The 57,381-nt window shown below is 59.9% G+C and carries 53 protein-coding genes (2 of these 53 cut by a window edge); 22 read left to right on the top strand and 31 right to left on the bottom strand.

Features of this window, described 5'->3' with window-relative positions; translation table 11 throughout:
* A protein-coding gene (gene moaC, locus AKL25_RS09485; RefSeq protein WP_050477408.1) for a cyclic pyranopterin monophosphate synthase MoaC crosses the window boundary here: on the top strand, positions 1-35 show its end. The gene continues 490 nt to the left of window position 1, outside the view; only the last 35 of its 525 coding nucleotides appear in the window; its start codon lies beyond the left edge, outside the window; it ends in the stop codon at positions 33-35.
* 83 nt (positions 36-118) lie between these two features.
* Here the strand turns inward: moaC and AKL25_RS24745 are convergent, their stop codons facing one another.
* The 7 genes from AKL25_RS24745 to AKL25_RS09450 form a co-directional block, all read right to left on the bottom strand.
* Entirely contained in the window at positions 119-598 is a 480-nt protein-coding gene (locus AKL25_RS24745) for a pilin (RefSeq protein ID WP_050477407.1), read from the bottom strand.
* A 195-nt stretch (positions 599-793) separates the two neighbouring features.
* The gene (locus AKL25_RS09475) at positions 794-1,519 is read right to left on the bottom strand and encodes a TerC family protein (protein ID WP_050477406.1); all 726 of its coding nucleotides are present in this window, start codon (positions 1,517-1,519) and stop codon (positions 794-796) included.
* Between the two features lie 277 nt (positions 1,520-1,796).
* A complete protein-coding gene (gene sucD, locus AKL25_RS09470; protein ID WP_050477405.1) occupies positions 1,797-2,678 on the bottom strand; it encodes a succinate--CoA ligase subunit alpha in 882 nt (293 codons plus the stop codon).
* Between the two features lie 17 nt (positions 2,679-2,695).
* On the bottom strand, positions 2,696-3,862 hold the full coding sequence (gene sucC / locus AKL25_RS09465; protein WP_050477404.1) for an ADP-forming succinate--CoA ligase subunit beta: 1,167 nt from the start codon (positions 3,860-3,862) through the stop codon (positions 2,696-2,698).
* 451 nt (positions 3,863-4,313) lie between these two features.
* Positions 4,314-4,781: a recombination regulator RecX gene (recX, locus tag AKL25_RS09460; protein ID WP_050477403.1), complete on the bottom strand. Its 468-nt coding sequence runs from the start codon at positions 4,779-4,781 to the stop codon at positions 4,314-4,316.
* 56 nt (positions 4,782-4,837) lie between these two features.
* Positions 4,838-5,947: a recombinase RecA gene (recA, locus tag AKL25_RS09455; RefSeq protein WP_050477402.1), complete on the bottom strand. Its 1,110-nt coding sequence runs from the start codon at positions 5,945-5,947 to the stop codon at positions 4,838-4,840.
* Between the two features lie 32 nt (positions 5,948-5,979).
* Positions 5,980-6,300, bottom strand: coding sequence for a hypothetical protein (locus AKL25_RS09450; RefSeq protein WP_050477401.1), 321 nt, complete (start codon positions 6,298-6,300; stop codon positions 5,980-5,982).
* Positions 6,301-6,351: 51 nt separating this feature from the next.
* On the opposite strand from AKL25_RS09450, the gene AKL25_RS09445 reads away from it, so the two are divergent.
* From AKL25_RS09445 to AKL25_RS09430, 4 genes are all read left to right on the top strand, one after another.
* Entirely contained in the window at positions 6,352-7,980 is a 1,629-nt protein-coding gene (locus AKL25_RS09445; protein ID WP_050477400.1) for a tetratricopeptide repeat-containing response regulator, read from the top strand.
* 2 nt (positions 7,981-7,982) lie between these two features.
* Positions 7,983-8,588, top strand: a complete 606-nt coding sequence (locus AKL25_RS09440) for a sensor histidine kinase (protein WP_050477399.1) — start codon at positions 7,983-7,985, stop codon at positions 8,586-8,588.
* Positions 8,589-8,792: 204 nt separating this feature from the next.
* On the top strand, positions 8,793-9,758 hold the full coding sequence (locus tag AKL25_RS09435) for an aliphatic sulfonate ABC transporter substrate-binding protein (protein WP_050477398.1): 966 nt from the start codon (positions 8,793-8,795) through the stop codon (positions 9,756-9,758).
* Between the two features lie 8 nt (positions 9,759-9,766).
* Positions 9,767-10,003 (top strand): hypothetical protein, encoded by a 237-nt coding sequence (locus AKL25_RS09430; RefSeq protein ID WP_050477397.1) that lies wholly within the window; start codon positions 9,767-9,769, stop codon positions 10,001-10,003.
* 28 nt (positions 10,004-10,031) lie between these two features.
* Here the strand turns inward: AKL25_RS09430 and AKL25_RS09425 are convergent, their stop codons facing one another.
* The 3 genes from AKL25_RS09425 to AKL25_RS09415 form a co-directional block, all read right to left on the bottom strand.
* The gene (locus AKL25_RS09425) at positions 10,032-10,454 is read right to left on the bottom strand and encodes an OsmC family protein (RefSeq protein WP_050477396.1); all 423 of its coding nucleotides are present in this window, start codon (positions 10,452-10,454) and stop codon (positions 10,032-10,034) included.
* 171 nt (positions 10,455-10,625) lie between these two features.
* On the bottom strand, positions 10,626-11,579 hold the full coding sequence (locus AKL25_RS09420; RefSeq protein ID WP_050477395.1) for a Tim44 domain-containing protein: 954 nt from the start codon (positions 11,577-11,579) through the stop codon (positions 10,626-10,628).
* Between the two features lie 212 nt (positions 11,580-11,791).
* A complete protein-coding gene (locus tag AKL25_RS09415) occupies positions 11,792-12,214 on the bottom strand; it encodes a hypothetical protein (protein ID WP_050477394.1) in 423 nt (140 codons plus the stop codon).
* 228 nt (positions 12,215-12,442) lie between these two features.
* Here AKL25_RS09415 and AKL25_RS09410 point away from each other — a divergent pair, with 228 nt between their 5' ends.
* The 4 genes from AKL25_RS09410 to AKL25_RS09395 are packed head-to-tail and all read left to right on the top strand — an operon-like array spanning position 12,443 to position 17,111.
* A complete protein-coding gene (locus AKL25_RS09410; protein ID WP_050477393.1) occupies positions 12,443-13,153 on the top strand; it encodes a response regulator in 711 nt (236 codons plus the stop codon).
* A 59-nt stretch (positions 13,154-13,212) separates the two neighbouring features.
* Positions 13,213-14,766 (top strand): sensor histidine kinase, encoded by a 1,554-nt coding sequence (locus tag AKL25_RS09405; RefSeq protein WP_050477392.1) that lies wholly within the window; start codon positions 13,213-13,215, stop codon positions 14,764-14,766.
* 1 nt (position 14,767) lies between these two features.
* Positions 14,768-15,079, top strand: coding sequence for a DUF4212 domain-containing protein (locus AKL25_RS09400; protein ID WP_050477391.1), 312 nt, complete (start codon positions 14,768-14,770; stop codon positions 15,077-15,079).
* Complete coding sequence (locus AKL25_RS09395) at positions 15,069-17,111, top strand: sodium:solute symporter family protein (RefSeq protein WP_050477390.1); 2,043 nt, start codon at positions 15,069-15,071, stop codon at positions 17,109-17,111. Before AKL25_RS09400 ends, AKL25_RS09395 begins: the two co-directional genes overlap by 11 nt.
* Position 17,112: 1 nt before the next feature.
* Here the strand turns inward: AKL25_RS09395 and AKL25_RS09390 are convergent, their stop codons facing one another.
* From AKL25_RS09390 to AKL25_RS09375, 4 genes are all read right to left on the bottom strand, one after another.
* Positions 17,113-18,048, bottom strand: coding sequence for a transglutaminase family protein (locus tag AKL25_RS09390; protein WP_050477389.1), 936 nt, complete (start codon positions 18,046-18,048; stop codon positions 17,113-17,115).
* 13 nt (positions 18,049-18,061) lie between these two features.
* Positions 18,062-20,614 carry a circularly permuted type 2 ATP-grasp protein gene (locus tag AKL25_RS09385; protein WP_050477388.1) on the bottom strand — a complete coding sequence of 851 codons (2,553 nt, stop codon included), beginning with the start codon at positions 20,612-20,614 and terminating at the stop codon, positions 18,062-18,064.
* 73 nt (positions 20,615-20,687) lie between these two features.
* Positions 20,688-24,074, bottom strand: coding sequence for a transglutaminase family protein (locus tag AKL25_RS09380; RefSeq protein ID WP_050477387.1), 3,387 nt, complete (start codon positions 24,072-24,074; stop codon positions 20,688-20,690).
* A gap of 98 nt (positions 24,075-24,172) precedes the next feature.
* Positions 24,173-25,399, bottom strand: a complete 1,227-nt coding sequence (locus tag AKL25_RS09375) for a polyhydroxyalkanoate depolymerase (RefSeq protein ID WP_050477386.1) — start codon at positions 25,397-25,399, stop codon at positions 24,173-24,175.
* 223 nt (positions 25,400-25,622) lie between these two features.
* Here AKL25_RS09375 and AKL25_RS09370 point away from each other — a divergent pair, with 223 nt between their 5' ends.
* The 5 genes from AKL25_RS09370 to AKL25_RS09350 all read left to right on the top strand — a co-directional run bounded on the left by AKL25_RS09370 (position 25,623) and on the right by AKL25_RS09350 (position 30,571).
* On the top strand, positions 25,623-26,276 hold the full coding sequence (locus AKL25_RS09370; protein ID WP_050477385.1) for a glutathione S-transferase family protein: 654 nt from the start codon (positions 25,623-25,625) through the stop codon (positions 26,274-26,276).
* 151 nt (positions 26,277-26,427) lie between these two features.
* Positions 26,428-26,868 carry a cupin domain-containing protein gene (locus AKL25_RS09365; protein ID WP_050477384.1) on the top strand — a complete coding sequence of 147 codons (441 nt, stop codon included), beginning with the start codon at positions 26,428-26,430 and terminating at the stop codon, positions 26,866-26,868.
* A gap of 249 nt (positions 26,869-27,117) precedes the next feature.
* Positions 27,118-28,533, top strand: a complete 1,416-nt coding sequence (locus AKL25_RS09360) for a circularly permuted type 2 ATP-grasp protein (protein ID WP_050477383.1) — start codon at positions 27,118-27,120, stop codon at positions 28,531-28,533.
* Between the two features lie 3 nt (positions 28,534-28,536).
* The gene (locus AKL25_RS09355) at positions 28,537-29,541 is read left to right on the top strand and encodes an alpha-E domain-containing protein (protein WP_050477382.1); all 1,005 of its coding nucleotides are present in this window, start codon (positions 28,537-28,539) and stop codon (positions 29,539-29,541) included.
* A 145-nt stretch (positions 29,542-29,686) separates the two neighbouring features.
* Entirely contained in the window at positions 29,687-30,571 is an 885-nt protein-coding gene (locus AKL25_RS09350; protein ID WP_050477381.1) for a proteasome-type protease, read from the top strand.
* A gap of 247 nt (positions 30,572-30,818) precedes the next feature.
* Here AKL25_RS09350 and purM read toward each other — a convergent pair whose 3' ends face one another.
* Entirely contained in the window at positions 30,819-31,862 is a 1,044-nt protein-coding gene (gene purM, locus AKL25_RS09345; protein WP_050477380.1) for a phosphoribosylformylglycinamidine cyclo-ligase, read from the bottom strand.
* Positions 31,863-31,991: 129 nt separating this feature from the next.
* Here purM and AKL25_RS09340 point away from each other — a divergent pair, with 129 nt between their 5' ends.
* The 5 genes from AKL25_RS09340 to folK are packed head-to-tail and all read left to right on the top strand — an operon-like array spanning position 31,992 to position 36,395.
* Positions 31,992-33,080: an AI-2E family transporter gene (locus AKL25_RS09340; protein ID WP_050477379.1), complete on the top strand. Its 1,089-nt coding sequence runs from the start codon at positions 31,992-31,994 to the stop codon at positions 33,078-33,080.
* The gene (hda, locus tag AKL25_RS09335; RefSeq protein ID WP_050477378.1) at positions 33,077-33,772 is read left to right on the top strand and encodes a DnaA regulatory inactivator Hda; all 696 of its coding nucleotides are present in this window, start codon (positions 33,077-33,079) and stop codon (positions 33,770-33,772) included. The genes AKL25_RS09340 and hda overlap by 4 nt, the downstream gene beginning before the upstream one ends.
* A complete protein-coding gene (locus tag AKL25_RS09330; RefSeq protein WP_050477377.1) occupies positions 33,769-34,443 on the top strand; it encodes a histidinol-phosphatase in 675 nt (224 codons plus the stop codon). The genes hda and AKL25_RS09330 overlap by 4 nt, the downstream gene beginning before the upstream one ends.
* A gap of 21 nt (positions 34,444-34,464) precedes the next feature.
* A complete protein-coding gene (gene pcnB, locus AKL25_RS09325) occupies positions 34,465-35,892 on the top strand; it encodes a polynucleotide adenylyltransferase PcnB (RefSeq protein WP_050477376.1) in 1,428 nt (475 codons plus the stop codon).
* Positions 35,889-36,395, top strand: a complete 507-nt coding sequence (folK, locus tag AKL25_RS09320) for a 2-amino-4-hydroxy-6-hydroxymethyldihydropteridine diphosphokinase (protein WP_050477375.1) — start codon at positions 35,889-35,891, stop codon at positions 36,393-36,395. The genes pcnB and folK overlap by 4 nt, the downstream gene beginning before the upstream one ends.
* Positions 36,396-36,454: 59 nt before the next feature.
* Here folK and AKL25_RS09315 read toward each other — a convergent pair whose 3' ends face one another.
* From AKL25_RS09315 to AKL25_RS09265, 11 genes are all read right to left on the bottom strand, one after another.
* Entirely contained in the window at positions 36,455-37,726 is a 1,272-nt protein-coding gene (locus tag AKL25_RS09315; RefSeq protein WP_050477374.1) for an EAL domain-containing response regulator, read from the bottom strand.
* A complete protein-coding gene (locus AKL25_RS09310; RefSeq protein ID WP_050477373.1) occupies positions 37,716-38,876 on the bottom strand; it encodes a protein-glutamate methylesterase/protein-glutamine glutaminase in 1,161 nt (386 codons plus the stop codon). Before AKL25_RS09310 ends, AKL25_RS09315 begins: the two co-directional genes overlap by 11 nt.
* Positions 38,873-39,439 (bottom strand): chemotaxis protein CheD, encoded by a 567-nt coding sequence (locus AKL25_RS09305; RefSeq protein ID WP_050477372.1) that lies wholly within the window; start codon positions 39,437-39,439, stop codon positions 38,873-38,875. The genes AKL25_RS09310 and AKL25_RS09305 overlap by 4 nt, the downstream gene beginning before the upstream one ends.
* Positions 39,436-40,266 (bottom strand): CheR family methyltransferase, encoded by an 831-nt coding sequence (locus tag AKL25_RS09300; RefSeq protein WP_050477371.1) that lies wholly within the window; start codon positions 40,264-40,266, stop codon positions 39,436-39,438. The genes AKL25_RS09305 and AKL25_RS09300 overlap by 4 nt, the downstream gene beginning before the upstream one ends.
* An 86-nt stretch (positions 40,267-40,352) precedes the next feature.
* Positions 40,353-40,910 carry a chemotaxis protein CheW gene (locus tag AKL25_RS09295; RefSeq protein ID WP_050477370.1) on the bottom strand — a complete coding sequence of 186 codons (558 nt, stop codon included), beginning with the start codon at positions 40,908-40,910 and terminating at the stop codon, positions 40,353-40,355.
* A gap of 11 nt (positions 40,911-40,921) precedes the next feature.
* The gene (locus tag AKL25_RS09290) at positions 40,922-42,532 is read right to left on the bottom strand and encodes a methyl-accepting chemotaxis protein (protein WP_050477369.1); all 1,611 of its coding nucleotides are present in this window, start codon (positions 42,530-42,532) and stop codon (positions 40,922-40,924) included.
* Between the two features lie 40 nt (positions 42,533-42,572).
* On the bottom strand, positions 42,573-44,369 hold the full coding sequence (locus AKL25_RS09285; RefSeq protein WP_050477368.1) for a methyl-accepting chemotaxis protein: 1,797 nt from the start codon (positions 44,367-44,369) through the stop codon (positions 42,573-42,575).
* 81 nt (positions 44,370-44,450) lie between these two features.
* On the bottom strand, positions 44,451-46,742 hold the full coding sequence (locus AKL25_RS09280; RefSeq protein WP_050477367.1) for a chemotaxis protein CheA: 2,292 nt from the start codon (positions 46,740-46,742) through the stop codon (positions 44,451-44,453).
* Positions 46,739-47,062 carry an STAS domain-containing protein gene (locus tag AKL25_RS09275; protein WP_050477366.1) on the bottom strand — a complete coding sequence of 108 codons (324 nt, stop codon included), beginning with the start codon at positions 47,060-47,062 and terminating at the stop codon, positions 46,739-46,741. The genes AKL25_RS09280 and AKL25_RS09275 overlap by 4 nt, the downstream gene beginning before the upstream one ends.
* 11 nt (positions 47,063-47,073) lie before the next feature.
* Positions 47,074-47,445 (bottom strand): response regulator, encoded by a 372-nt coding sequence (locus tag AKL25_RS09270; protein ID WP_050477365.1) that lies wholly within the window; start codon positions 47,443-47,445, stop codon positions 47,074-47,076.
* A gap of 107 nt (positions 47,446-47,552) precedes the next feature.
* Positions 47,553-48,617, bottom strand: coding sequence for a chemotaxis protein (locus tag AKL25_RS09265; protein WP_240475691.1), 1,065 nt, complete (start codon positions 48,615-48,617; stop codon positions 47,553-47,555).
* A gap of 318 nt (positions 48,618-48,935) precedes the next feature.
* Here AKL25_RS09265 and AKL25_RS09260 point away from each other — a divergent pair, with 318 nt between their 5' ends.
* The 3 genes from AKL25_RS09260 to panB all read left to right on the top strand — a co-directional run bounded on the left by AKL25_RS09260 (position 48,936) and on the right by panB (position 50,870).
* Positions 48,936-49,283 carry a DMT family protein gene (locus AKL25_RS09260; RefSeq protein ID WP_050477364.1) on the top strand — a complete coding sequence of 116 codons (348 nt, stop codon included), beginning with the start codon at positions 48,936-48,938 and terminating at the stop codon, positions 49,281-49,283.
* Positions 49,284-49,393: 110 nt separating this feature from the next.
* Positions 49,394-50,035, top strand: coding sequence for a deoxynucleoside kinase (locus tag AKL25_RS09255; RefSeq protein WP_050477363.1), 642 nt, complete (start codon positions 49,394-49,396; stop codon positions 50,033-50,035).
* Position 50,036: 1 nt separating this feature from the next.
* Complete coding sequence (panB, locus tag AKL25_RS09250; protein ID WP_050477362.1) at positions 50,037-50,870, top strand: 3-methyl-2-oxobutanoate hydroxymethyltransferase; 834 nt, start codon at positions 50,037-50,039, stop codon at positions 50,868-50,870.
* Positions 50,871-50,980: 110 nt separating this feature from the next.
* On the opposite strand, the gene can is transcribed toward panB, so the two are convergent.
* The 5 genes from can to hemH all read right to left on the bottom strand — a co-directional run.
* On the bottom strand, positions 50,981-51,661 hold the full coding sequence (gene can, locus AKL25_RS09245; RefSeq protein ID WP_050477361.1) for a carbonate dehydratase: 681 nt from the start codon (positions 51,659-51,661) through the stop codon (positions 50,981-50,983).
* Positions 51,662-51,973: 312 nt separating this feature from the next.
* A complete protein-coding gene (gene dnaJ, locus AKL25_RS09240) occupies positions 51,974-53,107 on the bottom strand; it encodes a molecular chaperone DnaJ (RefSeq protein ID WP_050477360.1) in 1,134 nt (377 codons plus the stop codon).
* Between the two features lie 209 nt (positions 53,108-53,316).
* Positions 53,317-55,260, bottom strand: coding sequence for a molecular chaperone DnaK (gene dnaK / locus AKL25_RS09235; protein ID WP_050477359.1), 1,944 nt, complete (start codon positions 55,258-55,260; stop codon positions 53,317-53,319).
* A gap of 204 nt (positions 55,261-55,464) precedes the next feature.
* Positions 55,465-56,025, bottom strand: coding sequence for a nucleotide exchange factor GrpE (gene grpE, locus AKL25_RS09230; RefSeq protein ID WP_050477358.1), 561 nt, complete (start codon positions 56,023-56,025; stop codon positions 55,465-55,467).
* 534 nt (positions 56,026-56,559) lie between these two features.
* On the bottom strand, positions 56,560-57,381 hold the 3' portion of the coding sequence (gene hemH / locus AKL25_RS09225) for a ferrochelatase (RefSeq protein ID WP_050477357.1). It continues 285 nt past the right edge of the window; 822 of the gene's 1,107 nt are visible here — the last part of the coding sequence; its start codon lies off the right edge, out of view; its stop codon occupies positions 56,560-56,562.

Below are 57,381 nucleotides of genomic sequence, written 5' to 3'. Positions count from 1 at the left end.
ACGGCGGCAAATCCGGATCGTGGTCGCAGGCGTGACCTTGCATTAGCCTGGACGGGCTGAAATTCAGACATAAAAAAAGCGTGCCGGTATGCACGCTTTTTTTATGTCTGCAAGAAAATCACTCTCGGCAGTTTTCCGGCGCGTATTGCGCTGGCAAGGTGCCTGGATGATCTGCCGCGCCCAATGCACGGCAGGCCCAGCTAGTGGCGCCGGTGGTGACGGTCGGCACCAGCACCAGGGTTTTGTCGCTGGCGTCGCTGCCGATCTTGCCGAAAGTAATTGTGATGACGCCGCCGTTTGCAGCGGTCGTGGTTCCGTCGGCAATTTCGATCTTGGCCACATTGGATGTCCCGGTAAAGCTATAGCCGGTTGCCGCCTGATTGAAGGCGGTTCCGCCTCTTGCCATGATGGTTTCCGTCACCGCCATTTTTGCCGGCGCCGCCAGATTGATGCCTTCTGCTACCTTGGCGCGGATGAGATGGTCGCGATATTGCGGAATCGCCACCATGGCCAGAACGCCAACGATAGCGATGACGATCATCAATTCAATCAGGGTGAAACCGGTTTGTGTATAACGTGCGGACCGTGTTGCTTGCATATTGTTTTCCTATTACAAAAAATAGATTTCTCGGGAGCGTCGCCTGGCGATCTGTCCATCGCCGCGGTTTTCTCTCCGGCAACGCCTTACTCCCCGCATGGATCATATTCGCCAACGGCAAATTTGTGAACATTTTTATAACCACGCGGGCAAGGCGGGATAGCGCCGAAACGCAGCACGCCTTGCCTGCCGACATCACGCCGCTTGCTTGTTCGCCCTGCGCGCCAGTAAGCTACCGACGATCACTACGCCGACGGCGCCGATCAGGCCCGGCAGGCTCAGATGCAATTGCAGACCAGGCACCGTAAATTCGTGGTGCGGCAGATAGGTCTGCACCCAACCCCGGATCGCCACGTCGGAAATGATCATGCCGCCCGCCAGGTAACCGAGCAGCGCCGCGCCCAGCGTGATGATCAGCGGCGCCTTTTCCATCAGCTTGAGCACCAGCGTGCTGCCCCAGACGATGATAGGAATGCTGACGAGAATGCCGAACACCACCAGCAACAACTGATGCTCGCCGGCGGCCTGTTCGGCCGCGCTGGCGATGGCGATGACGTTGTCCAGGCTCATCACCAGATCGGCCACGATGATGGTCTTGATCGCTGAAAACAATTTGTCGCTGCCGCTGATTTCTCCATGACCGTCGTCATCGCTCAACAGCTTGGTGCCGATCCAGAACAGCAGCACGCCGCCGACCAGCTTGATATAGGGCATCTGCAGCAGGCTTACCGCAAACGCGATCAGTACGATGCGAATGGCGATGGCGCCGAACGTGCCCCACAGGATCCCGCGAAAACGCAGGTTGCTCGGCAAGTTGCGACATGCCAGCGCGATCACGATGGCATTGTCGCCACCGAGCAAAATATCAATCAGGATGATCTGGCCGACTGCAAGCCAATTCAACTCCAGTAAAAAATCCATTAACCGTTCCCCCAAATATTATGCGGACATCAGGAGCTGCTAACAAAATGTCGCTGGCAAGGCGCGCCGACGCAGACAGTACGCAGGTACCTCAGTTAAGCTGAAGCGGGATGTGCAACGCCGCCAGCGGCATTTTGTTAGCAGCTCCAAGCAATATGGGGAGCCGGAGCTCCCCATATTGGTATGTCACCGGTCAGGCCGGGAAGTTCTGCCGATACTGCAACAACTGCGACAAATCCACCCAGCCTGCCGTTTGCTTGCTATCGCAGCAGACGAATTACAGAACCGACTTCAGCAGACGCGCCATTTCGGAAGGATTGCGTGTTGCCTTGATGCCGCACTCTTCCATGATCGCCAGCTTGGCTTCGGCAGTATCGGCGCCACCGGAGATCAACGCACCGGCGTGGCCCATACGCTTGCCTGGAGGCGCAGTCACGCCGGCGATGAAGCCGATGACTGGTTTCTTCATGTTTTCCTTGACCCAGTACGAAGCGTTGGCTTCGTCAGGACCGCCGATTTCACCGATCATGATGACGGCGTCGGTGTCAGGATCATCATTGAATGCCTTCATGATGTCGATGTGCTTCAGACCGTTGATCGGGTCGCCGCCGATACCGACTGCGGACGATTGGCCCAGACCCAGTGCTGTCAGCTGACCGACGGCTTCGTAAGTCAGTGTGCCCGAACGCGACACCACGCCGATACGGCCCTTTTTGTGGATGTGGCCTGGCATGATGCCGATCTTGATTTCGTCCGGTGTGATCAGACCTGGGCAGTTAGGGCCCAGCAGCAGCGTCTTGCTGCCAGCCTTTGCCATGCGGTTTTTCAGTTCCAGCATGTCGCGGACAGGAATGCCTTCAGTGATACAGATGGCCAGGTCCAGATCGGCTTCAACGGCTTCCCAGATGGCAGCGGCTGCGCCGGCCGGCGGAACGTAGATCACGGAAACAGTCGCGCCGGTTGCCTTCTTGGCTTCGGAAACATTCGCGAAAATTGGAATGCCTTCGAAATCTTCGCCAGCCTTTTTCGGGTTCACGCCTGCAACGAATGCATTCTTGCCGTTCGCGTAGTCGCGGCACATGCGTGTGTGAAATTGACCGGTTTTGCCGGTGATACCTTGGGTGATGACTTTGGTGTCTTTATTGATCAGAATCGACATAGCTATTCCTTGTCCTATTATTTACCGTTGGCTGCAGCAACAACTTTTTGCGCAGCTTCTTCCATGCTGTCTGCCGAGATGATAGGCAGGCCGGAGTCGGCCAACAGCTTCTTGCCGATTTCTTCGTTGGTGCCCTTCATGCGCACGACCAGCGGCACTTTCAGGGACACAGCCTTGGACGCAGCGATCACGCCTTCGGCGATCACGTCACAGCGCATGATGCCGCCGAAGATGTTGACCAGGATGGCTTTCAGTTCTGGGTTCTTCAGCATGATCTTGAATGCTTCGGTAACCTTCTCTGTTGTTGCGCCGCCGCCCACGTCCAGGAAGTTGGCAGGCTCGCCGCCGAACAGCTTGATAGTGTCCATGGTTGCCATGGCCAGACCAGCGCCGTTGACCAGGCAGCCGATGTTGCCGTCGAGGGAGATGTAAGCCAGGTCGAACTTGGAAGCTTCGACTTCAGCCGGATCTTCTTCGTCCAGATCGCGGTAAGCGACGATTTCCGGATGACGGAACAATGCGTTGGAGTCGAAGTTGAACTTCGCGTCCAGAGCGATGACCTTGCCGTCGCCGGTCAGGATCAGCGGATTGATTTCGGCCAGCGATGCATCGGTTTCCCAGTATGCCTTGTACAGACCTTGCAGTTGCTTGCGTGCATCAACGACGGAAGCAGCTGGAACGCCGATCTTGGTGGCGATGCTGTCAGCGTCGGCGTCGGTCAGGCCGGTCGATGGGTCGATAGCGATCTGGTGAATCAGTTCCGGATGGCTTTCCGCGACTTCTTCGATGTCCATGCCGCCTTCGCTGGAAGCCATCAGGACCACACGTTGGCTCACACGGTCGGTGACCATGGAAACGTACAGTTCTTTCTTGATGTCAGCGCCTTCTTCGATCAGCAGGCGACGCACCTTTTGGCCTTCCGGGCCGGTTTGGTGAGTGATCAGCTGCATGCCGAGGATCTGGCTGGCGTATTCCTTGACTTGCTCCAGGGACTTGGCAACTTTCACGCCGCCGCCCTTGCCGCGGCCACCCGCGTGGATTTGCGCCTTGACGACCCATACCGGACCGCCCAGCGTTTCAGCTGCCTTGACAGCGTCTTCGACGGATTGGCACGGAATGCCGCGTGGAACGGTCACGCCGAATTGGCGGAGGATTTCTTTGCCCTGATACTCGTGGATTTTCATGGGAGCTTCCCTTTAAGACACTATTAAATAAAACTTACTGGATTGAAATCCGGCTGGCGGCAACACCGCGCGGCGCGAATGGAGGCAAGAACCCGCGATTGCGCAGCCCGCCCGAAAGGGGACGCGCTGAAGCCGGAAAGCCTCGCGGATTGCTTAATAGAAGGTACAGACAGTGCGTTGGGCATAGAGAATGCCATTTGATCAACATTAATCGTTGTCGCATTGCGTGTCGTCATCGCAAAGATTGCCATGACAGCCGCTAATGCGGCGCAGCAAAAACCCGGAGATTTTAGCACAGCTCGGCCGGACTAGGCAGTAGGATCGGCTGCTACGAGGTATTTTGCAGAGATTAACGCAGAATAAAGGCGGGGATGGAATCGAAGCGTCACTTGGGATTTTCCCCCGTCCGACGATGCGCTTATCGAGGTATCACGACGCGAGACCATCTCGCTCAGTCGTCGTCATGCTGCACCTCGTTCCAGGCGGTTTTGACCGCAACCTGGATTGCGCGATGCGAAAAACCGCGCTGCTGCAGGAAGCGCATGCACTTGGCGCGTTCGCCGGCGTCTGTCGGCGCTTCGGCGTACTTGCGACTCAGCACCTCGCGCGCGCGTTGCGTCTCGCCTTGCGCCAGCTCAAGCTTTGCATCACCCAGCGCCTCGCCGTCGATTCCATGGCTTTTCAGCTCGGACAAGATACGATTATTGCCGTAGCGGCCCGCGCGGCGATGCACCAGCGATTCGGAAAAGCGTTCTTGAGAGAGGAATTTGGATTCTTGAAGCCAGTTGAGCAGGGCTTCGATATCGTCGTCATCTTGCGCGTAAGGGGTTAGCTTACGCGCAAGTTCCAGACGACTATGCTCACGTGAAGAGAGATATTTGAGCGCTCGTGCCTTCAGGCTGAGTTGCGGCCTGGGCATCGGTTACACCGTCGCGATCGTTGCAACCGACAAGACCCGAGCGAAGTACAACGACATCAGGATTCTTCTGCAGCTACGTTCTTTGCAGAACCTTTTCCAGTCGGCGCCGGTGTCGCAGCGGCTGCGCCTGCGCTACCAGCGGCCAACTCAGGAACGCCCAGGGAAGCGCGCACCTTGTTTTCGATTTCGCGTGCCAGTTCAGGACGTTCTTTCAGATAATTGCGAGCGTTGTCCTTGCCCTGACCAATGCGTTCGCCGTTGTAGCTGTACCAGGCGCCCGACTTTTCAACGATCTTGGCGTCGGAGCCCAGATCGAGGATTTCACCTTCGCGCGATGTGCCTTCTCCATAAAGAATGTCGAAGTGCGCTTCGCGGAACGGCGGCGCCACTTTGTTCTTGACGACCTTGACCTTGGTTTCGCTGCCGATGACCTCGTCGCCGGACTTGATCGAACCGGTACGGCGAATGTCCAGACGGACGGAAGCGTAGAACTTCAGCGCATTACCGCCGGTAGTCGTTTCCGGGTTGCCGAACATGACGCCGATCTTCATGCGGATCTGGTTAATGAAGATGACCGTGGTGTTGGTACGGTTGATGCTGCCGGTCAGCTTGCGCAATGCTTGCGACATCAGACGTGCCTGCAAACCCGGCAGGGAGTCGCCCATGTCGCCTTCGATTTCAGCGCGCGGCGTCAGTGCTGCGACCGAGTCGATGACGATCAGGTCCACACCGCCGGAGCGCACCAGCGCGTCGGTGATTTCCAGCGCCTGTTCACCGGTATCCGGTTGCGAGATCAGCAGATCGGACAGATTGACGCCCAGTCTCTGTGCGTAGGTCACGTCCAACGCATGTTCTGCATCGATGAAGGCGCAGGTGCCGCCGATTTTTTGCATTTCGGCAATGGCTTGCAGCGTCAGCGTGGTTTTACCGGACGATTCAGGACCGTAGATTTCAATCACGCGGCCACGAGGCAGGCCGCCGACGCCCAGAGCGATGTCCAGTCCCAGGGAACCGGTCGACACGACCTGGATCTCTTCGACAACCGCGCCATCTTCCATGCGCATGACCGAGCCTTTGCCGAACTGCTTCTCGATCTGTGCCAGAGCAGCGGCTAGCGCTTTGCTCTTTTCTGTACTACTGGCATTCGTGGCTTTTTTGTCGTCCATATGGTTTCTTTCAGCAAGAGGAGTCGTCTACATCAGTTAAACGATACTGTATAAAAAAACAGTTGTTCTTGCAAGTTCTTTTTCTGCTGTTGCAGATTTGCGTTAAAAACAACGCCGTCGGCGGCGGCGGTTGAAGTCGCGCCTTGGTGAAAGAAAGCAGCCTGCATCTGATGTCTGTTAGTATCGGCACCCCGATTATAGCCTCCCAGCCAAGGCCGCCTCGCCACCCTTATGTTGCGACACGGCAAAGAAAGCGGAACAAAACGACGCACCTCAGTGAGGAAAATGTCTTCAGCCTCTATAATTTGAACAAATTGCGTTAAATACCCGTTTTTTTCGTGGGTATTCACCATATCTGATATACATTTCTAGCTAGTAATATTACGTTTTTCGTATCCCCCCTTATGACCCTGGTTCCATTCAGCCGTATCAGCAGCCTGCGTTCGCTCATCATTGATGACATGCCCACCATGCGCCAAAACATCCGCATGCACCTGGGGCAGCTTGGCATCACGAAAGTCGACCAGGCCGGCACGCCCGACGAAGCGATCCGCTTCGTGGAAGCGGCCGCCTACGATCTGATCGTCTGCGACTACAACCTGAACAAGGAAACCAACGGTCAGCAGTTGCTGGAATTCTTCCGCACCCAGCACATGCTGCCGCCGACCACCATGTTCATCATGGTGACGGCGGAAAGCGGCTACAACCTGGTGGCCAGCGCCGCCGAGTTCCAGCCTGACGCGTACATGCTCAAGCCGCTGACGGCATCCAAGCTGGCCGAGCGCATCGATCGCCTGCTGGAAAAACAGAACGCCCTGCTGCCGATCAACGAAAAACTCAAGCGCAAGGACCAGGCCGGCGCCATCGTCGAGTGCGACAACGTACTGAAGGTTGCGCCGAAGTGGATCGTCGACATCCTCAAGACCAAGGGCAGCCTGCTGATCGAGCTGCGCCGCATCGAGGAAGCCCGCGCAGTCTATGCGCAGGCGCTGGAAATGCGCGACGATCTGGTCTGGGCCAAGGTCGGCATGGCGCGCTGCAATATCGTTGCGGGCCAACTGGATGACGCCAAGGTGCTGGTGCAGGACGTGCTGGCGCAGAATTCGCAATACATCGAAGCCTACGACCTGCTGGCGCAAATCGAAGAAGCCCAGGGCAACCAGAATGAAGCGTTGGACGCCTTGTCGCGTTCGTCGGAAATCATTCCGTCCGCGCGCCGCAGCCGTCTGGTCGGCGACGCCGCATACCGCGTCGGCGATCTGGAGCAGGCCAAGACGGCCTTCGACCGGGTACTCAAGCACACCAAGGGTTCGCTGACGGCGCAACCGAGCGACTTGCTGACGCTGGCGCAAGTGCACGTCGACACCGGCGATGCCGAAGGCGCGCTGGAATTGCTGGCCACGGCTCCCAAGCGCTATGCCGAATCGAAGATGTTCACCTCGGCGCAATCGGCGGTCGCCGCCCAGGCGCACGTGCAGCGCGGCGACATGATTTCCGCCGAAAAGGAATTCGAAAGCGCGATGCGATCGGCCGGCGGCGTGCCGTCCGAAATGGCCACCCTGGCGCTGGCGCGCGCAGCCTTCTCGATGGGCCGCGATGACGAAGGCGCAGAGCTGATCTCCAAGGCCGTCAAGTCGGATCACGAAAACAAAACGCTGCAGGCGCTGGCGCGCAAGGTGCTGATCGACAGCGGCCGCGAAAACATGGCCGACGAACTGGTCGACGGCGCGGTCAAACAGTGCATGTCCATCATCTCGGAAGCCAACGCGCTCATGCGCAGCGCCAAGCCCGACGAATCGCTGGCCAAGCTGGAAGAGGCGCTGCACAGCATGCCGGAAAACACCGGCGTCCTGATGGCTGCCGCCCAGCTGCATCTGCTTTGGATGAGCCAGCGCGGCATCAATCAGGAATACGTCAAGCGCGTCAATCGCTACCTCAACACCCTCGATCGTCTGATACCGGGCAACGACCGTGTCAGCAAGATGCATAAATTCTTACGCGAAGCGGTAGCAAAAGCCGCTCAGAAAAGCTGAACATGGACCCCAAACTGGCTGCGATCATTGTCCACGACATCAAAAATTCACTCGGCGTTCTCGAAGGCCAGCTGCGCATGCTGGCTGACGGCGCCACAGACGAACGCGCCGGCCAGGCGCACACCACTTGCCTGACCCTGCAAGAAAAACTGATCGGCTTCCTGACCTTGTACAAGGCCTCGTCGCAAGGTCTGACTGCGCAAGTCGACGCGCTGTCGCCCCAGGATTTCCTGGAAGGATTGCTGCGCCACCTGACCATCAATCAGACCGGACTCGAAGTCGTCATCAACCAGGAAGGCATGCCGGTAATCGCCTTCTTCGACGAAAACCTGGTCGGCCTGGCGCTCGAAGCGGCGCTTCAGAACGCCACCCGTTTCGCCCGTACGCGCATCGAGCTCGGCTGCCATAAAGATGGCGGCGGCATCGTGTTCAGCGTGCGCGACGACGGTCCCGGCATCGGCACGCACGAAGCCAAGCCGTCGACCGGCCTCGGCATGGATCTGTGCAAAGCCATCGCCGGCGCCCATCACAAAGGCGACAAGAAAGGCGAAGCCCTGCTCGCCAATCATCCCGACGGCGGCGCCCAATTTGAGCTGCGCCTGCCTTAATTTCCCCGACTTCACCCGGCGCCCGCCTGCCGCGCGCCGGTTCGTTCCTCACCATCTCCTTGAAACACATGCGCTGAGCAAATAAGCAAGCGCGAAAAAAATCGTTCTTTTCGCCGGACTTCGTCCGTAGAGTCGATCCCAAAGCGGCTGCAATTGCCTGTCAATTGCCGGCCCGGATTCGATCAGAAAAAGGAAAAGAACAACATGAAACGCCGTCGCCTGCTCCAGGCCATCGCCCTGTTGAGCGCCAGCGGCAGTGCAAGTCTTACATTGCCCGCCTTTGCACAAAACGCAAAAGTCACACCGCTGCGCATCGGTTATCAGAAATCGTCGACGCTGCTCACCATCATCAAGAGCAACGGCACGCTGGAGAAACTGCTGGCGCCGCTCAGCGTCAAGATCAGCTGGCACGAGTTTTCCAGCGGCCTGCCCTTGCTGGAAGCGCTCAACGTCGGCGGCGTCGATCTCAGCGCCGACGTGGCCGATACCGTGCCGGTGTTTGCGCAGGCAGCCGGCGCCAAACTGACCTACGTGGCGCAGGAAGCTCCCTCGCCGTCGGCGCAGGCCGTCATCGTGCGCGCCGATTCAACGATCAGGACGGTGGCCGACCTCAGGCGCAAGAAGATCGCCGTCACCAAGGCGGCCGGCGTGCATTACCTGTTGATTGCGACGCTGGAAAAAGCCGGCCTGAAATTCAGCGACATCGACGTCGCCTATCTCACCCCGGCCGATGGGCGCGCGGCCTTTGAGCGCGGCAGCGTCGACGCCTGGGTTACCTGGGATCCGTTCCTCGCCGGCGTGCAGAAGCAAACGCCCGTGCGCGTCCTCTCGGATGGTCGCAATGTCGCCGACTATCAGCGCTATTACCTGGCGTCGACGCCGTTTGCCGAGGCGCATCCCGATGTGCTGGCCATCGTGTTCAACGAACTGAAAAAGACCGGGTTGTGGGTGCGCCAGTATCCCAAGGAAGCTGCGACCTTCCTGGCGCCGCTCTGGGGCCTGGATGCGCCGACCATCGAACTGGCGAACAGCCGTCGCAGCTACGATGTGCGCGCGGTGGTGGTGAGTGCGCTGGGCGAACAGCAACGCATCGCCGATACGTTTTTCGCTGCCGGCCTGCTGCCGAAAAAGGTCAATGCGACCGACGTGGCAATCTGGAAACCGGCTTAAAGAAGCATATGGATTGGCTCGACGCAACCACCGCGGCACTGGCGATCATCGCCGTACCGCTGGCGTTGCGTTTTCCCTTGCGTACAAAAGAAGATTCCTTGCCCTTCTCGTGCGACTGCACGGCGAAGGACGTCAAAGACGTAGCGGATTCAACGGGCCAATATCGAACGATTCCTCAGGAAGAAGAGCCGGCGCAAGAACGGCAACCCGACAGACGGCCGCCGTCTCACTTCGGCCCGCGCTAAGGCGCAAGAGACGCCGACGTCCGATTTGTCATGCAAGGCTGGCGCGCACGCTGATGTCGGCCTTCAACACCTTTGACACCGGACACCCTTTCTTTGCCGCATCGACGGCCTGGTCGAACTTGGCCTGATCCGGATTCTGCAATTTGGCCTTCACGTCCAGCACGATGGACGTGATGGAAAAACCGTCCTCGACCTTTTCCAGCGTCAGCGTGGCGTTGGTGTCGATGCGCTCGACGCCGAGACCGGCCTTGCCCAGGCGACTCGACAAGTCCATGGAAAAGCAACCGGCATGCGCCGCCGCGATCAGTTCTTCGGGATTGGTGCCGACGCCGTTTTCAAAGCGCGTGGAAAAAGAATATTGCGTTGCGTCCAGCGTCTTGCTCTCGGTGGTCAGTGATCCCTTGCCGTCTCTCAGACTGCCGTTCCAGACGGCGGAAGCTTGTCGTTGCATGGTGTTCTCCTTTGTACAAAACACCATCATGCGGCTGTGGCGAGCCAAGCGGCATCGGACAAGCGCGCAACCGGGCGTAGGAGAGCAGGAAGCGGCGCTGCATAAAAAAAGCCGCTCCGGAGAGCGGCTTTTTCAGCGTGACCGGAACACGTCCGGCCAGCGATCAACACATTACGACAATTGCTGGATACCCGCCAGCACCCAGCCGCCATTGCCGGAGACAGGTTTGGACAGATTCCAGATTTCGTTGAACTGCGTTGGCGACGAAGCCGGATCTTCCTTGATGAACCCGAAGAATTTCACGCTGGCCAGATAGTCGTTGCCGACCGTTTCCACGCCCAGCATATCGGCATCCAGCGAGACCACGTCGGTATGATTGGCCGAGGCGCCGCGTTCCTGCAATTGCAGCTTCAGCTCGCCGAACATTTCCGGCGTGGTGAATTCGCGGATGTCGTTGGCGTCGCCCTTGTCCCAGGCTGCCTGCAGACGGATAAAGTAGGTTTTGGCATTGCGCACAAAACCAACCGTATCGAAGTCGGCAGGAATACCGTAAGACGATTGCTCCGCTGCCGCAGCGCCCATGCCGACGGCCGTAGCGCCGCTACCGAAAGAAGTGCCTTGCAGCGCCTTCGGCGGTTGTGCCGGTTCCAGCAGGGAACCGATAGCCGGCGTGGAACTGCCGGATTGATCGGCACCCGGCGCCGACGCATAGGCCGGACGCTCGTTGCTGTTGCCTTCCGATTTGCGGCGGAACATGCGGTAGATGAACATCGCAACGAACGCCAGCAAGGCCACCATCAGAATGGTGCTGATCATGCTGGCCATGGCGCCGCCGAGACCGAAGTGCGACAACAAAGCGCCCAGGCCCAGGCCCAGCAGCGCTCCGCCGAGGATGCCCTTCCAAGGACTAGGCTTGGGTGCAGCGGCAGCCGGCGCTGCGGCAGGCGCTGCAGGCTTGGCAGCTGCGGCCTGGTTCTGCTGCATCGGGCTTTGCGCCTGACGGCTGGCGCCCGACGACTGTTTGCCGAACGAGCCGCCGCCGCCGAGACGCTTGGCCTCGACGCTGCTTACGCCAATTGATAGGGTCATCGCAGCCACTATCAGCGCGACAAATACTTTTTTCATGCTATCTCCTGAGATGGAATGTGATGCGAAGGCGGTCGCATCGGCCGTAAAGCAATAAAAACCGGTAGTAAAACAACCCAGGTCAAGGCATCGGATCAGATGCGGCAGACGCAACGAACACAACGCGAAACAAGATGCAGAAGGCGCGTGCCGTCAGCTATCGCCGCACGAAGGACGAAAACCGGGGATTGCCGCGAACGGCAAGAAGGGGATCAGACCCGCGGCGGACGGCCGGCGGGAGGAAGGAAAGGCGGTTGGCGCACATCGTCGCTGCGCAGCGCCGGCGCCAAGGTAGCCGAGTCGACGATGAAAGCCAGTGTCGGATTGAGCACGGTTTCGTCGCCAATGCCGGCGTGATTGGAAAAGTCTTCGCTGTCCGCATACGACGTGTCGTCGTCGCGGTCGGCTTGATCCGATTGATCAAGCACAGCCTGCAAGTCGTCAGCCACCGTCTGGCCGCTGCCGGCGACTTCCGTCAATTGGCGCTGCATCTCCAGCTGCACTTCCAGCATCTGCTGCTGTTGCACCCGCAACTCCAGCGCCGCCGAGTCGATGCCGGTCTTGTACGTCAGCATCCCTGCAAATACTTGCATGGGCAGCAGACAGATCAACAAGAGGGCAAACAGACGTTTCATTGAGGTTTTGAGGCAATTAACTCGAAAATTATACCAAGAGTCAGGTCAGATGCGGGCATTACGCTGATTTATCAAGGGCTTAAGAAGAAAATAAGGCCGCCTTGCCATACCGCAAAACAAGCGTGATTATGCGTTGCAATAGACCCCGATTTAGTAGAATATGCAGAAAAATACTGCAATATTCCTATAAAACACGAGACAACGCCGCATACTCCTGCGGATCCAACCATGCGTATCCTGCTTGCAGAAGATGACAGTGTCCTGGCCGACGGTTTGACGCGCTCGCTGCGTCATTCGGGTTACGCGGCCGATTGCGTCAAGAATGGCGTGGAAGCCGATTCCGCCTTGTCCACGCAAGACTTCGATTTGCTGATCCTCGACCTGGGCTTGCCCAAGATGTCCGGACTGGAAGTGCTGCGCCGCCTGCGCGCGCGCAACTCGCGCTTGCCGGTGCTGATCCTGACCGCGGCCGACTCGGTCGAGCAGCGCGTGCAGGGCCTCGACCTGGGCGCCGACGATTACATGGCCAAACCGTTTGCGCTGTCCGAACTGGAAGCGCGCGTGCGCGCCCTGACCCGGCGCGGCGCCGGCGGCGGTCCGACGGTGATCAGGCATGGTTCGCTCAGTTACGACCAGGTCGGCCGCATTGCTTACATCGGCGAACAAATGCTCGATCTTTCTGCACGCGAACTGGGCTTGCTCGAAGTATTATTGCAGCGTACCGGGCGGCTGGTTTCCAAGGAACAGCTGGTGGATCATCTATGCGAATGGGGCGAGGAAGTCAGCAATAATGCGATCGAAGTCTATGTCCACCGTCTGCGCAAGAAAATCGAAGTCGGCGGCATCCGCATTGCGACGGTGCGCGGTCTCGGATATTGCCTGGAAAAATTGCCCGACTCCATCGCCGGCGCCGGCATCAGCGTTGCCAGCAGCGCCTGATACGGCGCGATCTTCTTTTCTGTTTCCCCATCCGTGCATCCCTGCCGCAGGTGAATCGCATGCCTGACGCACGCGACGCTGTCGGTGTTTCGTCACCGCCTCCCACCAAAGGCAAGCGCCGCGCCGCCATCGCCACCCAGCCGGAAGAGCGCATCCAGCGCTCGCTGTTCGGCGAAATCCTCGACTGGATGCTGGCGCCGCTGCTGCTGCTGTGGCCGATGAGCATCGCCATCACCTACCTGATCGCGCAATCGATCGCCAACCAGCCCTTCGACCGCGCGCTGGAAGACAGTGTCACGGTGCTGGCGCAGCAGGTTTCCGAAGTCAACGGTAAAACCGTGGCGCGCCTGCCGGTGTCGGCGCGCGACCTGCTGCGCGCCGACGACATCGACAATATCTATTTCCAGATCACCGGCCCGCGCGGCGAATTCGTCGAAGGCGATCGCGACATGCCGCAGCCGACCACCGAGGACGACAAGCTGACCATCGGCACGGTCTTGTTCCGCAACGACATCCTGCATGGCAACGACGTGCGCATTGCGTATACCCAGGTCGATTTGCGCCGCACCTCGGAACAGCGCGCCACCTCGTCCAAAGAGCCGCGCCTGGCCACGGTGCAAGTCGGCGAAACACTCGAAAAACGCGCCCAGCTCGCCAACGAAATCATCAAGGGCGTGATCCTGCCGCAATTCGTGATCCTGCCGGTGGCGCTGGCGCTGGTCTGGTTTGCCTTGTCGCGCGGCTTGTCGCCGCTGTCGGAATTGCAGCAACGCATCCGTGCGCGCCGCCCCGACGACCTGAGCCCGATCGACTCCGGCCAGGTGCCGGAAGAAATCTCGCCGCTGGTGCGTTCGCTCAACGACATGCTGGCGCGGCTGTCGCAAACCATCGCGCTGCAAAAACGCTTCATCGCCGACGCTGCGCATCAGATGAAAACGCCATTGGCCGGCATGCGCATGCAATCCGAACTGGCCCTGCGACAGACCGATCAGGCTGACGTGCATCGCTCGCTGGAGCAGCTTGCCAAGAGTTCGGAATCGGCCACGCGCCTGGTGAATCAATTGCTGTCGCTGGCGCGCGCAGAAAACCAGACGCCGGAAACCTCGCCGTTCCAACCCATCGAATTGTCGGAACTGGCGCGCACCGTGGTGCAGGACTGGGTGCCGATGTCGTTCTCGCAGCGCATCGATCTCGGCTTTGAACAACCGGGCCATCCGATCATGATCGCCGGCAACGCCATCATGTTGCGCGAGCTGCTCAGCAACCTGCTCGACAACGCCCTGCATTACACGCCGCCGCTGGGCAGCGTCACCGTGCGTGCGCGCGACGATGACGAGACCGGCCTGGCTTTCCTGGAAGTGGAAGACACCGGCCCCGGCATCGCGCCGGGAGAACGCAATCATGTATTCGAACGCTTCTATCGCATCCTCGGCACCCACGCCGCCGGCAGCGGGCTGGGGCTGGCCATCGTGCGCGAAATTGCGCAGCAGCACGACGCCACCGTGGAGATCCTCAACAACCCGCGCAGCCAGGACCCCAAGGCGCCGGGTTGCCTGTTCCGCGTGACGCTGCCGATGACGCCGCGCCAAATCTACATCGACGACATCGGCTGACATGACAGAAAAAAACTCCGCCCGCGACGCCGCTACGCCCCCGGCCACACCGATGACGCCGGCCGCATACTGGGACAAGACCCGGCGCCTGACACTGGCCCTGCTGGGCCTGTGGTTCGTGGTGACCTTCGTCGCCGTGTTCTTCGCCCGCCAGCTCGATCGCGTGATCCTGTTCGGCTGGCCTTTGTCGTTTTACATGGCGGCTCAGGGCATCATGCTGGTCTATCTCGCCATCGTCGTGGTCTACACCATCCGGATGCGCCGCGCCGAACGCCGGCTGCACCTGCACAGCGAGCAAATGCATGGAGACTAACAAGCAATTCTTCCGCCGCCTGAGCGGCTACTACGCGTGGTACACGGTCGGCTTCATCCTGTTCCTGCTGGTGCTGGCGGTGCTCGAGCACGAAGGCATGCCGCGCGCCTGGATCGGCTACCTGTTCATGTTCGTCACGATCGCGCTGTATGCCGGCATCGGCGTCGTCTGCCGCACCTCCGACGTGCCGGAATATTACGTCGCCGGACGGCGCGTGCCGGCGCTGTTCAACGGCATGGCGACCGCCGCCGACTGGATTTCGGCGGCGACCTTCATCAGCCTGGCCGGCGGCTTGTACCTGCAAGGCTTCGACGGCCTCGCTTACATCATGGGCTGGACCGGCGGCTATTGCCTGGTCGCCCTGTTGATCGCGCCTTACCTGCGCAAGTTCGGCCAATACACCATTGCTGATTTTTTGGCGGAGCGTTATTCCGGGCGCTACAGCGGCAACTTCGTACGCATCCTGGCGGTCATCGCGACGATCATCATTTCCTTCACCTACGTGGTGGCGCAGATTTATGGCGTCGGCCTGATCACATCGCGCTTCACCGGCATTGATTTTTCGATCGGCATCTTCCTCGGCCTGGCCAGCATCCTGGTGTGTTCTTTCCTCGGCGGCATGCGCGCGATCACCTGGACCCAGGTCGCGCAATACATCATCATCCTGTTCGCCTATCTGATACCGGTGATCTGGCTGTCGGCCAAGCACACCAGCGTGCCGGTGCCGCAAGTCGCATACGGCTCGGTGCTGCCCAAACTGAACGCGGCCGAAAAACGCATCGCCGCCGATCCCAAGGAAAAGGAAGTCAGCGCCATCTTCCAGGCGCGCGCCGACGACTTCGACAAAAAACTGAAGACCCTGCCGCGCTCCTGGGAGGACGGCCGCATCGATGCGCAACATCACATCGAAGAAGTCAAACGCAACAGCCACGCTTCGCTGGCCGAGATCAAGAGCGCCAGCCGCGCACTGACCGCGTATCCCAAAACGGCGGAAGAAGCCGAGCGCAAGTGGAACGACGCCAAAGCCTACAACCAGGCGCGCGCGCAGCCGCCGGTATCGCAAACCGAACCGTTCCCCGGCAAAGATGAAGAAGCATCGGAGATCAAACGCAACAACTTCCTGGCGCTGGTGTTTTGCCTGATGCTCGGCACCGCGGCGCTGCCGCATATCCTGATGCGTTACTACACCACGCCGACGGTGCACGAAGCGCGCAAGTCGGTGTTCTGGACCCTGTTCTTCATCATGCTGATCTACATCACGGTGCCGGCGCTGGCGATCCTGGTGAAGTACGACATCTACACTTCACTGGTCGGCAGCAACTATGCGCACCTGCCGGACTGGGTGTACTACTGGGCCAATATCGACAAGGTCAATCCGCTGGTCAGCATCACCGACCTCAATCACGACAATGTGGTGCAGCTCGGCGAGATCGCGCTGGACGGCGACATCATCGTGCTGGCCACGCCCGAGATCGCCGGCCTGCCCTACTTCATCTCCGGCCTGGTGGCGGCCGGCGGGCTGGCGGCGGCGCTGTCGACCGCGGATGGATTGCTGCTGACGATTTCGAATGCCTTGTCGCACGACGTGTATTACAAAGTCATCGACCCGACGGCCTCGTCGCAAAAGCGCGTGACCATTTCCAAGCTGTTGCTGCTGGTGGTTGCCCTGCTGGCCGCCTATGCAGCGTCGTTGAAACCGGGCGACATTCTGTCCATGGTCGGCGTGGCCTTTTCGCTGGCGGCATCGACCTTGTTCCCGGCGCTGGTGCTGGGCATCTTCTGGAAGCGCGCCAACCAGGCCGGCGCCGTTGCCGGCATCGTCGCCGGCTTTGTCATGTGCGTGTATTACATGCTGACCACGCACCCGGCCTTCGGCGGTCACGCGGCGAATCAGTGGTTCCACATTGCGCCGATCTCAGCCGGCATCTTCGGCGTGCCGGTCGGCATTGCCGCGCTGGTGATCGTCAGCTTGCTGACGCCGCCTCCCGATGAACGCACGCTGGCTTTAATCGACCATATCCGCACGCCCTGATTCAGCGCGCGAAAGGCAGTCCCGGCACTTCTTCTGCAGGCATGACGGTGACCGCCACTTGCATGGTTTGCGCGCCGCCGCCGATCAGCACGCCGCGCAGGGGGGAGATGTCGAGGAAGTCGCGCCCCCAGCCCAGCGTGACGTGGCTGATGTCGGGAAAGATGCCGTTGGTGGGATCGGCATCGATCCAGAAACCGGGCTGGCCGTCGCTGCCCGGACAATACACCGAGACCCAGGCGTGCGAGGCGTCGGCGCCGATCAGGCGTATCTGCCCCGGCGGCGGTTGCGTCAGCAGGTAGCCGCTGACGTAGCGCGCCGACAAGCCCAGCGAACGCAGGCAGGACAGCATGAAGTGCGCAAAGTCCTGGCACACGCCGCGCTGATTGACGAACACTTCCGTAACCGGCGTCGACACCGTGGTCGCTTCGGGATCGAAGGTGAATTCATTGAAGATGCGTCGCATCAGCGCGCCGACGCCTTCCAGCAGCGACAAACCCGGCGTGAAACATTCCAGCGCGTAGCGCGCGAATTCCAGCTTGATCCTGACGTGCGACGATTCAAACATGAAGCTGGAAGCTTCCAGCATGTCCGGCGGCAAATTGCGCTGGGCGTGATACGACAAGGTCTCTGCCACCTGCTCCCATGGCGGCGTAGATACCGGCAGCGTGCGCGATGAAATTTCCACCCAGGATTCGGCATACACCTCGAGGCTGCTGTGATCCTGATCGAGGGAAAACGACTGCAGCGCATTGCCGAAGCTGTCGGTGTACAGGTTGATCAGGTTGGTCGGTCCCGGCAGGATGTTGATGAAGTGCGAGGTGCAGGTCTGCCACGGCAGCGAACGCGGCGTCAGTCGCAGCACCTGGTGCGACAGGCGCACCGGCACGGCGTACTGGTAGTTGGTCTCGTGGACGATGTGATAGGTGGCGTCGCTCATGTTCGTGTCTCGTTCATACGCCCTGGCTGACCGGCGCGCTGAGCGGCGTGAAGAAATGCCGCGCCAGGTCGTCGGTGAGCGAGAAGCCCGCCGCCGTGGCTTCTCGCATCAACTGTATCAGGCGTTCGTTGGTTGCTTCGGCTGCGGCGGAGTCGCGCGCGAAATCGGGCAAGGCGAAGCTGTTCAACTGCTCGCTCAGGTGCGCGGGAATATTCATGCTCAGGATGCCCAGCTGTTGCGCAATGTCGGTCAGGTAATGCTGCAGCATGCGGAACTGATAGGCGATGCTATGCGGATTGCTGACGTCGAACACCAGCAGATGCAATACCTGCAGCCATTCCGGCGTGCGCCGGTAGCGCACGCGGTAGGTCACGATGCTGCTCGACGATTCCAGCAGCCAGGTCAGCGCCGCATTCTGGCGCGCCGGTTCGAGCTGCATGAACTGGTCGAACAGCGTCGCCAGATGCACCATGCGTTCGATATGGCGGCCGATCATCAGGAACTGCCAGCCTTCATCGCGCGTCATGTCGTCCAGCGCATGGCCGGCCAGGCCGGAACAGGCCTGGATGATGTTGTTGAGGACGTGCAGCATGGCGGTGGGCGAATTGATCTTGTCCTGCACCATTTGCGGCATGCGGTTGAGCGCGTGCCAGTTGTCCAGCGACAGATGCTCGCGCACCTGATAACCCGAGTGATGCAAGTGGCGCAAATGGGTGGCGATGCTGACGCTGGCGCTCGGGTCCGCGATCGCCGCCTGCAGGCTTTGCTGCAAGGCCGTGATGGTGGGATGCGCCTGCTCCGACTTCGGCATCAGGATGCCGAGGCGCAAGCCGATCTCGCTGACGCTGCGCAGGATGGTGCGGTTTTCATTCTGCGCTTCGGTCGTGCATTGCAGCGTGGTGCGCAACAGGCGCGTGAGGTTTTCCGTGCGTTCGGCGTAGCGCCCCATCCAGAACAGGTTTTCGCCGGCGTGCGAAGAAACATCGACGGTGGTGCGGATCAGCTCCGAGGTGCGCGACACCGGATCCGTCATGGCGCCCGGTCCGACCGCAACGCTGGTCTCGGCCGTGGCGGCGCCGACACCCGCGGCATCGTCGTCGACGGCTTTTTCGCTGAGCACCCAGACGTCCTTGCTGGTGCCGCCCTGCTGCATCGACACGACGTCGCGACGCTGGCGCGGCGCCACGCGCGTGAGGCCGCCCGGCATGACGTGGTAACCGCCTTCGCCGTCAGCCACCGCAAAGACGCGCAAGCTGACGGTGCGGTTCATCAGACGGTATTCGCCGCTGCGCGACAGCACCGGCGCCTGCGACAGGCGCACCCATTCCTGCGCGACATAGGCATGCGGCTGCAACTGCAGGCTCTCCACCAGACGGCGGCGCGCCTGCGCATTCAATGTGTGGCCGAACACCGGCTGCATGCGCATCGACGGAAAGGCCGGCATGATCACCAGCTCTTCCAGATGCGCCAGCGTATATTCCAGCGCCGGCTTTTCGCCGCACCACCAGGATGCGACAGCCGGCAACGCCAGTTCTTCGCCCAGCAGGCGCTGGCAAATCGCCGGCAGGAAGCCGTGCAAGGCCGTCGACTCCAGCACGCCGCTGCCGAGCGCATTGGCGATCAGCACGTTGCCGGAACGCGCCGCCTGCGTCAGGCCGGGAATCCCCAGCGCCGAGTCGGAACGCAACTCCAGCGGATCGCAATAATCATCGTCCAGACGGCGCATGATCGCGTGCACGCGGCGCAGGCCGGTCAGTGTTTTCAGGTAGACCATGTCGCCGCGCACAGTGAGGTCCACGCCTTCGACCAGCGGGAAACCCAGCGTATGCGCCAGGAAGGCGTGCTCGGAATAGGTTTCGTTGTACGGCCCCGGCGTCAGCAGCACCACCAGCGGCGGCTCGCCGGAAGTCGGCGCCAACCGCGTGAGGCATTGATGCAGTGCGTGGAAATAGTTGAGCAAGGGTTGCACGTGCATGTCGCGCAGGGCTTCGGGCAAGGCGCGCATCATGATCTGGCGATTCTGCAAGGCATAGCCGGAACCGGACGGCCCTTGCGTACGATCGGCGATCACCCACCACTTGCCGTCCGCAGAGCGGGCCAGGTCGATCGCATACAAATGCAGATGCACGCCGCCCGGCGGGCGCACGTCGCGGCACGGCCACAGGTAGCCGTGCTGGCCGAACACCAGCGCCGGCGGCAGCAAACCTTCGGACAGCAATTGCTGTTCGCCATACAGATCAGCGAGGACGCCGTTGAGCAGGCGTGCACGCTGCGCGACGGCGCCCGACAGCTTTTGCCACTCATCAGCGGCAACGATCTGCGGCAGCAGGTCCAGCTCCCACGGACGATTCACGCCTTGCGGGTCGGCGTAGACGTTGTACGTCATGCCGTCGGAGGCAATCGCATCGCGCACTTCGTCGGCGCGACGGCGCATCATCTCGGGAGAAAGATTCTCCAGCTGATCGATCAGCGTGCGCCAGTGTGGGCGCAAACCGCCGTCGGCAGCCAGCATCTCGTCATAACGATCGGCGTCGGCAGTGTAGCTTTGCAGGAGGCGCTGATACATAGAATTTTTGGGGCGCAACCGCCGCCGTCATGCAATGAAGCAATGACGGACGGCGGCGGCTTAACAGGGTGCGTTAGAAATGTCTCAAGTCTAACGTAAATGGGAACTCGATTGACGGTCTTGCAGAGGTAACTTCCATCTTTCCCGGTGTGTGATTGAGACGGAAATAACGCGTCAGGCGACGACTTTCCGCTTCGAAGGCATTGACCGGGAAGGTTTCGTAACTGCGTCCGCCCGGATGCACCACGTGGTACTGGCAACCGCCCAGGCTGCGGCCGTTCCAGGTATCCACCAGATCGAAGGTCAGCGGCGAATCGATGCCGATGGTCGGATGCAAGGCCGACGGCGGCTGCCAGGCGCGGTAACGCACGCCGGTGACGAATTCGCCGACCACGCCGGTCGGCTGCAAAGGCACGGCAACGCCGTTGCAGGTGAGCACATAACGGTCCTTCGCCATGCCGCTGACCTTGACCTGCAGCCGTTCCAGCGAAGAATCGACGTAGCGCGCGGTGCCCGACGAACTGCCCTCTTCGCCCAGCACATGCCAAGGTTCCAGCGCGGTGCGCAATTCCAGCGCCATACCCTTGACCGCAAAGTCGCCGATCTTGGGGAAACGGAACTCGAAGTGCGGTGCGAACCACTCGGCCTGCATCGGATAACCGGCTTCCTGCATGTCGTCCATGATGTCGTTGAAATCCTGCCAGATGAAATGCGGCAACAGGAAACGATCGTGCAGTTCCGTGCCCCAGCGCACCAGGCGTTGCGGCTTGTACGGCGTCTTCCAGAAACGCGCCACCAGTGCGCGCAGCAGCAATTGCTGCGTCAGGCTCATGCGCGCATGCGGCGGCATTTCAAAGGCGCGCAGTTCCAGCAGGCCGAGACGGCCGGTGGCGCTGTCGGGCGAATACAGTTTGTCGATGCAGAATTCGGCGCGATGCGTGTTGCCGGTGACGTCGATCAGCAGATTGCGCAGCAGGCGATCGACCAGCCACGGCGGGCAACCGCCCTTGGCGATCTGGTTTTCCATCTCGGCAAAGGCCAGCTCGATTTCCACGGTGGAATCGTTGCGCGCCTCATCGATGCGCGGCGCCTGCGAAGTCGGGCCGATGAACATGCCCGAGAACAAATACGACAGCGACGGATGGTTATGCCAGTAGCTGATCAGGCTGCGCAGCAAATCCGGACGGCGCAGGAACGGCGAATCGCCGGTGGTTGCACCACCCATCACCATATGATTGCCGCCGCCGGTGCCGGAGTGATGCCCGTCGAGCATGAACTTTTCGGTAGTCAGACGCGACTCGCGGCCGGCTTCGTACAGGTGGGTCGTCTGGTCGACCAGCTCGGTCCAGTTGGAGGCCGGCTGGATGTTGACTTCAATCACCCCCGGATCCGGCGTGACGCTGAACTTGCGCACGCGCGGGTCGTGCGGCGGCTCGTAACCTTCCATCAGCACCGGCTGCTTGAGTTCTTCGGCGGTCGCTTCGATCGCCGCGACCAGTTCCAGATAGCTTTCCATCTTGGCCAGCGGCGGCATGAACAGATACAGCACGCCGTTGCGCACTTCAGCGCACAAGGCGGTGCGCGTGATCCAGTCAGCCGATTCGAAGGCGCCCGGGACGCCGCCGGCGGCGCCGGTACGCGCACCATTGCCTTTGCCGTTACCGGTGGTCGCTGCGCCGCGCTGCGTGGCGTAGTAATCCTGCAAGAAGGCGACCGAAGTCGCGCCGGTCAGCGAAGGACGCTTGGCGTATTGCAGGCGGATTTCAGACGCTTGCGGCAGCGACTGGAATTGTTGCGACGGATCTTCCGGATACACATACGGATAGTCGGTGGAAGTGACCCAAGGCTGCGAATCCAGCGGCAAACGATAACCCAGCGGCGAATCGCCCGGATACAGGTAGCAACGCTCGCTGCGCAGGAACCAGTCGCCGGTCTGCCAGCCGCTTTCGTCGGGACGGCGCGCCACCGGCAAGACGTGGCCGGCGACTTTGTCGAGACCTTGCGAGAACACGCGCAGCAGGCGCGCGCGTTCCTGCTTGTCTTCCAGTTTGGAATCGAAAGGATCGACGTTGCCCGGCAGGCGGCGTTCGCGCCACATGTAGTAGAACACGTCTTCGTAGGCCGAAAACACGTGCTTGCCGTCCAGCGACAGGCGCGCCGCAACGCCTTTGAGGAAGCGCTCGGTGATGTCGTCGTCGGTGACGTTGGGCTTGGTTTCGTCGCCGATCAGGTCGCGGTTGTTCCAGATCGGCTGGCCGTCGCGGCGCCAGTAGCAGTTGAGCGCCCAGCGCGGCAGCTGCTCGCCCGGATACCACTTGCCCTGGCCGAAATGCGGCAAGCCTTTGATCGCGTATTTCTCGCGCATGCGGTGGTAGAGATCGGCCGCGAGCGGCTTCTTGGTCTCGCCCAGCGCCGCGGTATTCCACTCCGGTTCGTCCGGATAATCGAGCGCCACGAAGGTCGGCTCGCCGCCCATGGTCAGGCGCACGTCAAGCGCATCCAGATCGTCGTCGATGGCATGGCCGAGTTCTTCGATTTCGCCCCATTGCGCTTCGGTATAGGGCTTGGTGACGCGCGGCGCTTCCCAGAAGCGCGACACGCTCATGGAGTGCTCGAATTCCACTTCGCAAGGATCGACCATGCCGCTGACCGGCGCCGCCGACGACGGCTCGGGCGTGCACGACAGCGGGATGTGACCTTCGCCGGCGAACAGGCCGGACGTCGGATCGAGGCCGACCCAGCCGGCGCCCGGCAGGTAGACTTCGCACCAGGCATGCAGATCGGTGAAATCGGCTTCCGGGCCCGAAGGGCCGTCGAGCGATTTCTGATCGGCGGTGAGCTGAATCAGATAGCCGGAAACGAAGCGCGACGCCAGGCCGAGATGGCGCAGCAATTGCACCAGCAGCCAGGACGAATCGCGGCACGAGCCCGATCCGATGGTGAGCGTCTCTTCCGGCGTCTGCACGCCCGGCTCCATGCGGATGGTGTAGTCGACGAGATCGGCCAGTTTTTGATTCAAACCCACCAGGAAATCGGCGCTGCGCACCTTTTCACGCGGAATGCTGTCGAGCAGTTTCTGGAACAGCGGTGTCAGCGGCAGCGTCTTGCGATACGGCGACAGCTCGTTTTGCAGTTCCTTGGCGTATTCGAAAGGAATCTGCTCGGCATACGGTTCAAGGAAGAAGTCGAACGGATTGATGACCGACATTTCGGCCACGAGGTCGACTTCGATGCGGAATTCTTCGGTTTTTTCCGGAAAGACCAGGCGCGCCATGTAGTTGGCTTGCGGATCCTGCTGCCAGTTGACGAAATGCGGTTCCGGCAGGATGCGCAGGGAATAGCTCAGGATGCGGGTGCGGCAATGCGGGGCCGGCCGCAAGCGGACGATTTGAGGTCCAAGATTGATAGCACGGTCATAACGGTACGACGTGACATGGTTCAGCGCCACATGAATTGACATGAAGATCCTTTACAACAAACAAGTTGAGCTGATGGATACGGTAGTGCCGGGCGTCGATGAACGACAGATGATCCGACTGCAAGCTATCTGCTATCTGATCACCTGTGGTGCATATTAATGAAATCCCTCATGCGTGGGTAGATTTCATTTTCCCAGCGGCGTCCGTTGAACACGCCGTAGTGGCCGACCGCTGTTTGCACATGGTGCAAACGCATATAGGGGCGAATGCTGCTGCACATATCTTGTGCAGCGACGGTCTGGCCGACGGCGCAGATGTCGTCTTTTTCACCTTCTACCGTGAATAATGCGGTGCGCCGGATCGCTTTGAGATTGACCGGACGGCCTTTGTATTGCAACAGGCCGAGCGGCAGCGCGTGCTCCTGGAACACGATGCGCACCGTTTCCAGATAAAACTCCGCCGGCAGGTCCGACATGGCGAAGTATTCTTCATAAAAAACTTTGATTGCTTCGGCTTTTTCGCTCTCTCCCTCGATGAGATAGTTGTACAGATTCCGGAACGCGTCGACGTGGCGATTCATGTTCATGTTCATGAACGCCGCCAGTTGCATGAAACCGGGATACACGCGCCGGCCGCCGCCGGGATGGCGCGCCGGCACCGTGCTGACCAGATTCTTTTCGAACCATTCGATGGGCTTGCTCTTTGCCAGTTCGTTGACTGTGGTCGGATTGACGCGGGTATCGAGCGGGCCGGCCATGAGCGTCATGGTGCGCGGCTGGGCGGCGTCGTTGTCTTCCGCCATCACGGCCACCGCGGTGATGGCCGCCACGGTCGGCTGGCAGACCGCGACGATATGCGCGCCGGGACCGATGGTTTGCAGGAAATGCACCAGATGGGAGACGTATTCATCGAGGCCGAAACGGCCATGCTCCAGCGAGATGTCGCGGGCGTTGTGCCAGTCGGTAATGTAGACGTCGTGATCGCGCAACAGAGTTTTGACAGTGCCGCGCAGCAAGGTGGCGAAGTGGCCGGACATCGGCGCCACCAGCAAGACGGCAGGCTGCTCGGCGGCGGTTTCCTTGCGGAAGCGCAACAAAGTGCAGAACGGCGTCTGATCGACGACCTGCTCCTGCACCGCAACGGTGCGACCGCCGTCTTCCACGCTGTCGATATCGAAGGGTGGACGTACATGCGTAAGTTGCGTACGGGCAAATACTTCGTAAGCGGCAGACATTTTTCGCAGCGTCAGGCTGGACGGAAAGCCCGGCCAGCTATGCCCCAGAAACGGTGCGGCTGCGCGCGCCGAGGCCCGCAGCGGATCGGTGGCGTCGGCGTATTGCTGATATGCCTGGTAAATATTTGTCATAGAACTGATTCCCTCTGTTCTCACCAGTCCTGCAATCGATGCAATATGCATGCCACTGACCTTCGATGCGGTATGCCTGCGCGCTTTCTGATGCGAGTCGCTGGCACGCCCTTTGCAAGTACCACCAATGCAACACCAGGAAACATCGACGCGTCCACGCAAACTGCGCGTCAGGAGATCGACGCGCCAAAGTCAGATGTACACATACACATAAAGGACTGACATGCCTAAAACGACTTTGCGCATCACCAGCAAGAACTATTCTTCGTGGTCCATGCGTGGCTGGCTGCTCGCCAAATTTGCCGGGCTGCCGTTTCAGGAAGACATCGTCTCGCCCGACGATCCGGATGCACGTGCCGAAATACTGCTGCTGTCCTCATCCATTCTCGTTCCCAGCCTGAAACATGGCGACATCTTCGTCTGGGATACGCTGGCCATCGCCGAATACCTCAACGAAATCCGCCCCGCCGCCAAGCTGCTGCCGGCCGACCAGGCAGCGCGCGCGCATTGCCGCGCGATCTGCGGCGAAATGCATTCCGGCTTCAGCGCCCTGCGTTCGGCGTTGCCGATGAACCTCAAGGCACACTTCCCCAATTTCAAAGTCTGGTCGCGCGCGCAGGCCGACATCCAGCGCATCACGACCATCTGGAAAGAATGCCTGGCCAAGTACGGCGGCCCTTACCTGTTCGGTGAACGCACCATGGCCGACGCCATGTATGCGCCGGTGATCACCCGCTTCATCACCTACGACGTCGCGCTCGAACCGATCTGCGCCGCTTACAGCAAGCGGATCATGGCCATGCCGGAAATGAAAGAATGGATTGCAGCCGCGCAGAAAGAGCCGGAAGATATCGATGAACTGGATGTGGAGTTTTAAACACCTGCAGCCGTCTGCACAGCGGCAGGCGGTGTGCGCTGGAAGTTGATTTTTTACACAAAGCCTCGCCGGGAAGAACAAGAGGAGACAGCACCAGCAACGTCATTCTCAATCGCGTGAAATGCGGGACGCCGCAGAAAGGATCAGTGTGATGAATACGATAACCGAAACCAATCCGACAGCCTTGAATGTGTTCTCCCATGTCAGCGAGGGCGATACGCCGTTTGAATCGGGCGGCCTGCGCGACTTCTTCCTGTACCGGGACCTGGGCATTGCCGCCGCCACCGGCGGCCAGGTGATCGCCCAGCTGGTCAAAGCCAACATGGCGCCGGAGGCCGGCACCGGCTGGCACCGGCATGAAGCCAACTTCCACATCGTCATCATGCTCAAGGGCTGGGCGCGCTTCATGTACGAGGATCAGGTCACGCTGGTGAAGACCGGCGACTGCGTACACCAGCGACCGGGCATCGTGCACTTCCTGTTCGATTATTCACCGGACATGGAATACCTGGAAATCGTCAGCCCGGCTGATTTCACCACCATCGACATGCCTGCGCCCTGCGACGTTCCTGCTCCGACGCCGTGGGCATGAACCAATTTTTGCGCTGAAAGGAAACTGCATTTTCAACACTCCCATTCCCGTCAGGACGGCCATCGCTGGTGCGAATCCGGGCCGGGACGTCGCGCAATTTTCGCTGTCCAAAAGCAGAAATGGCGTGATAGTCTTAGTCTACGTTCACCAGCGATGAGGATGCCGGCCAATACGATTCTACAAATAATATTCGCTTGATCAGAAGCCCCAAAATCCCCCAGCATCAGCACCAGAAAACGAAGCAAATTTATGGCAAATTTTTTCGATGAGATGTATTCCGATGGAGCCGTTTCCGTACGCAAGCACTATGATGAATTTGCGGCATGGCTCTCCGCACAATCCGCTGAAACCATTGTTCGCAAACGCGCCGAATCCGACCTGATCTTCCGCCGCGTCGGCATTACCTTCGCGGTCTACGGCAACGATGCAGGTACGGAAAGGCTGATCCCCTTCGACATTATTCCGCGCATCATTCACGCCGCGGAATGGACCAAGCTGGAAGCCGGCCTGGTGCAGCGCGTCAAAGCGCTGAACATGTTCATCCACGATATCTATCACGGTCAAAAAATCATCAAGGCGGGCGTCATTCCCGCCGAGCAGATTTTGAAGAACGCGCAATACCGTCCTGAAATGCAGGACGTGGATGTCGCCTCCGACATCTACGCCCACATTGCCGGCGTCGACATCGTGCGCGCCGGCGAAGGCGAGTTCTACGTACTGGAAGACAACCTGCGCGTGCCGTCGGGCGTGTCCTACATGCTGGAAAACCGCAAGATGATGATGCGGCTGTTCCCTGAACTGTTCACGCGCCACAAGATTGCGCCGGTCGATCATTATCCCGACATGCTGCTCGACAATCTGCGCTCGGTCGCGCCGGTCGGCGTGGTCGACCCGACCGTGGTGGTGATGACGCCGGGCATGTACAACTCGGCGTATTTCGAACACGCTTTCCTGGCGCAGCAAATGGGTGTCGAACTGGTCGAAGGACAGGACTTGTTCGTCAAGGACAATACGGTCTACATGCGCACCACGCGCGGTCCGAAACGCGTCGACGTGATCTATCGCCGCATCGACGACGACTATCTCGACCCGCTGGCGTTCCGTGCCGATTCGTCGCTGGGCGTGCCGGGCCTGCTGTCGGCCTATCGCGCCGGCAAGGTCACGCTGACCAATGCCATCGGCACCGGCGTGGCCGACGACAAATCGATTTATCCCTACGTGCCGGACATGATCAAGTTTTACCTGTCCGAAGAACCCATCCTCAACAACGTCCCGACCTATCAGTGCCGCAAGAAGGAAGATCTTTCCTACACGCTGGCCAACCTGGAAAAGCTGGTCGTCAAGGAAGTCCACGGCGCCGGCGGCTACGGCATGCTGGTCGGTCCCGCATCGACCAAGCAGGAAATCGAAGATTTCCGCCAGCGCGTGATCGCCAAGCCGGACGGCTACATCGCCCAGCCGACGCTGGCCTTGTCGGTGTGCCCGACCTATGTCGAATCCGGCATCGCACCGCGCCATCTCGACTTGCGCCCCTTCGTGCTGTCGGGCAAGACCGTTTCGATGGTCAAGGGCGGCCTGACGCGCGTGGCGCTCAAAGAAGGCTCGCTGGTGGTGAATTCGTCGCAAGGCGGCGGCACCAAGGACACCTGGATTCTGGAGAAATAAAACATGTTGAGCCGCACCGCTGACCACCTCTTCTGGATGGCGCGCTACACCGAACGCGCCGAAAACACCGCACGCATGCTGGACGTGCACGTACAAACCGCCCTGCTGCCGCAATCGATCGACGACGCCGAACAAGGCTGGCGCGCCGTGCTCGGCATTTCCGAGCTGCTGTACGGCTATAACCAGAAGTACGACACGCTGACGCAAAAAGACGTCATCAACTTCATGGTGCGCGATCCGAGCAATCCATCGTCGATCGCTTCCTGCCTCAAGCAGGCGCGCGAAAACGCACGCGCCGTGCGCGGCGCACTGACCACCGAAGCATGGGAGATTCAGAACGCCACCTGGATCAAGATGCAGGGCTACCTGAAGACGGACGCGCTGGAGCAAAATCCGAGCGACTTCTTCGAGTGGGTCAAGCATCGCTCCCACCTGTCGCGCGGCGTGACCATCGGCACCATGCTGAAAGACGAAGCATTCCACTTCATCCGCCTCGGCACTTTCCTCGAACGCGCCGATAACACGGCCCGCATCATCGACGTCAAATTCCATGGCGCCAAGGAAGCGACCGGCAAGCAAAGCCAGCAGCAATCGCAGTTGAGTCAAAGCCTGCTGACCAAGGAAGCCAAAGGCCAGGACAATCAGATCGACTTCTATTACTGGGCGGCGATCCTGCGCTCGGTGTCCGGCTTCGAGATTTACCGCAAGGTCTATCGCGACGTCATCACGCCGGAACGCGTTGCCGAATTGCTGATCCTGCGCGCCGACATGCCGCGCTCGCTGGCGGCCTGCATGGATCAGGTGCTGAGCAACCTGAAGCACGTGCACAACGATGTTTCCGCAGACACGGAACGCTTCGCCGGCAAGCTGCACGCCGATCTGAAGTTCAGCCGCATCGAAGAAGTTCTCGACGCCGGCCTGCACGATTACCTGACCGTGTTTCTGGAACGCATCTTTGAGCTGGGAAATCGCATCAGCAAAGACTTTCTTGTTCCTTTGGCAGCATAATTTTTATTATTCTGCCAAGCCGACACTTAAGAATTATCAGAAATTTGCCGATAATGTGTCAGGCTCACGACATTTAGGCCCCGCCCATGCTCAGCGTCGGCGGGGCTTCCTGTAAAATTCGGCTTTTACATTTTTATCTCACATCATGACTTATTGCGTTGCCATGCGCCTGAACGAAGGCCTGGTCTTCTTATCCGACTCACGGACCAATGCGGGCGTCGATCATATCGGCACCTTCCGCAAGATGAACGTCTACGAGAATCCGGGCGAGCGCGTCATGGTAATGATGACGGCCGGCAATCTTTCCATTTCGCAATCGATCCGCCAGATCGTGTCCGAAAAGACCAACGCCGAAGGCCGCACCATCTGGACGGCACATTCGATGTACGAAGCCGCGCAGATCCTGGGCGACGCCATTCGCACCGTGCATGACCGCGATGCGGAAGAACTGAGCAAATTCGGCATCGACTTCAATGTCAGCATCATCTTCGGCGGCCAGATCAAGGGCGAGCGCTGCCGCCTGTTCCAGATGTATTCGGCCGGCAATTTCATCGAGTCGCACGACGAAAACACCTATTTCCAGATCGGCGAAGCCAAGTACGGCAAGCCGATCATCGACCGCGTCGTCACGCCCCACACCTCGCTGGACGAGGCCGCAAAGTGTGCGTTGATTTCCATGGATTCGACGCTGAAGTCGAATATCTCGGTCGGCCTGCCGCTGGATCTGCTGGTCTACAACACCAACGACCTGGCCGTGACGCGCTTCGTCACCATCGACGAACAAAATCAGTACTTCCAGATGATCCGCCGCAGCTGGGGATCGCAACTGAAGCGCGTGTTCGAAGCGATCGACGATCCGGTCTGGGATGCAGCGCCAGAAGCGACGCTCAACGTGCTCTCCTCGTCCATCGACCACAGCCAGCCGGTGCGCGTGCAACCGCCGGAAGCGCTGGTGCGCGAAGCCCAGCCGGTGGCGCGTCAAACGCTGGCCGGCGACGGCGAAGCGGATGTGGCGCAGCAACCGACCTGATCGCCGCCTGAATCATTCAGCGTCATCCAAACAAAAACGGCTGCAATTGCTTGCAGCCGTTTTTTATTGCCCGGCGCCAACCGGACGAAATATCAGCAAATATCTAAACCTGTTTGCGATCTGTAGCGAGAGGCCATCAGCCGGTGGCGGCCGGAGCGCAAGAACCGGAATGTACTTGAGTACATGAGGATTCTGAGCACCGCCCGACGCCGGATCATGGCCTCGCAGTAAGATCCCAAACAGGTTTTTAAACAACGATGGTCTGCGCTTCACCTTCCGCGCGCGCGCGGATTTCGCCGATACGGAACACGGTCTCGCCGGCTGCCTTCAGTTGCGCTTCGGCGGCGTCGGCGTTTTCTTTCGACACGATCACGGTCATGCCGATGCCGCAGTTGAAGACGCGATGCATTTCTGCGTCGGCCACGCCGCCGTGCTGCTGCAGCCAGGTGAACAGCGGCGGCATGGTCCAGGCTTTGCTGTCCAGCACCGCAGTCAGGTTGTCTTGCAGCACGCGCGGAATGTTTTCGACCAGACCGCCGCCGGTGATGTGGACCATGCCCTTCACTTCCATCGCTTCCATCAAGGCCAGCAGCGGCTTGACGTAGATGCGGGTCGGTTCGAGCAGCACGTCGGCCAGCTTGCGGCCGTGGAAGTCGGCGTTCAGGTCAGGCTTGGCCACTTCCAGGATCTTGCGCACCAGCGAATAGCCGTTGGAGTGCGCGCCCGACGACGCCAGGCCCAGCACGACGTCGCCCGGGATGATCTTGGTGCCGTCGATCAGCTTGGATTTTTCGACCGCGCCGACGGCGAAGCCGGCCAGATCGTATTCGCCGTCCGGATACATGCTCGGCATTTCGGCGGTTTCGCCGCCGATCAGCGCGCAACCGGCTTGTTCGCAGCCCTTGGCGATGCCCTTGATGACATCGGTGGCGCTGGCCACGTCCAGCTTGCCGCAGGCGAAGTAGTCGAGGAAGAACAGCGGCTCGGCGCCCTGCACCAGGATGTCGTTGACGCTCATGGCGACCAGGTCGATGCCCACCGTGTCATGGCGCTTGAGCATGAAAGCCAGCTTCAGCTTGGTGCCGACGCCGTCGGTACCGGATACCAGCACCGGTTCCTTGAATTTCTTGCTGATTTCGAACAAGGCGCCGAAACCGCCAATGCCGCCCAGCACGCCTTCACGGGTCGTACGCTTGGCAAAAGGCTTGATTGCCTCGACCAAAGCGTCGCCTGCATCGATATCGACACCGGCGTCGCGGTAGGAAAGGGAAACATTGGATGATGAAGTCATGATGATATTGGCACTAGAGGCGGTAAAATAGAGGTCTGAAGCGTAGAGGAGTAAAACGGCCGGCAAGGCTGCTGAATTACTGCGTAAACCATGATTTTATCAAACCGATTCACCTAAAGCCCGATTTCCATGCCTTTTTCTTTCTCGGATGAGCAAAAACAAAGCTTGTTGTGGCTCATTTTAGGGCTTTCGTTAATAGGCCTCCTGGTACTTCTGGGGCCAATGCTGACTCCCTTCGTCACCGCCGCCATCCTCGCGTATGCCCTCAACCCGGGCGTAGACTGGCTGGCAGGCCGCCGCATCGGCCGTTTCCGCCTGCCGCGCGTACTGGCGGTGCTGATCGTCATCCTGCTGCTGGTGCTGGCGGTGCTGGCGCTGATTCTGGTGGTGGTGCCGGTGCTGGTCAAAGAAATCCCGCTGCTGCAACAACAGATCCCGAATTTCCTCGACAAACTCAACACCGCCGTGGCGCCGCGCCTGAGCGAATACGGCATCCACGTGCGCCTGGACGTCACCGGCATCAAAAAGATCATGACCCAGCAGCTGGCCACCAGCGGCGATGAAATCTGGGCCTCCGTGCTGGCTTCGGTCAAGATCGGCGGCACCGCCGTGCTGGCCTGGCTGGCCAATCTGCTGTTCATCCCGATGGTGTTGTTTTATTTGTTGCAAGACTGGCATCCCTTCATCGGACGCCTGCGCGGCATGATCCCGCGCCGCTGGGTCGCCAAGATCAGCCACATGACGGAAGAGGTCGACGACCTGCTCGCGCAATACCTGCGCGGACAATTGCTGGTGATGTTGATCCTGGCGGCCTATTATTCAATAGCGCTGGCCATTGCCGGCTTCGACATCGCCTTGCCGGTCGGCATCCTGACCGGCTTGCTGGTCTTCATTCCTTACGTCGGCTTCGGTCTCGGCCTGGTGCTGGCGCTGATCGCCGCCGTCTTGCAATTCACCGGCCTGTACGGGCTGGTCGCCATTGCCATCATCTATGGCATCGGCCAGGTGCTGGAAAGCTTCATCCTGACGCCGCAGCTGGTAGGAGAACGCATCGGCCTGCATCCGCTGGTCGTGATCTTCGCCCTGCTGGCGTTCGGGCAGTTATTCGGTTTTGTCGGCGTGCTGCTCGCCCTGCCAACCTCGGCCATCATTTCGGTGATGGTGCGGCACCTGCGCCAACATTACCTGAGCAGCAGTTTCTACAATAGCGAGACATGAGACAACTTCTGCTGGATTTGAGCGCGCAGCAGCCGCCGACTTTCGATACCTTTGTGACCGGCCAGAATGCAGAGTTGCTGCAACGGTTGCAGGCCATCGCGTCGGCGCAGGCGCAGCCGACATTAAACGACCGCTTTATCTACCTCTGGGGCGAGAACGGCGCGGGCAAAACGCATCTGCTGCATTCGCTGGCGCATGCCAATATCGCCAGCCGCCTGATCACCGCCGCCGACGCATTCGACAGCGATTTCGATTACACGCCCGCCGTGCAATGCTATCTGCTCGACGATTGCGAACAGCTCTCGCCGGACGCACAGATCGCCGCCTTTGCGCTGTTCAACCAGATCCGCGAACTGGGCGGCTACCTGATCAGCACCGGCACCCAGCCGCCGGCGCAATTGCAGGTGCGCGAAGACTTGCGCACCCGGCTGGGCTGGGGCCTGATCTATCAGTTGCACGGCCTGACCGACGACGAAAAAATCGCCGCCCTGACGCAATCCGCGCAAGGCCGCGGCATGACCGTGTCGCCCGGCATTCTCTCGTATCTGCTGACCCACTACCGGCGCGACATGCCTTCCCTGTCGCGCATGCTCGACGCGCTTGACCGCTACTCGCTGGAAACCAAGCGTCCCATCACCCTGCCGCTGCTGCGCGATCTACTACAACAGGAAGCTGAAGACGAAACGCCATGAATCTCGCCTTATTTGACCTCGACCATACCCTGATTCCCATCGACTCCGACCACGAGTGGGGTGAGTTCCTGTCCCGCACCGGCGCCATCGACGCCGATGCGTTCCGCAAGGCCAACAATGAATGGTATGCCCACTACCAGGCCGGCACGCTGGACCCGGTGAAGTATCTGGAATTCGCGTTCGGCACGCTGTCCAGATTCCCGCGCAAGCAACTCGACGACTGGCATGCGCAATTCATGGAAGAAGTCATCAAACCGGCCATGGTGCCCGCCGCCGTCGCCGTAGTGCAGAAACATCTCGATGCCGGCGACACCGTCGCCATCATCACCGCCACCAACAGCTTCGTCACCGAACCGATCGCCAAACTGTTCAAAGTGCATCACCTGATCGCCGCGCTGCCGGAACTGGACGCCGAGGGCAACATCACCGGCCGCTTGCTGGGCACGCCGACTTACGCCGAAGGCAAGGTGACGCACACCGAAGCCTGGCTCAAGACGCTCGGCAAGACCATCGCCGATTACGAACAAAGCCATTTCTACAGCGACTCGCAAAACGACATCCCGCTGCTCTCGCGCGTCACGCATCCGGTCGCCACCAATCCCAACGACAAGCTCAAGGCACATGCAATCGCCAAAGGCTGGCCGATTCTGAATCTCTTCGACGCGCAATGATAAAAATCAAACTGAAACGCAATGATTAAAAAGTTCATCCGCTCGATCCTCGGCAAGAACAAGAAGGACGCAGCCTCCTCCACCGAGCCGACCATCCTGAGTCAGAAGCAGCATGGCATCGACCTGCAGCTGGTGTCGCCCAACGCCATCCGCGTGACGCAGACCTTGCAGGACGCCGGCTTCAAGGCCTTCATCGTCGGCGGCGCCGTGCGCGACCTGCTGCTGTCGGTCAAGCCCAAGGACTTCGACGTCGCCACCAACGCCACGCCGGAGCAGGTCAAGCAACTGTTCCGCCGCGCCTTCATCATCGGCCGCCGCTTCCAGATCGTGCACGTGATGTTCGGCCAGGAGCTGATCGAGGTCACCACCTTCCGCGGCGCCTCGGCCGACATGGCGCCCAAGGATGAACACGGCCGCGTGCTGCGCGACAACACCTTCGGCGAGCAGCACGAAGACGCCGTGCGGCGCGACTTCACCATCAACGCGATGTACTACGATCCGGCCTCGCAAAGCGTGCTGGATTATCACGGCGGCATCGCCGACATCCGCGCCAAGACGCTGCGCATCATCGGCGAACCGGAAGCGCGCTATCGCGAAGATCCGGTGCGCATGCTGCGCGTGGTGCGCTTCGCCGCCAAGCTCAAATTCAATATCGATCCCGCCAGCAGCGCACCGATCGCGGTCATGGCGCCGCTGATCGACAACGTGCCGGCAGCGCGCGTGTTCGACGAAATGCTCAAGCTGCTCATGAGCGGCCACGCCCTCGCCTGCCTGCAGCAATTGCGCAAGCAAGGCCTGCATCACGGCTTGCTGCCGCTGCTCGACGTCGTGCTGGAACAACCGCTCGGCGAAAAATTCGTTACCCTGGCGCTGGCCAATACCGACGCCCGCATCAAGCAAGGCAAGCCGGTCTCGCCGGGCTTCCTGTTCGCATCGCTGCTGTGGCATCAGGTGCTGGAAAAATGGCGCGCCTATCAGGCGGCCGGCGAATATCCGATCCCGGCGCTGCATCTGGCCGCCGACGATGTGCTCAACGCACAGACCGAAAAGCTCGCACTGCAACGCAAGATCGCTTCCGACATGCGCGACATCTGGGCCATGCAGCCGCGCTTCGAACGCCGCACCGGCAAGGCGCCGTACAAGCTGCTGGAACATCTGCGCCTGCGCGCCGGATACGACTTCCTGCTGCTGCGCTGCGCGTCCGGCGAAATCGATGCGGAACTGGGCGACTGGTGGACCGCATTCATCGACGGCGATGCGCCGGAACGCGAAGTCCTGCTGTCGCGCAAACCGACAAACGCCGGCAGCAGCAACGCCGGCGCAGGAGCAGGCGCCGGCCCGGGCTCGAGCCCCAATGCCGGTCCGGCCAAGAAACGCAAACGCCGCGGCGGCCGCAATCGCAGCAAGAGCGGCGGCGCCGACAAGCCATCGAACGACGGCGAGGCATGATCCTGGCCGGATCCGTCGCAACGCCGACGACCGCCTATATCGGCATCGGCGGCAACCTGGGCGACGCCCGCGCGACGGTGGAAGACGCCTTGCGCCGGCTGGCGCAATTGCCGCACACCACGCTCTCTGCACAATCCCCTTTGTACCGCACCGCACCGGTGGACGCCGGCGGCGACGACTATGTCAACGCCGTAGCGCAACTCATCACCGCCTTGACGCCGCATGACTTGCTGAAGGCATTGCAAGAGATCGAACAGGCACACGGACGCGAACGCCCCTATCGCAATGCGCCGCGTACGCTGGATCTGGATATCTTGCTCTACGGCGACCGGACTATCGCCGACGACGTATTGACGGTGCCGCATCCGCGCATGACGCAACGCGCCTTCGTGCTGATTCCCCTGCTGGATATCGATCCCGCCGTTGTCATCCCCGGCGTCGGTGCGGCGCAGGACTTGCGCGCAGCTGTGGCGGACCAGGCGATTCAACGCCTCGGCGGCTGATCAATCACCAAAAGAAATACAGGTGCGCCGGCAGACGCTGCGCGATACACGAGCGTCGATCAGTTGTCGTGATCGGCGCCTTCGGCGCCGTTCGCGGCATCCTGCTGCGGGCGGAGCTCGGCCAGGCGGCGATGATGGCCTTTGAGCCAGATCGGCAGTTCGCTCGGCAGCATCGGTTTGGCGATCAGGTAACCCTGCCCCAGCGTGCAACCCGAGTCCTGCAGCAAACGCCAGTCTTCGATCGTCTCGATCCCCTCCGCCACCGTCACCAGCTCCAGCCGCTTGGCCATATCGAGCGCCGACTGCAAAATCACGCGCAGATTCTGGCGTGCATGCGCACCGTGCACAAACGAGCGATCGATCTTCAGTTCGGTGAAAGGGATGCGCGCCAGTTGCTGCATCGATGAAAAGCCGGTGCCGTAATCGTCGATCGACAGGCCGAAACCCTTGAGGCGGAAACGCGCCAGCGTGCCGAGCGCACTACCCAGGTTCGCCACCACCGAACTCTCGGTGATCTCCAGCACGATCTGTTCCGCCAGCAAGGCATGCTGGGCCAGCAGGTCGGACACCTTCTGCACGAAACTGGGGATGTCGAGCGACAGCGGCGACAGATTCACCGCCACCTTCAGCGACAAGCCGCGCTCATTCCACAATGCGGCCTGCGCCATGGCCTGCGCCAGCATCGACAAGGTCAGTTCGTGGATCAGGCCGCTGCTTTCGGCCAACGGGATGAAGTGATTCGGCGGAATCACGCCGGCTTGCGGATGCATCCAGCGCGCCAACGCTTCCACGCCCTTGAGCATGCCGGTGCGAATATCGACCTTGGGCTGATAATAGGCAATCACCTCATGATTGCGGATGGCCTCGGCCAGTTCCGCCTCGGTGACGACGGGCAGGGTCGGATCTTTTTGCGGCAGGGAAAGATTGCTGCCGGAGGAATTCAGTGCACCCAGGATTTTTTCCTGATTCAACGGCTTTTGCAGCGCGCCCAGCACATGCATGCCGAGCGCTTCTATCATGGTCTCCACCGACGCCAGCAGCGATCGCTCGCGGCTGGAAGCGACGATCAAGGGGAAGTGCAGATTCCTGGCCTGCAACTGCTGGATGAATTCGACACCGTCCATGCCCGGCATTTCCAGATCCACAATCACCAGGCTCGGCGGCAAACGCAGCAACGCCAGCAGCTCCAGCGCTTCATGCCCGTCGCCGGCTTCATAGATCATCTCGACACCGAGGTCGCGCATCAGACCCACCGTATGCAAACGCTGCAACGGGCTGTCATCGACAATCAACAAGGTTTCTATTGGAAAGGGCGTCAATTTAGTAACCATATCTGTCAATTACGGAAGAGATGTTTTCAAGAGAAACGACATCGCCCACACCACCCAGCAACATCGCTTCTTTCGGCATGCCGAACACGACACAGCTATTTTCATCCTGCGCGTACGTCGCTGCACCGCACTCGCGCATTTCCTTCATGCCATGCGCACCGTCGTCGCCCATGCCGGTCATGATGATGCCTACGGCGTTCTTGCCGGCGGCCTTGGCCACGGAGCGAAACAGCACATCCACCGACGGCCTGTGGCGGCTGACCAGCGGCCCCCCGATGACTTCTACATAGTACTGCACACCATCGCGCCTGACCATCATGTGCGAACCACCAGGCGCAACTAATGCGCGTCCGGGCAACACCAGGTCGTGATGTTCGGCTTCCTTGACCTGGATGGCGGAGATCGAATCGAGCCGTTTCGCAAAACTCTGCGTGAATTTTTCCGGCATGTGCTGCACGATCACCAGCCCGGGACTGTCCTCTCCCACCGCTTTCAACACTCTTTCCAATGCCTGCGGTCCGCCGGTCGACGCGCCGATCGCCACAATCTTCGATGTAATAGGAATCAATCCGTCCAGGAAACCTGGCGGCTCCAGAATCGCGTCCGCAGTCAAGCGCGTGCTGTCCGGTTTGACTGCAGGCGACACCTCCGCGCGCAACAGCCTCTCCATCTCCATGCCGGTATGGGAGCCATTCGTTGCACTTGCAGCATTCGTGCCTGCGGCGCTGTTGCTACCGTGCGTGCGACGCAAGCGTGCATGCGATGCCGCGCGAATGGCGGCAATGAGATCTTCCGAACTGTCCTGCAAAAAATCGCGGATGCCCAATGAAGGTTTGGTGATGATGCCGACCGCACCGGCTGCCAGCGCCTCCATTGTGACCGTAGCGCTGCGTTCGGCCAGCGATGAGCAGATCACCACAGGGGTCGGCCTGATCGCCATGATCTGGCGCAGGAACGTGATGCCGTCCATGCGCGGCATTTCGATGTCCAGAATGATGACGTCGGGCCAGTTGGCGCGCATCTTCGCCATGGCAAAAATCGGATCCGGCGCCGTGGAGATCACGGCAATATCGTGGCACGGCGCAATCAGATCCTGGATCACCTGACGGACCACCGACGAATCATCGACAATCATGACCTTGATCGTCATTCCCGCCCCCTCTCCAGCAACACATCGGCGGCCGGCGTCGGCACAGGTGCGCCGATTCGTCCTGCCGGGACCTTTTCCATATCGTGCATGACGCCGTGTCCGCGCCGCACCCAGACGTCGCCGTTATTCATATCGAAACGCAGATAACGATAGCCGTCGCCGGCGATGTCCTGCGCCGTGATCGGTATCTGCTGCCGCTGCAATGCCTCCAGCGCAAAGTCGACATTGGCCTGCCCGATTCGCACTTTCGATGCCGGCAAACCCAGGACGTTGCCGCCGCCGAAAACCTTCACCCGGTAATCGGCGACCCGCGTATCGTGCTTACGCACTTCGCTGAGCAGGCGCACCAGCGCCTCGTCGCCGTAACGCCCGTCCGGCTCGGCATGCGCGTTCTCTTCGCGATGCAGGCGCCGCGCCGGCAGCAGGAAATGACACAATCCCCCCAGATGCCGGACCGGATGCCAGAACGTGATGGCCACGCACGAACCCAGCAAGGTCTCGACCTGCACGTCGCCCTGGCCGAAATACACTTCCCCGAGATTGACGAAGACGCGTTCGGTCATAGCGGTCTCCGGTAAATCGAAGGCGCATGCATCTGCAGATCAAGCGGCATGCCGTGCAGCGATTCCGAGTGGCCGACGATCAGCCAGCCGCCGGGTCGGATCTTCTGAATGACGGCCCGGATCACATCCACCTTGGTTGGAAAATCGAAATAGATAATCACGTTGCGCAAGAACACGATGTCGAATTTCTGATCCATTTCCGACGGCAGGTTCAGCAGGTTGCGTTGCTCAAAGACGACGCGTTTGCGAATCCGCTGGTCGATCAGGAAATGTCCCTCATATTCGCCGGTGCCGCAAAGGCAATAGCGCGACAGATACGGTTTCGGGATATGCTCTCCGCGCACCATCGGATACAGGGCGCGGCGCGCAAAGCTCAGCACGCGCAGGCTGATGTCGGAGGCAAAGATGGTCCATGGATGATGACCGCGGCAATCATCGAGCAGCATGGCGATGGAATAGGCTTCTTCGCCGGAAGAACTGGCGGCGCTCCAGATCTTGAGTTCCTGCCGCGATGACATTTCCGGCAGGATCTCGTCGCGCAAGGCATCAAAGTGTTTTTGCTCGCGGAAGAAATACGTCTCGTTGGTCGTGATCAGGTCGATGGCGCGTTGCCGCTCTTCCTCTTCCTGCGGCGCAGAAATCAGCGCGTAATATTCCCGCAAATCTGCAAGCCCGAGCTCGCCCAGCCGGCGCGAGAGGCGGCTGCATAGCAATGCTTTCTTCGAGAACGGCAGGTACAAGCCGATGTAGTGCTTGAAAAGCTGTTGATACAACAGCATTTCCTGATCACTGACATCCAGTGCCATCGACTCGAGGCTGGAATTCATCTGCCGACTCCCACGATTGACCTGCCGTATCTGCCGCCGGAATTGCTTCCGGGCATATTCATACCGATGACGTCTTCATCATAGCCTCAGCTGCCTGACGGCGTATTGAGTTCTTCAATCGCAGCCATGCCCATCAGACTCGACAATTCGTCCACCGACAATACCGCGCCGACATCCAGCACCACGATGAAGCGGTCCTTGATATTGATCATGCCTTCGACAAAGTCTGCGCGCAGCCTGGCGCCAAAAGTCAGCGGCGGCTCGACCTTGTCGTTTTCCACGGTCAGCACGGCGCGCACGGCATCGACCATCACGCCCAGCAACATGGTCTGCTCTTCTTGCGTGACTTCCATGATGACGATGCAGGTGCGCTTGGCGACCGGCGTCGGCGCACGGCCGAAACGCACCGACAGATCGATGACCGGCACCACCGCGCCGCGCAGGTTGATCACCCCGCGCAAGAAGTTGGGCATCAACGGCACTTCTGTCAGGCTGCAAAATTCGATGATTTCACGGATATCATCGATAGGCATGGCGAACATTTCTTCACCCAGCATGAACGTCAGGAACTGGCGGCTCAGCACCGCTTCCTGTTGCTGAGATTTGGCGAACGACGATTCACCGTTCAGCGATAAACTGGGCATACGCGTACTCCTCAAACATCTGACAACACTGATTTCTTCATATGCGTCCCGGCAGCGCCTGCGACGCGAGGCAAATATTTTCCCTCCGCCAGAGCCTGCATCGGCACATCTTGTACGGTCTCATTCCCGGCTTCCTGCAGCGAAAAGTAACGCATCATGTCGCGCAACTGGTTGGCCTGGTCGCTCATTTCTTCCGAGGTCGCGGACAACTCTTCCGAAGCTACGGCATTCAACTGTATCGCCTGGGTGATCTGGCCGATGGCGCCATGGATCTGCATCAGATTGGAATTCTGATCACGCGCGGACAGTGAAATCCCGTCAACCAGATCCGCCGTCTGCTGGATCGACGGCAGCATGTTCTCCAGCAGCTTGCCGGCTTTCTCGGCAAGATCGACGCTGCGTTCGGACACTTCGACGATTTCCTGTGCGGCGACCTGAGAGCGCTCGGCCAGTTTGCGCACCTCATTGGCGACCACGGCGAAACCTTTGCCGTTTTCGCCGGCGCGAGCCGCTTCAATGGCCGCATTCAACGCCAGCAGGTTGGTCTGGTACGCAATGTCGTCGATCACGCTGATCTTGGCGGCGATCTCACGCATCGCATCGAGCGTCTCGCGCACGGCTTCGCGCCCTTCGGATGCCGTGCGCGCAGACTCCCCTGCAATTTCGTTGGTGCGATTGGCGTTGGCGGTATTGATGCCCACCGTGTTGGCGATCTGGCCGATAGCGCTGCTGGCTTCCTCGGAGTCGGCAGCCTGCTGCGACGAATTCTTGCTCAACTGCTCAGCCGCCGCGGTCAACTGTCCGGCGGCCGAAGCCAATGTCACGCTAGCCGCCTTGACGTCGCCCAAGACCTCCGTCAGCCGGTTCAGCATTCTCTGTGCGCTATGCAGCACGCTGCCTTTGCGTACGTCCCCGACATCCAGTTTGACATCGAGGTCGCCGTTGGCGATCTTGTGCAAGATGCGCATGACTTCTCTCGGATCGCCGCCGATCTGCCGCACGAACATGCGCCGCGTATACATGCCGAGGATGATCGCCGTCAGCAAAGCAAGCACGATGACCACAATGCTCTGCTCCAGATTCTGCTTTTCGAGCGCGACGGCGCGCTGTTTATTGACGAACGCCTGACGCACGTTTTCGTCGATCAATGCTTCCAGCTGCACGTGCAGATTATCGAGGTCTTTTTTGATGGCTTCCGGGTCGCCCCTGCTGTCTTCATCGCGCAGCAGATAGTCGCGACGCGATTCGATTTTCTTGATGTAGGCCGCCACCAGTTGGTCCGCTTGCGCCTGCTGCACCTTTTCCAGATCGCTCAATACCGTGGTTGCCTTGTAGCTGCCATAGGCGCGCGTCAGGTCGTCGATCTTGAATCGCAAGGCATCGGCAATACGTTTGCGCTCGACGTGTTGATCCGTTTTTTCCATCGATTGCATCGAATTGGCGATATCGAATGTGATCTTGTTGGTCTGGCTCAAATTGACGATAGTCAGCAAATTCGAGCTGTAGATTTCTTGCAGCATGCCACTGACGCGAAATAAATTGACGATGCCGTCGGTACCGACGGCAGTCGTCAACAGCGCGGCAAAGACAAAACTGGCGGCAAGCTTATTGGATAACTTCATTTCCACACCTCCTTCGCGTCATTCCCCCTGTGTCATCGGATCAAAAACGCTTGAACGAGGATTCATCCACCGGATCGTCTCCGCCATCCAGCATGGAAATACGGCTTGGCTTGACGAACTTGGTGCTGATGGCTGGCGGTTCATTGACCACCTTGCTGGCTTTGCCGGTATTTTTTACCGGTGCGCGCTTTTCTTCTCCGACCTGAAAGAACAGGATCAGGTCTTGCAACTGCATCGCCTGCGCACTCATTTCTTCCGAGGTCGACGACAATTCTTCCGACGCCGATGCCGTCATTTGGGTGGTCTGCGCCATCTGATGCACCGCGTTGTTGATTTGCTCCAGCCCGGCGGATTGCTCGCGCGAAGCAGCGGAGATTTCCTGCACCAGATCGGCAGTCCTGCGGATTGACGGCACCATCTGGTCGAGCAAGCCGCCGGCTTTCTCCGCCAGCATCACGCTGTTCTCGGCGACGGCGATGATTTCTTGCGCGGCTGTCTGCGAGCGCTCGGCCAGTTTTCGCACTTCGGCGGCAACCACGGCAAAGCCCTTTCCGTGTTCTCCTGCGCGCGCCGCTTCGATGGCTGCGTTCAGCGCCAGCAAATTGGTCTGGTAGGCGATGTCGTCGATGATGCCGATCTTGCCGGCAATCTGCTTCATCGCCAGCACGGTCTCGCGCACCACCTCGCCGCCCTCGGCGGCCGAGTTGGCGGACTTGCTGGCGATGCCGTCGGTGACGCGCGCGTTCTCGGCGTTCTGCGCAATGGTGGCGGTGATCTCTTCCACCGAGGCGCTGGTCTCTTCCACGTTGGATGCCTGCTGCGAGGCGTTCTTGCTCAACGCCTGCGACGAGGCGGAGATTTGCTCGGAGGCCGATGCCAGCGAGCTCGCGGTCCCGCTGACGTCGCCGATCACGGCAGTCCATTTGGCGACCATCTGCTGCGTGCTGTGCAAAACGCTGCCGGTGTCTTTCGCCGATACCGGCACTTTGACGGTCAGGTCGCCTTCCGCGACTTTACGCAACACCATCATGGCGTCCTTCGGTTCGCCCCCCAGTTGCGAACGGATCACGCGATAGGTGAAGAACAGACACACCAGCAACAGCAGCATGGACGCGCCGAGCAGCGAGAAGATCACCATCTCCAGTTCCGAGTAACGCGTCTGCGCAATGCTCACGCGCTTTTCGGTGCGCTCGTCGACCATTCGCAAGAAATCATTGATGGGCACCATGATGCGGCCGACCATGCTGCGGTAGTTCTGGTCGAACATCAGTTCCTGCGCCATCGCCTGATTCGGCGCGCCCGTCACGGTAAAGTTGCCGGCGCCGTCGTCGAACTGCCCCTTCACGGCGTTGAATGCCGTGATCTCGATCTTGGTCAAGGCGTCGGAATTGTTTTTTGCATCCTGCATCTTCGCCAGTTCCTGCGCGGTGAAGCCGGCCTGTTTCATCAGGTCGATCAGCGGCATGGCCGGGTCGGACGGCATGCTGTTGACTTGCTTGGCGGTGACAAGATCGAGATTGAAACGCTCGTAGTTCTTGGGACGCGGGCGCTTGCCGTTGCGAATGTCGAGCACGATGTAGTAACGCTCTTCATCGTTGGGGTCGCCGGTGGTGACATAGGCGCGGCCGAACTTGGTCAGGTCTTCCGAGCTGCGCCGCATTTCGTTGGCCAGCACGAACGAGTAATAACGCGACTCATGCGCCCGGTCCAGGTTGGAGTTGGCGTCCTTGAGTGCGCGCGTCACGCTGACGATAGACCCCATCAGCACGGCCAACACAATCACCAGCCAGATAAAAAGCTGTCGGATGCTCATTCGTTGCGTCAATTTGTTCTGCATGACAACTCCCTTGTTTCCCATACTGTCTTTCTTATCGGCCCGACCGGGAGAATTTCCCTGCCGTCATGCCTGTTGTTTCGTTCACGACATTCGTTCGCCATATTCACCATATTCGGCATTGCTCTCCGAGCGCCGGATATTCGCCTGCTCCATCTGCCCCGTATGCGCGATCAGATGCGGCACGTCCAGAATCAACGCCACGCGTCCATCGCCCAGAATCGTCGATCCGCTCAAGCCCTTCACCTTGCTGAACAGTTTTCCCAGCGGCTTGATCACTGCCTGGCATTCGCCCAGCAGGTTATCGACCAGCAAGCCCGCGCGCATCTGCCCGTACTGGACGATCACCAGACTCTTGCGCGGCGACTCCTGATAGGGAAGATCGAACAATTCGCGCAGGGGAATGAACGGCAGCGGCTCGCCACGCAAGGTCACGACGTTTTCGTGCACCTGGTGCGCCGACAAATTGATGCATTCCACCACCAGATCGAGTGGAATGACGAACACCGCGCCGCCCACCACGACCTGGAAACCGGCAATGATGGCCAAGGTCAGCGGCAAGCGGATACGCACCATGGTGCCCTGGCCAGGGTTGCTGAAGATATCGACCTCGCCGTGCAAGGAATCGATATTGCGCTTGACCACGTCCATGCCGACGCCGCGTCCGGACAACGCCGTCACCTGCTCGGCCGTGGAAAATCCCGGTTCAAAAATCAGCCGGAAGATATCCTTCTCCGACAGGTTCGCGTCGGCGGCAATCAAACCCTGCTGCATCGCCTTGCGCAAAATCCGGTCCTTGTCGAGGCCGCGGCCGTCGTCGAACACTTCGATCACGACGCTGCCCGATTCGTGCGTCGCATTCAGGCGCAGCACGCCTGCCTCAGGCTTGCCCATGGCGCGGCGGATATCGGCGGCTTCGATGCCGTGGTCCATGGCGTTGCGCACGATGTGCATCAAGGGATCCGAGATCTTCTCGACCATCGATTTGTCGAGCTCGGTGTCGGCGCCGGTGACGATCAGTTCGATTTCCTTGCCCATCTCGCGCGAGATGTCGCGCACCACACGCGGAAAGCGCTGGAACACTTCGTTGATCTGCACCATGCGCAAGGTCAGCGCCGCATCGCGGATCTGTTCCACCAGACCGGAGATGAGCTGGGTCGCTTCTTCGAAGCGCTGATCCTTCTTACGCTTGGCAACCAGGCTGGCGCCGGCGCCGGCGATCACCAGCTCGCCGACCAGATCGATCAGTTGATCCAGCTTGGAGACTTCGATCTTGATGAATTTCTGTTCCTGGCCTTTTTTGTCGTCACCCGATCTCTGGCGCGCAGCGCCGCCCGCAACCGCGTGCGGCGCCAGCTCGAATGCGCCGGTCTTCGCAGCCGAAACAAGCACCTCGCCTCGGACGGCGTGCGCCCCCGCGACGGGTTCGCTGTTCAGCGACTCGCACTCGGCATCGGTCAGCGCCCCCGACTGCAACAACAGCCGCATCAGGTGATCGCGGTCGGCGGTGCGCGCCAGCCAGTGCCGGTAGTGCGTCAGCGAGCAGTGCGGAGCAAAAATGTTGATGTCGCTGTCTTCGCGCACGAACTCGAACACGCTTTCAATCGCATGGCGATCGGCGTTGCTGTCGAAGCCGATTTCAAATCCGATATAGCAGACCTCCGGATTCATTTCGTCGGCCGTCGGTATGTTGTATTCGATGGTATGGGCGTAGACGCTGCGTCCCAGGGTCAGCAGGTAACGCAGGAAAGACAGCGGATCCAGGCCGTCGCGCAGCACGTCCGGGCTGAAGCGCAATGACAGATGCCAATGCGGATTGGCAACGGCAGGCTCACTGTCGCTCGGATCTCCGCCGGCATGCTGCGCGCTCCCGGCCAGCGCAGTCGCCGCGGCCGTCACGGCGGCCACGGTCTCGGTCAGGCCGGTGGCGTCGATCACGGGCGCATTGATTGCATTGGCAGCGTTGGCGGCTTCGACCGCAGCCACTTCTTCCAGGTGTTTATTGAGTGCGGCTTCGAGCTCGGAGCGGCGCGCCAGATCCGGTTCTTCCGCCTCTTTCGATTGTTCGATGGCATCGACCAGGTCGCCCATATAGTCGCCGCAATTGAGCAACAGCGACATCATCGCGTCGTCGAGTTTCAGGATGCCGTTGCGCACCTTGTCGAGCACGCTTTCCAGCACGTGGGTAAAGCTGACGATACTGTCGAAGGCAAACAGGCCGGCCGATCCCTTGATCGTATGGGCAGCGCGGAAGATGGCGTTGATGGCGTCCTTGCTGGGCCCTTCGCTCTCGATCTGGAGCAGTGCAGCCTCCATGGCGACGAGCAGTTCCCGCGCCTCCTGCACCAGTGCGTCACGGGCGGCGTCTTTTTTCATGCCAGCCCCTGTATGGACGGTTGAATGTCGAAGGCGTCCTGCAGGTGCAGCATGTCGATCACGTTTTGTACGGCGGGACTGATACCGTTGAAAAACAGCTGTTTGTACTGCAGCGCCGTCTCGCGTTTCATCAGCAACAGCAATTGCAATCCGGTGGTGTCGATTTCATCGACGCCGCTCAGATCGATTTCCAGCACGTCGTCGGCGGCATCGATCACGCCGAGCAGTTGCGGCTTGTACTCGGCCGCCTGGAAAATGGTAAAGCCGCCATTCACCAGGAGTCGCAAGTGTCCGTCGCGTGTGCTTTGCGTCAGGGCCATGATCGTGATCCTCAGGGCGAAACCAGCTTGGCGACTGCTTCGAGCAGCACCGGCGGCAGGAAAGGTTTGTGCACCCACGCGCGCACGCCGATGGTCTTGCCTTCCTGCTTGCGCGAGTCGGCGCTCTCGGTGGTCAGCATCAACACCGGCGTGAATTTGTAATTCGGATTCTGCTTGAGCTCGCGCACGAAGCTCAGACCGTCGAGATTGGGCATGTTCACGTCGGAGATGACGAGGTTGTATTTGCGGCCGTCGAGCTTGTTGAGCGCGTCGCGCCCGTCGATGGCTTCGACCACGTCATACCCGGCGGCCTGGAGCGCCATGCTGATGGTCTGGCGCAGGCTGAACGAATCGTCGACGATCAGGATAGTCTTCGGGCTCATTTCAGCGTTCTCCACAGAAAGACAAGACTGGCGTACAGCTGCGATTGCTGTCGCCGGTGCTGCGGATTGCGATCGTTAACATCCGTTCTTGCATGCACGTCCCCTCTTCAGAAGAAATCAACTTGCGATTGCATCGACTTGTCGGCCTGTTGGCCCGCGTGTATCTGGCGCTGCTCTTGCGTGGTATAGGTTTTTTCCAGATCGGCCAGCCAGGCGGCGCGATCGGGCAGAGGCTGCGCCTGTTCCACCAGGCCCACCAGCTTGCTCATGTCGAGCTGCACGTGATCGAGGATCTGGCTGATGCGGTCCTGGAATTGCAAATTGACGAGGATGTCGCAGACTTCCTGGTCGACTTCGCGGTTTTCTTCTTCCAGTTGGCCGACGGTGCCGCTCAGCTTGAGTGCGGACTGGCGGAAATCGGCGATGACGCTATCGATGACAATGCGTGAATCATCCATCATGCGGCTGGCGTCGCTGTCGAGCTGATTGGCCGAGGCCAGGGCAGTCTGTATCTGCTGCTGCACGCTTTTGGTCTTGCCGATGATTTGCCGCCCCGTGTCGGCGGAACGCGCAGCCAGCTCGGTCCAGCTTTGTTCGTCCGAGAACAGGTCGGTGACGCCGGTGCGGCCGGCGATCTGCTCGACCTCCTGCGCCAGCTGGCGGATGTCTTCATTGTGCTGGCCGAGGGTTTCCAGCTTGCGCAGCAAAGCATCGCGCGTGGACAGGACCTGTTCCAGCGCTTCGGCAATGCCGCCCAGTTGCGTCGCCGCGTTTTGGATGACTTGCAGCACGTCGCCGTTCTTGCCGCCTTCCGCGAGGCTGACTGCCCCGCCGAGGCGGCGATGGATGCCGACGAAACGCTGGGTCAGCCGGTCGATGGCTTCCTGTGTTTGCGAACGCGCCAGCTGCACATTGTTGCGCCAGGCCGGCACGACGCCCTGCACCAGCTCCGACGGCACGGCACGCACGGCTGCATCGGACTTCGGTGCTGTGGAGGTGGGTGCAATAGATGAAACAGATGCGGCGGACGCATCCTTCGTACTCAGCGTCCAGGCCGCAGCAGCGATCAGCGCGCCCGCGATCAATCCTTGCCACCATCTCGGCGCCAGCAGCGCCAGCAAAAGTGTATTGATCCCCCAGATCAACAGCACGGCGTGGTGTTTCGACTTCACGATACCCCAATCAGAATGTTGGATTTTCACAGGTGATACAGACCCGCCTCCCAGCAAGGGCCCACATGCATTAACGGCAACAAATCGCCGCTTTTTTATACATTCGTCACGATTTATTCTTTACCATGGCTTGCATCACGGCAACAGGCTGTCCGGCGTCGACGCCGCTCTTGCGCCCATACTTCAGCCATTTTCACTGTTCCCTTTATTCTGGGGCGAAGATCTCTTGGTCTGTCGGGGGAATAGAGGCAGAATTCAGCTTGATTTATCAAAGTAAATTTTCCCCTAGGAAATATTCACCTTTCTTTACGATTACCCATGCCCATCCCTGTCGCCTTTCAGACCGTCGGCTTGCTGGCGCTGTCCAATATTTTCATGACCATCGCCTGGTACGGCCATCTCAAGAGCCTGGCCTCCAAGCCCTGGTGGATCGCTGCGCTGATCAGCTGGTCGATCGCCCTGTTCGAATATCTGCTGCAGGTGCCGGCCAACCGTATCGGCTACACCCAGTTCAGCCTGGCGCAACTGAAGATCATGCAGGAAGCCATCACCCTGACGGTGTTCGTTCCCTTTGCGATGATTTACATGAACCAACCGTTCAAACTGGACTATGTGTGGGCAGCGTTGTGCCTGGTGGGCGCGGTGTATTTCATCTTCCGCAGTTGAGCGTGGCGCGACGGATTGATGCAGTGCACTGACACAGCCGCGCCAATCTCCTACAATGCGGACTCGCTGTCTTTCTTTGCAGCAGCAATGCCAAACCGTGAAGACCACGCATGGATTTAGACACCTATAAATATATCGTCGTCGAAGGCCCGATCGGCGTCGGCAAGACGACGCTGACCCGCAAGCTGGCCGAGCATCTCGGCGCACAAGCCGTGCTGGAGCAGCCGCAGGAAAATCCTTTCCTCGAGAAGTTCTATCGCGACGCCGCGCGCTATGCGTTGCAGACGCAGATGTTCTTCCTGTTCCAGCGCATCCAGCAATTGCAGGAGCTGGCGCAATCCGATCTGTTCCAGACGCGTTTCGTCGGCGACTTCCTGCTGGAAAAAGATCCGCTGTTTGCGCGCCTGACGCTGGCCGACGAAGAACTGAAACTCTACGAACAACTCTATCAACACATGCGCCCGCACGCCGTGCAGCCGGATCTGGTGATCTATCTGCAGGCGCCGGTGGAAACGCTGGTCGAACGCATCAGGAAGCGCGGCATTCCGATGGAAGCATCGATCTCGCCCGACTACCTGCAGCGCCTGTGCGACAGCTACAGCCGCTTTTTTTACAACTACGATGCTGCCCCGCTGCTGATCGTCAACAACGAGCACATGAACATGGCCGAACGGGAAGACGATTTCCAGCAGCTGTTGTCGCACATCGTTGAAATGCGCGGCAAGCGCGCGTTTCTGAACCGAGGAGAATGATTTGGCAGCCTATCTGCAAGACACGCCGGCACCTGCTGCGCGCAAAAAAGCCGTTACCGTCCACACGCTGCAGGCGATGCGCGACAAGGACGAGAAGATCAGCATGCTGACCTGCTACGACGCCAGCTTTGCAGCATTGATGGATCGCAGCGGCGTCGACACCGTCCTCATCGGCGACTCGCTGGGCATGGTGTGCCAGGGCCATCAGTCGACGCTGCCGGTGACCGTCGCCGACATCGCTTACCATACCGCCAGCGTGGCGCGCGGCAACCAGACCATGCTGATTGTGGCGGACATGCCGTTCGGCACATACGCCACGCCGGTAGCGGCGTTCGACAATGCGGTCAAACTGATGCAGGCCGGTGCGCACATGGTCAAGCTGGAGGGCGGCGCCTGGCTTGCCGATACGATACGCTTGCTGACCGAACGCGGCATCCCGGTATGCGCGCATCTCGGCCTGACGCCGCAATCGGTGCATCAGATGGGCGGCTACAAGGTGCAAGGCAAGACGCTGGCCGGCGCAGAACTCTTGCACGCCGACGCCAAAGCCGTGGAAGCGGCAGGCGCCTCGCTGCTGGTGCTGGAGGCGATTCCCGCCACGCTGGGCGCGGAGGTCACGGCGCAATTGCATATCCCCACCATCGGCATCGGCGCCGGCGTCGATTGCTCCGGCCAGGTGCTGGTGATGCACGACATGCTGGGCGTATTCCCGGGACACAAGGCGAAGTTCGTGAAAAACTTCATGGAAGGCGCAACCAGCGTGGAAGACGCCGTGCGTGCGTATGTGGCGGCGGTGCGCGATCGCAGCTTTCCGGCAGCGGAGCATTGCTTCTGAGTTGCCGCATCCATGCCTGCCGCTTGATCCGGAAGCGGACAAGAAAAAAGCCTGCATTGCAGGCTTTTTTCATTTGCAGCGCAATTACTTGCCTGCGATCAGTCCGGCGATTAATTTCCGCTGATGTCGTGATAGCGCTCCAGGCTTTGCGTCAGATGACGGCTGCATTCGTCGGCATTGGAGATCGTCGGCGACAAGGCTTCCAGCAGGCCGTCGTGCACGCCGTACACCAGCGCATGGATGCTCAGTTCCTGGCCGCGTTCCCAGGCGTCGGTGACGATGGTGGTGCGGCAGATGTTGGCGACTTGCTCCAGCACGTTCAGTTCGCACAGGCGGTCATGCTGGTCGCCTTCGGACATGTGGTCATGGAAACAGTCAACGTGCTTTTCGTGCACATCCTGCACGTGTTGCAGCCAGTTGTCGGCCAGCCCCACGCGACGCTTGGTCAATGCCGCCTGCACACCGGCGCAGCCGTAGTGGCCGCAGATGATGATGTGCTTGACCTTCAGCACGTCGACGGCGAATTGCAGCACCGACAGGCAGTTGAGGTCGGTATGCACGACCACGTTGGCGATGTTGCGATGGACGAACAACTCGCCCGGCAACAAACCCAGCAGATCGTTGGCGGGAACGCGATTGTCGGAGCAGCCGATCCAGAAATATTCCGGCGAGCGCTGCGAACCGAGCTTCAGAAAGAAGTCGGGATCGCGCGCCGTGATTTCGGACGCCCAGCGGCGGTTGCCCTGAAGCAGGAGTTCCTGAACCTGGTCTTGTTGGCTTGGTTTGGTCATAGTCGGCAAGATCGAGTGTCACGCTTTCCGTCGTACGGCGCATGAATGAAGCGACGCGATGTGACGGCATGCATGGTGGTGAATGAACGAAAGACGGTGCAAGCGCGATCGCGGCGGACGCTGCTTCAGCCAGCCGGACCGGCTGAATCCATCAGAATGAATCAGCCCAGCGCGTGCAAAAGATGTCTTTCGGGAAATGCCCGGCAATCAGGATACAACACCGACTGCTGCGACTGCATTGTATAGAAAAATACATGGAAAAAACCTGCAGCTTTTCGACTGGTGCCGCCAAGCTGCAGGTCTCATCGGGGCTTACTCGAAGAACTCCTTGACCTTGTCTTTCCAGGTCTTGGTCTGCGGGCTGTGCTTGGCGCCGCCTTCGATGGTCAGTTTTTCAAATTCGCGCAGCAGGTCTTTCTGGCGCTCTGTCAGTTTCACCGGCGTTTCCACCACGACGTGGCAGAACAGGTCGCCGGCATAACCGGAACGCACGCCCTTGATGCCCTTGCCGCGCAAGCGGAAGGTCTTGCCCGATTGCGTGCCTTCGGGAATCGTGAAGGATGCCTTGCCGCTCAGGGTCGGCGCTTCGATCTCGCCGCCCAATGCGGCCTTGGCGAAGGAAATCGGCATTTCGCAATGCAGGTCGTCGCCGTCGCGCTGGAATACTTCGTGTTGCTTGATGTGGATTTCCACATACAGGTCGCCTGGAGGACCGCCGTTCATGCCGGGTTCGCCGTTGCCGGACGAACGGATGCGCATGCCGTCGTCGATGCCTTCCGGGATCTTCACTTCCAGCGTCTTGTTGCGTTTCAGGCGGCCGGCGCCGGCGCAGGTCGGGCATGGCTCAGGGATGACCTTGCCGCTGCCGTGGCACTTCGGGCAAGTCTGCTGGATGCTGAAGAAACCTTGCTGCATGCGTACCTGACCGTGGCCGCCGCAGGTGCCGCACGTGGTCGGCGAGGTGCCGGGCTTGGCGCCGGAACCGTGGCAGGTGTCGCACTCGTCCCAGGACGGCACGCGGATGGTGGTGTCGAAACCGTGGGCCGCTTGTTCCAGCGTAATTTCCAGGTTGTAGCGCAGGTCGGCGCCGCGATACACCTGCGGTCCCGCGCTGCGGCCGCGGCCACCGCCGCCACCGCCGAAGATGTCGCCGAAAATGTCGCCGAAGGCATCGGCAAAGCCGCCTGCACCCGCGCCGCCACCGCCGCCGCCCATATTGGGGTCGACGCCGGCATGACCGTAACGATCGTAGGCATCGCGCTTTTGCGGATCCGACAACATCTCGTAGGCTTCCTTGACCTCCTTGAACTTGTCTTCTGCACCCTTGCTGTCGGGATTGCGGTCAGGATGGTACTTCATCGCCAGTTTGCGATAAGCCTTCTTGATTTCGTCGTCGGTGGCGTTTTTCGCCAGACCTAGAATTTCGTAAAAGTCACGTTTTGCCATGTTTTATAACACCTTGTTATTGGATTTTTCCTGCGGGCAGTGGGCACCGGCGAGAAACCAACAATGTGAAAAAGCCGAGAGACGATCTCGCGACCATCTTGCTCGGCGTGCCGCCCGGCAAAGCCGGACGACGTGTTCCTGAATGACTGCTTCGCTTGCCGGCGGAGAAGCGAACTCGGAATCGAGGACGCTCCCGCCGGCAATCGAAATTACTTCACTTCCTTGAAGTCGGCGTCGACCACGTCGTCGTCCTTCGGACGCGATTCGCCGGCACCTGCTGCACCCGCACCTGCCGCGCCGGCTGCACCGCCGGCCGCCGCCTGTTGCGCCTGCTGGTCGGCGTACATCTTTTCGCCCAGCTTTTGCGCTGCCACGGACAGTGCTGCCGTCTTGGCGTCGATGGCGGCCTTGTCGTTCGCCTTCAACACTTCTTCCAGTTCCTTGACCGCAGCTTCGATGGTTTCCTTCTCGCCTGCGTCCAGCTTGTCGCCGTATTCAGTCAGCGCCTTGCGTGTGGAGTGGACCAGCGCGTCGCCCTGATTGCGGGTTTCGGCCAGTTCCTTCAGGCGCTTGTCTTCGTCGGCATTGGCCTCGGCGTCGCGCACCATCTTTTCGATCTCTTCTTCATTCAAGCCGGAATTGGCCTTGATGGTGACCTTGTTTTCCTTGCCGGTGGCCTTGTCCTTGGCGCCGACGTGCAAAATGCCGTTGGCGTCGATGTCGAAGGTCACTTCGATTTGCGGTGTACCGCGCGGCGACGGCGGGATGCCTTCCAGATTGAATTCGCCCAGGGCCTTGTTGCCGGCCGCCATTTCGCGTTCACCCTGATAGACCTTGATGGTCACGGCAGGCTGATTGTCGTCGGCAGTCGAGAACACCTGGCTGAACTTGGTCGGGATGGTCGTGTTCTTCTTGATCATCTTGGTCATCACGCCGCCCATGGTTTCGATACCCAGCGACAGTGGCGTGACGTCCAGCAGCAGCAAGTCCTTGCGTTCGCCCGACAGGACCGAACCCTGGATCGCGGCGCCGACGGCGACTGCTTCGTCCGGATTGACGTCCTTGCGCGGATCCTTGCCGAAGAACTCCTTCACCTTCTCTTGCACCTTCGGCATACGGGTCATGCCGCCGACCAGGATGATGTCGTCGATGTCGGTGACCTTGACGCCTGCATCCTTGATCGCCATGCGGCACGGCTCGATCGTCTTGGCGATCAGTTCTTCCACCAGCGATTCCAGCTTGGCGCGGGTGATCTTCAGGTTCAGGTGGACCGGCGCGCCATTGGCCATGGCGATGTACGGCTCGTTGATTTCGGTTTGCTGCGACGACGACAGTTCGATCTTGGCGCGCTCGGCCGAAGCCTTGATGCGTTGCAGAGCGATCGCGTCTTTCGACAGATCCAGACCGTTGATCTTCTTGAACTCTTCGATGATGTAATCGATGATGCGCTGGTCGAAGTCTTCACCGCCGAGGAAGGTATCGCCGTTGGTGGACAGCACTTCGAACTGCTTTTCGCCGTCGACGTCGGCGATTTCAATGATGGAGACGTCAAACGTGCCGCCGCCCAGGTCATACACGGCGATCTTGCGGTCTCCCTTTTCGGTCTTGTCCAGGCCGAACGCCAGCGCCGCGGCTGTCGGTTCGTTGATGATGCGCTTGACTTCCAGACCGGCGATACGGCCGGCGTCTTTGGTGGCCTGGCGTTGCGCGTCGTTGAAGTACGCAGGAACGGTGATGACCGCTTCGGTCACTTCTTCGCCCAGGTAGTCTTCAGCGGTTTTCTTCATCTTGCGCAGCACTTCTGCGGAGATTTGCGGCGGCGCCAGCTTGTTGTCGCGCACGCCGATCCAGGCGTCGCCGTTGTCGGCCTTGACGATCTGGTAAGGCATCAGGGAAATGTCTTTTTGCACTTCCTTTTCGTCGAACTTGCGGCCGATCAGACGCTTGGCTGCGTAGATGGTGTTCTTCGGATTGGTGACGGCCTGGCGTTTGGCAGGTGCGCCAACCAGCACTTCGCCGTCTTCCTGATAAGCGATGATGGAAGGCGTGGTACGCGCGCCTTCGGAGTTTTCGATGACTTTCGGCTGGCCGCCTTCCATGACGGAGACGCACGAGTTGGTTGTACCCAAGTCAATACCAATGATTTTGCCCATGATTTTTCCTTCGATCCTTAAGTTCCCGAATAGGGAACAACAATAGTTTTGATAGTTTTAATATGTGGAGAAAACTGTCGCTTTCAAGCGCCGGATGTCACTTAAAAGCAAATTTTGTGCCGTTTGTTTTCTTTTTTCGTTTCGTCGCTGCCGGGTCTGCCGATTTGTTGCTTATTTGCGGCTTATTTGCGACTTAATTGCAGCTTACTTGCCTTGCGCCACAGTCACCAACGCCGGACGCAGCAAGCGCTCGGAAATCGTATAACCCTTTTGCAACACCGCCACGACGGTATTGGCTTCCTGCTCTGCCGGCACGGCGGAAATCGCCTGATGCTTCATCGGATCCAGCTTCTCGCCGGCTTGCGGATGAATTTCCAGCAGCTTGTTCTTTTCGAAGGCCGACGACAGTTGTTTCAATGTCATGTCGACGCCTTCCTTGAGCGATTCCACGGACGGCGTTTCGATCTTCAGCGCCATTTCCAGGCTGTCCTTGACCGCCAGCAGCGATTCGGCAAAGCCTTCGATCGCAAACTTGTGGGCGCGGCTGATATCGTCTTGCGCACGGCGGCGGATATTTTCGGCTTCAGCCTTGGCGCGCAGGAAAGCATCCTGCATCTCGGCAATCTTCGCCTCGGCGGCGATGAGCTGCTCTTCCGCTGTCGGCTCGGTTGCAGCAGCTGCCGTGTCAGCCTGACCGGCTTGCGCATCCTGGGCTTGCGCCGTCTGCACCTGTTCGTTTTCCGCTTGTTTTTCCGTATCTTGCATATTTAACAATCTCCAACTGGTAAAGCGTATTGAATTTTTAGCGCCTGATCGGGCAGACCGCCCCACGCATGGCAATGCACATGAGGCTTTACCCCTTAATTTTCAAGGGTTATTGCCGGACATTACGGCGCAAACGGCCCGAATTGTTCAATTGGGAGCAAAAAGTCATATGCATCCAACTAAACGTTCTAAGCCGCCACTAACGTCTTGTTACAGAATTTACTACACTTGAAATAGCGAATCGCGATGCAACATTTATGATGCAGTCATCCCATTTTTTCTACCAACCTTCAAGGAGACGTCATGAAATTGCCGCTTATCTCCGCCACCATCATTGCCTACACCTTGCTGGCAGCCGCCTGGATCAGCTATTCGCAGTTAGTCGCGCTGTACTGAATCTGCTTTCTGCAGAGCCGCATTTCAAGCCCCGCATCGTCCTGGCAACCAACGCACAAGATTTCCGCATTTCCATAGCGCAATAACCGCGCAGCCCGCTATTTTAACAGGCTGGCGGTGGCTTACATCCACTTTAGTCTATTGCGTCGCGCCCAGACGGCGGGCTTGTGCGGCGGAGATTTCCGCCTGTTTCTTTTCTTCTTCGCGCAACGCGGCGCCTGCCATGGTGGGCCAGCCGACCATGTGCAGCTCGGCGATTTCCATCATGCCCTGTATCCAGGCGGCGTCGCCGTTCAGGCAAGGAATGAAGTGAAACTCCTTGCCGCCGGCATGCAGGAACTCGCCCTTGGCTTCCATCGCAATCTCTTCCAGGGTTTCCAGGCAGTCGCTGGTGAAACCGGGGCACATGACATCCACCCTTTGCACGCCCTGGCGCGCCAGTTCCTGCAGCGTCGGCGCCGTATAGGGCTGCAGCCACTCGGCCTTGCCGAAACGCGACTGGAAGGTCACCAGATATTCAGACTCGCCCAGACCCAGTGCCGCCGCCAGCAGGCGCGCCGTCTTGTAGCATTCGCAATGGTAAGGATCGCCCAGCAGCAAGGTGCGCTTGGGCACGCCGTGAAAACTCATCACCAGCTTGTCCGGCTGGCCGTTGGCGTCCCAATGCGCCAGCACCGAGGCCTTGAGCGCCTGGATATAGGCATCGTGGTCGTGATAATGCTTGATCAAGCGCAGCTCGGGAACGTTGCGCACTCTGGAAAAATGGCTGAACACGGCATCGAAAATCGACGCCGTCGTGGTGCCGGAATATTGCGGATAGGCCGGCAGAATCAGGATGCGATCGCAGCCCTGCGCCTTGAGGCTGTCCAGCACGTCAGGCAAGGCAGGTTGCCCGTAACGCATGGCGTACGTCACCTGCACCCGATGGCCGCGCTCCTGCATGCGCGCGCGCAGCAGCGC

The organism is Herbaspirillum rhizosphaerae (assembly GCF_001189965.1).
Lineage (GTDB): Bacteria > Pseudomonadota > Gammaproteobacteria > Burkholderiales > Burkholderiaceae_D > Herbaspirillum > Herbaspirillum rhizosphaerae.
Note: the sequence above shows the minus strand (reverse complement) of the source record. Positions and strands in the feature narration are given on the sequence as shown.

What these genes read in the sequence shown, in the direction of transcription:
- grpE (WP_050477358.1), bottom strand. Translation starts at nt 56,025, where the DNA reads ATGCAAGATACGGAAAAACAAGCGGAAAACGAACAGGTGCAGACGGCG.
- AKL25_RS09420 (WP_050477395.1), bottom strand. Translation starts at nt 11,579, where the DNA reads ATGAAAAAAGTATTTGTCGCGCTGATAGTGGCTGCGATGACCCTATCA.
- AKL25_RS09400 (WP_050477391.1), top strand. Translation starts at nt 14,768, where the DNA reads ATGACAGAAAAAAACTCCGCCCGCGACGCCGCTACGCCCCCGGCCACA.
- AKL25_RS09435 (WP_050477398.1), top strand. Translation starts at nt 8,793, where the DNA reads ATGAAACGCCGTCGCCTGCTCCAGGCCATCGCCCTGTTGAGCGCCAGC.
- purM (WP_050477380.1), bottom strand. Translation starts at nt 31,862, where the DNA reads ATGACTTCATCATCCAATGTTTCCCTTTCCTACCGCGACGCCGGTGTC.
- dnaJ (WP_050477360.1), bottom strand. Translation starts at nt 53,107, where the DNA reads ATGGCAAAACGTGACTTTTACGAAATTCTAGGTCTGGCGAAAAACGCC.
- dnaK (WP_050477359.1), bottom strand. Translation starts at nt 55,260, where the DNA reads ATGGGCAAAATCATTGGTATTGACTTGGGTACAACCAACTCGTGCGTC.
- sucC (WP_050477404.1), bottom strand. Translation starts at nt 3,862, where the DNA reads ATGAAAATCCACGAGTATCAGGGCAAAGAAATCCTCCGCCAATTCGGC.
- AKL25_RS09390 (WP_050477389.1), bottom strand. Translation starts at nt 18,048, where the DNA reads ATGAGCGACGCCACCTATCACATCGTCCACGAGACCAACTACCAGTAC.
- AKL25_RS09355 (WP_050477382.1), top strand. Translation starts at nt 28,537, where the DNA reads ATGTTGAGCCGCACCGCTGACCACCTCTTCTGGATGGCGCGCTACACC.
- AKL25_RS09360 (WP_050477383.1), top strand. Translation starts at nt 27,118, where the DNA reads ATGGCAAATTTTTTCGATGAGATGTATTCCGATGGAGCCGTTTCCGTA.
- AKL25_RS09270 (WP_050477365.1), bottom strand. Translation starts at nt 47,445, where the DNA reads ATGAGCCCGAAGACTATCCTGATCGTCGACGATTCGTTCAGCCTGCGC.
- AKL25_RS09310 (WP_050477373.1), bottom strand. Translation starts at nt 38,876, where the DNA reads ATGACGATCAAGGTCATGATTGTCGATGATTCGTCGGTGGTCCGTCAG.
- AKL25_RS09260 (WP_050477364.1), top strand. Translation starts at nt 48,936, where the DNA reads ATGCCCATCCCTGTCGCCTTTCAGACCGTCGGCTTGCTGGCGCTGTCC.
- AKL25_RS09450 (WP_050477401.1), bottom strand. Translation starts at nt 6,300, where the DNA reads ATGGTGAATACCCACGAAAAAAACGGGTATTTAACGCAATTTGTTCAA.
- AKL25_RS09290 (WP_050477369.1), bottom strand. Translation starts at nt 42,532, where the DNA reads ATGAAGTTATCCAATAAGCTTGCCGCCAGTTTTGTCTTTGCCGCGCTG.
- AKL25_RS09380 (WP_050477387.1), bottom strand. Translation starts at nt 24,074, where the DNA reads ATGTCAATTCATGTGGCGCTGAACCATGTCACGTCGTACCGTTATGAC.
- sucD (WP_050477405.1), bottom strand. Translation starts at nt 2,678, where the DNA reads ATGTCGATTCTGATCAATAAAGACACCAAAGTCATCACCCAAGGTATC.
- AKL25_RS09385 (WP_050477388.1), bottom strand. Translation starts at nt 20,614, where the DNA reads ATGTATCAGCGCCTCCTGCAAAGCTACACTGCCGACGCCGATCGTTAT.
- AKL25_RS09300 (WP_050477371.1), bottom strand. Translation starts at nt 40,266, where the DNA reads ATGAATTCCAGCCTCGAGTCGATGGCACTGGATGTCAGTGATCAGGAA.
- AKL25_RS09395 (WP_050477390.1), top strand. Translation starts at nt 15,069, where the DNA reads ATGGAGACTAACAAGCAATTCTTCCGCCGCCTGAGCGGCTACTACGCG.
- AKL25_RS09280 (WP_050477367.1), bottom strand. Translation starts at nt 46,742, where the DNA reads ATGAAAAAAGACGCCGCCCGTGACGCACTGGTGCAGGAGGCGCGGGAA.
- AKL25_RS09255 (WP_050477363.1), top strand. Translation starts at nt 49,394, where the DNA reads ATGGATTTAGACACCTATAAATATATCGTCGTCGAAGGCCCGATCGGC.
- AKL25_RS09405 (WP_050477392.1), top strand. Translation starts at nt 13,213, where the DNA reads ATGCCTGACGCACGCGACGCTGTCGGTGTTTCGTCACCGCCTCCCACC.
- pcnB (WP_050477376.1), top strand. Translation starts at nt 34,465, where the DNA reads ATGATTAAAAAGTTCATCCGCTCGATCCTCGGCAAGAACAAGAAGGAC.
- AKL25_RS09350 (WP_050477381.1), top strand. Translation starts at nt 29,687, where the DNA reads ATGACTTATTGCGTTGCCATGCGCCTGAACGAAGGCCTGGTCTTCTTA.
- AKL25_RS09425 (WP_050477396.1), bottom strand. Translation starts at nt 10,454, where the DNA reads ATGCAACGACAAGCTTCCGCCGTCTGGAACGGCAGTCTGAGAGACGGC.
- AKL25_RS09340 (WP_050477379.1), top strand. Translation starts at nt 31,992, where the DNA reads ATGCCTTTTTCTTTCTCGGATGAGCAAAAACAAAGCTTGTTGTGGCTC.
- AKL25_RS09330 (WP_050477377.1), top strand. Translation starts at nt 33,769, where the DNA reads ATGAATCTCGCCTTATTTGACCTCGACCATACCCTGATTCCCATCGAC.
- AKL25_RS09275 (WP_050477366.1), bottom strand. Translation starts at nt 47,062, where the DNA reads ATGGCCCTGACGCAAAGCACACGCGACGGACACTTGCGACTCCTGGTG.
- folK (WP_050477375.1), top strand. Translation starts at nt 35,889, where the DNA reads ATGATCCTGGCCGGATCCGTCGCAACGCCGACGACCGCCTATATCGGC.
- AKL25_RS09475 (WP_050477406.1), bottom strand. Translation starts at nt 1,519, where the DNA reads ATGGATTTTTTACTGGAGTTGAATTGGCTTGCAGTCGGCCAGATCATC.
- AKL25_RS09285 (WP_050477368.1), bottom strand. Translation starts at nt 44,369, where the DNA reads ATGCAGAACAAATTGACGCAACGAATGAGCATCCGACAGCTTTTTATC.
- AKL25_RS09370 (WP_050477385.1), top strand. Translation starts at nt 25,623, where the DNA reads ATGCCTAAAACGACTTTGCGCATCACCAGCAAGAACTATTCTTCGTGG.
- AKL25_RS09410 (WP_050477393.1), top strand. Translation starts at nt 12,443, where the DNA reads ATGCGTATCCTGCTTGCAGAAGATGACAGTGTCCTGGCCGACGGTTTG.
- hda (WP_050477378.1), top strand. Translation starts at nt 33,077, where the DNA reads ATGAGACAACTTCTGCTGGATTTGAGCGCGCAGCAGCCGCCGACTTTC.
- can (WP_050477361.1), bottom strand. Translation starts at nt 51,661, where the DNA reads ATGACCAAACCAAGCCAACAAGACCAGGTTCAGGAACTCCTGCTTCAG.
- AKL25_RS09315 (WP_050477374.1), bottom strand. Translation starts at nt 37,726, where the DNA reads ATGGTTACTAAATTGACGCCCTTTCCAATAGAAACCTTGTTGATTGTC.
- AKL25_RS09415 (WP_050477394.1), bottom strand. Translation starts at nt 12,214, where the DNA reads ATGAAACGTCTGTTTGCCCTCTTGTTGATCTGTCTGCTGCCCATGCAA.
- AKL25_RS09440 (WP_050477399.1), top strand. Translation starts at nt 7,983, where the DNA reads ATGGACCCCAAACTGGCTGCGATCATTGTCCACGACATCAAAAATTCA.
- AKL25_RS09305 (WP_050477372.1), bottom strand. Translation starts at nt 39,439, where the DNA reads ATGACCGAACGCGTCTTCGTCAATCTCGGGGAAGTGTATTTCGGCCAG.
- AKL25_RS24745 (WP_050477407.1), bottom strand. Translation starts at nt 598, where the DNA reads ATGCAAGCAACACGGTCCGCACGTTATACACAAACCGGTTTCACCCTG.
- recX (WP_050477403.1), bottom strand. Translation starts at nt 4,781, where the DNA reads ATGCCCAGGCCGCAACTCAGCCTGAAGGCACGAGCGCTCAAATATCTC.
- recA (WP_050477402.1), bottom strand. Translation starts at nt 5,947, where the DNA reads ATGGACGACAAAAAAGCCACGAATGCCAGTAGTACAGAAAAGAGCAAA.
- AKL25_RS09295 (WP_050477370.1), bottom strand. Translation starts at nt 40,910, where the DNA reads ATGCCCAGTTTATCGCTGAACGGTGAATCGTCGTTCGCCAAATCTCAG.
- AKL25_RS09365 (WP_050477384.1), top strand. Translation starts at nt 26,428, where the DNA reads ATGAATACGATAACCGAAACCAATCCGACAGCCTTGAATGTGTTCTCC.
- AKL25_RS09445 (WP_050477400.1), top strand. Translation starts at nt 6,352, where the DNA reads ATGACCCTGGTTCCATTCAGCCGTATCAGCAGCCTGCGTTCGCTCATC.
- AKL25_RS09375 (WP_050477386.1), bottom strand. Translation starts at nt 25,399, where the DNA reads ATGACAAATATTTACCAGGCATATCAGCAATACGCCGACGCCACCGAT.
- AKL25_RS09430 (WP_050477397.1), top strand. Translation starts at nt 9,767, where the DNA reads ATGGATTGGCTCGACGCAACCACCGCGGCACTGGCGATCATCGCCGTA.